Here is a 57,671-nt window from a genome sequence, read left to right as displayed (position 1 = left end):
CCGCTATGACCGGCATCTTCCGGTCAAATACACGGACCGGAATCTCAAACGAAGAATTACCCCCGGTACTTATCAGATCCAGCCTCTCCCCGTCAACCTTCATATAATCATAGTTGGAACTGCCCCATGTAATAACCGCAAATGCATTGCCATCCTCAACCCTAAGCGCCGCCGGCGTCTCCACAGACGCCCGGCCTGAACCGCCCTCCAGCCTGACTGCCACCGTATACGAACCATCTTCCAGCTTAAGGCTCTTTGCCGTAGCCGCCTCACCGTCGGCAAAGGCCTCTGCCGGAAGGGAGCCGGAACAAAATACCAGCACACGGTCATACCATGTTTCCTTTTTCCTGCTGAAGGCGCTGCAGTTAATTTCCTTGTCCAGCGCTTCCACCGGTACCTTGAAGGTGTGCTTTCCATCTGCATTCTCCACAAATGGAATAAAATCCGCCTCAGAAGCCTGCTCCGCCTCAGCCCCGGTTCCCATATACAGTTTCAGATAACCGGTCCCGCTCATGGTCATAACCGCGCTCATAGCGCCATCCTGCACCGTAAGTTCACACTCCGTAATCCGGAACATGCCGGAGCTGGAGTCCACCCTGACCTCATAGCCCCCATCCTTCAGCGCATCCGCCGAAACCGGCTCCATTCCGTCTTTCACCGCATCCCCGAGGCTGCCTGACTCCTGGTTTTGGGTGTTTTTTGCCGGGGCATCATCATATGCCCCTTCGGCCAGTTCCTCCTGGGCCAGTTCCGCTTCGGACAGTTCCACTACAGAAGATTTTGCGGCGGCACTGGTATCAGCAACAGCCGGCGTCTTTCCTCCGCAGCCCGAAAGGTTCCCTGCACACAGCCCTATGGCGGCCAGGAGGGCACAGAGCTTCATTTTCATGTATTTTACTTCCAATATTCCCACCTCTAAAAGGGCGATCAGCAAATTGCCCCGACCGCCCGTTTATTCTTATGATTTATTTTGTCAGACTGTCAACCGCTGCCTGAGCATGTTCTACAAAGAGCTGCTGGATTGCTTCCAGCTGGCCGAGTCCGTTGACAAGGCATGTCACTTCATAGCCCGCATCCTCAAACGCAGTCTTCCAGGAACCTTCTTCGTCTCCTGCCATATCATTGTTGGCATGGTCGCCTGCCACGATCATCAGCGGCTCCAAAACCACCTTCTTATAGCTTCCTTCCTCCACCGCTGCCAGGACATCATCCAGGCTTGGCGCTGCTTCAACGGTACCCACATAGTAATTCTTATAACCTGCCTCTGTAAGCATATCCTGCATTTTTGCATATACCTGGTTGGACTCTGCCTCTGTGCCGTGTCCCATAAAACAGATGGCTGTCTCACCGTCATCATACTGTGCAGTTGCCTCTGTGACAGCCTTCATGACTGCCCTGAAATCATCCTCTGTGGTGAGAAGCGGCTTTCCGATTGCCACTTTGTCAAATGCGTCAGAATACTCCGCCGCCTCATTGACCAAATCCGTATACTCAAGTCCGTTCATCAGATGGGTGGGCTGAATTACAAGATTCCTGACACCGTTCTTCTCCGCGCGGTCAAGGGCCTCTCCTACATTGTCAATGGCAACATTATCCCTGGATTTTACGTGATCAATAATAATCTGGCTGGTGAATCCTCTCCTGACTGCGAAATCAGGAAATGCCTTCTCAACAGCGTCCTCAATGGCACCAATGGTCAGACGTCTGCTGTCATTGTAGCTGGTGCCAAAGCTGACTACCAGAAGCTCATTTTCACCGATTCCATCCTGATTTCTGGCATTATCCTTTGAAGCATCGCCAGTATCGTAATTCTCCTCGTCAGCCTCCGCTGCCGCCTCTGCTGCCTCTGCTGTTGTCTCTGGTACTTCTGTTTTTGCCCCTGTGGTCTGCTCCGCAGTTGTCACTGCCTCAGAATCTTTGGCGGCATCTGCCGCCGTCTCCTTCTGCCCGCCGGAGCAGCCGGCTGCGGTCACTGTTGTCAGGGCTGCTGCCGCAAAAAATACTGCCAGTTTTTTCATCTTCATCTTCTCTTTCCTCCTTGTTTTATGACACCGTATCGGTTAAACCAAGGTAGAGGAATATGCAGCCTGTATCTGACAAATCCCAAACGGCAGTCCACACGCGCATAAGCGTATTCCGCAAGCGTCCTGGGGATATACGTTTTTCTGCAGATATGTAATACGCAGCGTACCCGTGCCCCGAGGGAATCACCCTCCGTCAGGACACAGTTTCCCTGCGTAAAAATCCGTTACCGTCTGAGTCAGAAATCCGCGGCCGAAACACCGTAAATCGGTACAACCAATTACTCGTGATTTGGAAAATTATTCCTGTACCAACAACTGGCAGGTTTCCTGACTCGTATATCAACACCCATGGCTGCCTTCCCAATTCTAACTGAATCAGTGACTGTCCTTGACATAAACCATGGGCTCCTTACTTACAGTGACGAGATCGTACAGGATTTCCACCTGTTTCCCTATTACCCGCTGTCTGACAAAGACAGACAGCGGCACCAGCTGTTCTTAACTCGATATGCTTTATCCTACCACTTAATGTAAAAAAAAGCAATAAAATCAATCATTATCCGGAAGCAGCTTTACTGTCACCATGATGTGTTTCAGGAACTCCCCTTCCTCCAGCCTGATATCCTCCATATGGGTCTGGGGAGGAAACTCAAAGGTTTTCTCCTCAATCTCCAGATAGAGCCAGTTGTAGGCTGCTTCCCTGGCATGCTCCACAGCATCCTCCAGGTCCGGTCCGTCTGCCTCGCAGCACTGCAGATCCGGAAATGTTACATGATAGCCTTTATCGTTTTTATGAGGCGTAAATACCGCCGGGTACGTAAATGTCATTTTCTTCTTCCTCCAGTATTCATAATAAAGCATACTTATTATATACTGAATTTTGATTCTGTACAATCTCAGACTGGTTTTGGACAGCTGTAATTTTTTGGAGTGGTTTTGGGGAATGGTTTTCACACTTTATATGTCTCGATCCTTCGATATAAAGCTATCCCGGGCACTTCCCATACCTTCTATGATATCGTGAACAGATACACCCGGATTCCGGTAGCGGACCCTCTTCTGTGTTGCATGTTTCCACTGGATGGCCTGTTGTGGGCAGCAGTTGATGCACGCTACACAGTGTTCGCAGCGGTGCTGAAATTCCGGTTTTTCATTTTTCAGTACAATATTCCGGCTGGGGCAGATCCTCTGGCAAATACCGCAGCGGACACAAGTATCATCCACATGAAATCCTGTGTCTCTGTTCAGTTTATAATCCGTATAAAGCTTATAAAATATTCTGTCCCAGACATGGAACCCAAATGGTCCGTTGCGCCTGGCTGCAATCACTTCTGCCGAAGCCCTTTCAGCCATCTCATCAGCTTCCCTGAGTTTTCTGTCCGCCGAACGTGTCTTGGGATTATACTCCTCTATAAAATTCGCTACAGACGGAATCGTTATTCCATAATCCAGATGAAGCCCCTTTTTCTTAAGAAGTGCGTCCAAATGCCCCAATACACCTCCGGCAAGCCCTCCGCAGGTTGCGGCTGCAAACACATATGGGTTATCTGCCTCAACTTTCATTTCATCCACAAACTCTGCCACGGTTCTGGGAACGCCCCAGAAATATGTGGGAAAAACCAGGCCGATTTGCCGGCTGCTGCATTTTGTCCCCTTATATCTTGACATAGGAAGCAGCAGCCCATCCATCCTTTCCGCCATGATGTTCGCAATACGCAGACTATTGCCGGTTGCTGAAAAATAATATATCACGGATTCCATATCTTTTTCCCCTCCTGTTGGTTATACGCTGATTATAGACATGATGCATCAAAAAGAAAAGTACCCAAAATTTTTGTGGTACATTGTTTAACGATACTGTTGGTGTTATAATCACTCTGCATACTCAACAATATTCCTGATACAGCAGCCGGAATATTGATAAAAGCCAATACTATAAGCACGCAGCAGGGGGAGTCACCGTGAAAACAGAAAAATCAGTTCCGGAACGATGTGAAATCATACAGAAGGTTCAGAGAGTCCTTGGGGGGAAGTGGAAAATTGAAATCCTGTACTATATTGGTTTCCAGGATATACACAGATTTGGAGCGCTGCGCCGCCATATAGGCGGCATATCAGAATCATCCCTGATTAATCAGCTCCGTTCCCTTGAAGAAGACGGCTTTATCAGCCGTCATGACTATAAAGAGCTTCCTCCCAGGGTGGAATATTCCCTGACAGACCTGGGACAGAGCTTCATGCCCATAATGGAACACGTAAAGGATTGGGGGGAGACTCACCTTTTCCCCTTATCCTCATCCAGATAGTCTCTCTATCCGCATTTTGAACAGATGCAGTCCCTACGCTCTCTTCCTGCTGGTCATGGTCCGGTCAGAAAAGTACAGGTAAAATAGTTGGTAAAATACAGAATAAAAGTCATTCCTGTTCATATCTTATTCATACCTTGATGATATATTTGATTTATAAAGCGTAATGCTTTTCATACAACTTTTCTCATACAAAATGAGCCGGCAGGAAGCTGCCGGCCCATTTGTGTTACCAAACCTGCTTTCTCACCCGCCACCACCCCGTCATCGTCCCCAGCCAAATCCCATAACAGGGCTTTTCAGTAACATTTCTTTACCTTCAAAGTGCCGTCCCCTTCTCAGGTATAAACAGGCCTTCCATGTCCACCCCTTCATGCTTCAGCAGCCATATCTTTTTATCAATGCCCCCGGCATATCCGGTCAGACTGCCGGCCGCGCCCACCACCCTGTGGCACGGTATGATGATGGAAATAGGATTGTGGCCCACTGCTCCGCCCACTGCCTGGGCTGACATGGTTTCCCGGTTCATCTTCTCCGCTATTTTCTTTGCAATATCGCCATACGTAGTGAGCTGTCCATAGGAGATCTGACAGAGGATTTCCCATACACCCTGCCGGAATTCTCCTCCCAGGGGAGCCAGCAAAAGCTCTGAGGACTCAGGCCTCTTTCCCGCAAAATAGCGGTCCAGCCAGTCCTTTGTATCTTTAAAAATCCCAAGTTCCGGGGCCTCCGTCATCTCTTCTTTAACAGTACCGGCAAAATATTTCTGTCCTTCCAGCCACAGCCCAACCAGTCTTTCGCCGTCAGCAGCCAGTTTAATCCTGCCCACCGGCGATATATAATCTGTTGTATAATACATACTATTTCCCTCCCCAATCTTTTGATTGCACAGCGAATCTGGATACGCTCCTCCCTGTTCTGCTCTGTGCAGGAACACGCCTTTACCCCAGCAGCTCCCTCACCATATCCCCGTCAAACACCACCGCAGCCACATTGTCCACTTCTATCTGGTAAAGGGCATTGGCGGCCATATGCTCCGCGGCCTGTTCCAGATCCCGGATGCCTGTGGTGTCCGCGTATTTTTCAATGACCGCGTCAAGCGCATCCTCTGTCACCACACACTCATTTTCATGCAGCCCCATGCGCTTTAAAACCTTTGGCATGGCGTACTTTGAAAATATAATTTTCTTCTCCTCCGGCGTATAATCCGGAATATCAATCACCGCAAAACGCGACATGAGAGGCGCGCTGATTTGGCTCTTATCGTTGGCAGTGGCAATGGGATACACGCCGCCGGTGGGTATCATACACTCTATGTAATTGTCCGTAAATCCCAGATTGTCCAGGAGGGTCAGCAGCACATCGGCGGGATTGCCGTTTCCTTTTCCCGATGACGCCTTGTCCAGTTCGTTGATGATAAAGACAAGATTGGATTCTCCTGCCATAGAGAACGCTTCCATGATAATTCCGGGTTTGGCATTGGAATAAATGCGGGAACTGCCGGTGAGCTGTTCCGAATCATTGATGGAGCTCATATCCAGGGTTGTCCACGGAAGCTTTAATATCCTGGCTACCGCATAGGCAATCTGTGACTTTCCGGTACCTGCCGGGCCAACCAGCAGCATGCCGTATGCAGGAAGCGTATGGGTGCGGTTAATCTGTATGATGGTCTCTATGATTCTCTGTTTGACCCGTTCCATGCCGTACAGTTCCTCATCCAGAATCCTGCGGGCCTCCACAGGATCAATGGATTCAAAATAGTGATTCTTCCACTGAATGTTCATCATGATGGAAAGGGCGCGCTGGGCATGGCGCCTCTCCTCCGGAGTCACTTCATGGGAGCGGGCCACCGCCAGGTTCCTGCGGGCCCAAATCCGTATATTGTCCGGCAGCGTCCTGCCGGCGCAGTTCATGAAATCAGTAAGGCTCTGAATACTGGTCAGCTTCATGTCGTCACCGTTTTCCTCCTGGTCCTCCTCTGCCAGTTCTTGCTCCGGCGCGCTGCCTGCCAGCAGCCGTTCAATCATAAACTGTAGAAAACCGTCCTCGGCAGACAGCTTGGTCCCTCCTCCAAAGGCCACCTCCCGAATCTTATAGACCGCGTATCCGTCTCCGCGGTTCTGACCGGACAATCGGACACTGATATGGTTTTCCCCCAGCCAGCGCAGCAGGCTGGTGAAGCGGGCGTCAACCTGCAGGATATCCGCGCTGACAGTCCCGTCCTCCTCCTTGAACTCGAAAGCGGTCCGCTTGGCCTGGTTGGTGAAAACGCCGCAGGAATGGTGTCTCCAGGCCCGGCTGCTGTTATCCAGAACAAGCATGGGCTTCTCCGGAGAAGCCGCCGGCTCATTGGAGTAATATACCGTGTAAGTGCACTGTGGCTCTTCTTCCTTTTTTGGTGTGTCGCTGAAATCAAATACTGGCATAAAAATCCTCCCTGATATTGAAAGAGAGAGTCATAACACCTCTGTGCCATATACTCTCTCTTTGTGGCTGAATTCGTGTATATCCACTGGAAAAGCACGTTTTTTCTAGCCTTATTATATGTAAATCCGTTTTTTATGTCAATAGATGATTGCGGCGTTTTCCCAGAGATTTTCTCCGCGAAGCTTTTTCGGATGTGTCTCCACCGCTGTCCGGCATTTCCTCCTGTACGGCAACCCTGCAAGCCAGACGCTGCGCCATGGCAACGGATGTCAGCGTCACATAAATCTCCAATGCGCTGCTGATGATTCCGGCCACCGCCAAAAGGATTACGGACACCCCCACAATGGCTCCCCATCCATACAGAAAAGGCCTGTATGCTCCTGGCTCTGTCTGATACCTGGTCCGGATTATCCAAAACAGGTACAAAAGCACCAGCACTGCGGATAAAAATGCAAATACGATATGCAGTACAGATTTGAGGGGCAATTCCTCCGGAAGGTAGGGCGTCGTAATGGCGCAGAACAACAGTACCAGTGCAGCCGGTATCAATCTGGCGCAGATTGGGTGCAGCGCTGCACGGGATTTTATATTCCGGTGTATCATATAAAAATAACTTCCCACCAGAACTCCCCACAGGAAAAACGACTTTTTCCTGTCAAAAAAATTGCCGATAACAGAAAAATTGGTGGTAAACCAATTATATCCTCTTGTAAATAAAACCGTGTATACGGGAATTAAAAAGTAAGCCCAGAATTTCATTCTTTGTCCAGTCCGTTTCTTTTGTTTTCTACAAGTATAGCAGACTGGGCAACATTTATATTTAAAAAACTCTGACTTCTTTCTAAACAAATGATAAATATTTTACGGCCACCCTGGAAACAACGTAAACAGAATTACTGCCACTGCTGTACAGATAGCCGGCGTCACCACCGAAAGGCAGAAAATCGGAATGTAAGCACTCTTATGGGATTCACCACACAACCCGATGGATGTATTAACCGAACCGCTGTGGGGAAGCGAATCCAGGGAGGAGGATGCTATGGCCATGACTCTTGCAATGGCGGCATAGGATACCCCCTGCATGGCCCCGAATATATCATAGAATATAGGTGTGATGATCCCAAGTCCGCCTGACGCGGAACCGCAGAATCCTGCAAGCAGCGCTGTCCCGACAGAAACGCCTACCAGGTAATTGCCAGGGATATGTATGACTGCATCTACAAGCAATTCAAAGGCCGGGGTGGACTTAATGACTGTTCCGAATCCGACAATGGTACATATATTGAATATCGCCACCGCTGCCTTGGGTACACTCTGGAATACAGCCTCTGTTAGTTCTGCCCTGTCAAACCTCCGGTACATCAGTATGATGGTTGTGGCTATACCCATGAGCAAGGCATATTCAATGGGGATTATATTTTCCCCCGCCTTATTTTTCAGGTTTATTGCTATTACAGTCACCAGCATAGGTATAAAGGATATAAGAGGACTGGGAAGGCTCCCGCTCTTCTCATCTTTGTCATCATCCCTGGACGTGAATACCTCCCCGGCCTTTTTTGCATTTTTTATCATCACTGAAAGCCAGAAGCTTCCTATCAGCAGCATTAAAATACTTGAAATAAAGCCAACAACTGTCCCGGCCATCAAATCCACCCCAAAACCCTGGGTTGGAATAATGTTCTGCACCTGCGGCGCCCCTGGCGCAATCATGGCAAATGTACAGGAGCCAAAATATAATGCTGCGGGCATTAACCGGCGCGGTATGTTATTTTCCCTGAAAATTGCCAGCGCAATGGGAAACGTGGCAAAAATCGAAATAATGGCCGTGACGCCTCCGTAGCAGATAATACCTGTGGCTAAGGGTATGGCCAGATATGCCATGCTCTTAAATTTTCCAGTTACCCATTTGGCAATGGAAGTGGCTGCTCCGGACAATTCCATTGTTGTTCCCAATAAGGTTCCGCAGAAAAACACCAGGTAATAGGAACGGTAATAATCGGCAAAGCCAGTCATATAATTTTCAGTGAGCGTCTTATATATGTTCATATTACCGGACACAATCGCTATCAGGGATGCAATCATTACTGTTATGAACAGGTTGACTCCCCGCATCATCAAGAATATAAGTGTACAAAATGCTATTACTATCCCCACAAGACTTATATATGTTTCCATTTTCCCCTCCGCCATTAATTCATATTAAAAAATGCCTTTACTTCGTCCGGACTTGCAATCTCCCTGTCAACTTCGCGGGCCATATCAGCCGCACGCTTAATTAATTCTGCGTTTTTCGGAGCGCCCAGTTCCTTATAGTGATAATCCCCAATACCAATTGCCAGGCCCCCGCCATTTTTCAGTACATGCGGAGCCACATTCAGAAGATTCCCTCCCAGACAGTTTGCACTCCAGTAACATGGTTCATCAGGAAGCACGCTTCGCATAGCATCCACGCCGCTGACCGTACAGGGATGTCCTGTTATGTACTTGCCCTCTGTCAGATGAAACAGGAAATATCCCGGCTTTGTGATAAGGCCCATATCAATCAGCTTTCTTCCTCTTCTCACAAATCCCACATCCCAGCAGGTCATTTTTACCTTTATTTTATAATTAAGCATCTCCCTGGCGCAAAACTCCAGCGTACTGGTTGAATTCGTATAGATGGAATCAGACTCCGTGAAGCAGCCCTTTTCTTCGTCATATTGGTCCAGGTTCACGCTTCCTGTATCCAGAGGAATGATATCCGGCTTCGTGGATTCCTTCTTTGCCAGTTCGGATATGATTTTGATACGCGAGCTGTCCTTATCATTGCTGTTAAAGCCAAGTGTTGGCAATAGTAAAATGTCTGTCTTCTCCCGCACCTTTTCTATGATTTCAGCATACACTTCCGCGTGATTATTAGGCTCCCCGGCAGCTGTCCTTGCGTGAAAATGCATGATGGATGCACCAGCCTCCCTTACACGCTGTGCTTCGTCCACAAGTTCCTGTACGGTCCACGGCACGTTAGGATTCATGTCCCTCATTGCATATTCGTTTACACGGGCTTCTATAATAACCTTTTTCATATGGATTTTACCTTCACCTTTCTTTTTTATCGAACCTGAAACCGGATGCCCTATACCCTCCCGTTTCCTTCCCGACATCCGGCCGACTCAGACAATAACCGACTCACAACAGCCATTCCTATCTCCCTGCCGCCGCAGAATCCACCTTTCACCACAACCGGCAATCCGGTATAGTTTCCCACGATACGGCCCACATCAACCTGGGGAACTATATGATCAATGGCTTCTATGTAGGAAACATGAAGCCTGCGGCACACGCTCTCCATGGTATCCCCTCCGGTCAGCAGAAGTCCTGCCACCTGCTCCCGGCCCGCCAGCTCCATCACTCTCCCCGTAATCTCTGCAAGTCCTTCATTAATGAGTCTTGAACAGGTACCGGAATCATATCCGCGCCTAAGGTCCTCATCATTCAGATCCACCACGCAGTCCTGCAGGGCTGTCCCTATGATAATGGACTGAGGCCTTGGTTTCTGCCGGAACAGATTTACTGCAATTCCAACAGCCCGGTTCACTTCTTCCTCGAATTGTACCTGTCCGCTTATCAGCATGTACGCAGATACGTGGACAGGTACATTGGCCTCACTGCTGCACAAATACTTCATCTGTGCTTTAGTCAGCGGATTTGCGCTGCCCACCACAAATAATGCCACCTTTTCCTCCGGCCCCGTACTGCCCTCTGCCCCCGTTGAAACCTCCTCCTTTATCATCCCCCTGCGGTAATTCAGTTTCATGGTAAACGCACCCGGGTCCACAGCCAGTACATTCCACCCCAATTCCACACAGGTCTGCGCGATCAGGTCTATATGCTCCAAAGTGACGGCATCCATTACCAGTATCTGCCCTCCTCGCTCCCGGGCATCTATCATGGCACATTTAAGAGTTCCCTTACCTCTGTCCACATTTTCTATGGAAATCAACTCGACTTTTCGTCTGCTCTGTCCCTGAATCAGTCTTGGAATAAATGCATCCTTTACCGGGGTTTTTACATCCTGGGCAATGGGAGTTTCCGTCAGCACGGTCCCGTCAATGATTGATATACCGTTTAAGCAGATTCTCCTGGATTGCGGCATTGCAGGCACCATCACCGCAACCATATCTCCGCCAAGAGTATCCAGCATGGCGTCTATTTCATTTCCAATTCTGCCGCGCAGCGTTGTATCTATTTTTTTAGAGAAACAGGTAACACCTGTGGACTTTAGGGCCTTCGTTGCCTTGCACACCTCTCTGTATGCATCCTCAGGCTTCAAATGCCTGCTGTTGCTGCTTACAAAAACCGCATCCAGACATCTTGCCTCCTCAGAATCCTCCAGCGCCTCAGCGTCTAAAAACAAACCGGTCCTTGCCTGTGACCTTGCAATCAGCGCGCCTGCACTTGCTGCGCCCGTAAAGTCGTCGGTAACAGCTCCTATCATCATATATTCCCCCTGCTTCAGCTATTTTGCATCATGATTTTCCATGTTTTCATCCTGCTTTGCATCATGAAGGGCTTTTGCATATTTGACAGTGGAGTCGATGGCTGCCGTCATGCTGACATTGGTGGCAATCCCCTTCCCTGCAATATCAAATGCAGTTCCATGGTCCACGGAGCAGCGTAAAAACGGAAGTCCCAGTGTAACTGAAACTGTCCTCTCCAAATCCAGCGTCTTACATGGCATATGGCCCTGGTCATGATACATTGCCAGTATAGCATCAAATTCCCCATTTTTTCCCCTGGAAAATAATGTATCCGGCGGAACCGGTCCGATTGCATTGATTCCCCGTTTCCTGGCTTCCTCAATGGCAGGAATGATTTCCTTCATCTCTTCATCACCGAACAGCCCACCTTCCCCGCTGTGGGGATTAATGCCCGCCACCGCAATGTACGGGGTTTCCATCCCAAGGCGCTTTAACTCTTTATCAATGCGGCATATATCGTTCAGCACATGTTCCTTGGTGGCATACCGGATGGCATTCATCAGTGATATATGTCTGCTGAGATGGAATACCCTCATCTTAAAGCAGTCAAACATGGTCAGAACATACGGAGCTTTTGTGCCGTCCATATAAATCTCGGTATGACCAGCCTGTTTTACCCCCACCATCTTAATAGCCACCTTGTTAATGGGAGCCGTGGTCACCGCATCAATCTCTCCCTCCAACCCTAATTCAATAGATGTGCGAATGGAATCCATTGCTATCTGTCCGGCGGCCGCCTGCTCCTTCCCCCACACCAGCTTCGAGATATCATAGTGTCCTGTTTCAAGGACATCTATGGAGCCAAACCGGAAGCAGGCGTCAGACACGGATTCAATCCTGTTAAATTCCAGACTGCATTGGGGAAGGACTGCCTTTGCTCTTTCGAGTACATTCACGCAGCCAATGACAAGGGGCCTGCATTCATCATAAATATGTTTCTCTCCCAAAGCCTTCAGGATAATCTCTGGCCCAATTCCCGCCGGGTCTCCGATTGTAATTCCTACAATCGGTTTGTATTTCTCTTTCATGAGTCTCTCCTTTTGATTGATATTTTTTATTTCTATATTCTTTCGATATTTACATATATAATTATCAATCGAAAATAATAAAATGTCAATTGTTATTTTTATAAGAATATGTACACAATTCTTTGTGCATTTCTTATAGTCCGTATTTATGCCGGATAATAAAAAAGCCAAATAAAAGAGCCTTCATGCACAAAGCACAAAAGCTCCCACTTAAAAAATTTTATATTTTCACAAACCTCTGATTTTAACACCCCATCAGATAAGATCCAGCTCAATGCCGAGATTCCTGGCAGTCTGAACATATTCTTTTTTTATTTCTGTATCAGTAATCACCCTGTCTACCTCAGACATAGGACACACCGTAAAGAGATTTCTGCTGCCAAACTTTGAACTGTCGGCAATAACATAAACCTCGTCCGCCACCCGTATCATTTCACGCTTCACATCCATCTGAGGGGTTCCCATGGAAGTCAGACCCGTTTTGAGATTGATTCCATTGACCCCCACAAAGGCCTTGTCAACATGAAACTGCCCCATGGCTCCTACTGTTATGTTATCCAGAGCAGCCGGAGGATTACCAATGACATGGCCTCCCACAATAAAAAGGTCCACATGCCTGGCTGAAGTCAGCTCAGCTCCGGACAGAACAGAATTCGTCACCACTGCCAGATGTTTCTCTGCATGTTCCTTTATATATTTGGCCAGATAATATCCCGTAGTGGAATCGTCAATGATGATTGAGTCCCCGCCTTCAATATACTCGTAGGCTCTTTTGGCAATTCTGTATTTTTTGTCACTGTTTAGGAAATATTCTCCGGGAATGAATTCCACCGAGAGTCCGTTTTCCTTGCGGACCGCTCCCCCGTATGTTTTCTTAAGAACCCCCTGCTGGTCCAGCTTTCTTATGTCATTCCTTATGGTCACCTCGGAACACCCCAGACGCCCGCTTATTTCCGCAACCCTGACAATTCCGTTGGTCTGCACTTCATCTATGATAATCTCTAAACGTTCGCTTGCTTTCATATGCAATATCCTCTTTCTATCGTTTAAATATATCTACTGATTTATTATATTACATACAAAATAAGATTACAATTGAAAGAACTGAATTAACGAAATTCCATCATGGACAATTCCGCCCCGGCAAAAAACAGAAGCCGAAAATCAAAGGGTCAAAGGGTGGTTTCCCTCCACTTGACTATATTCTTAAACACCACTTCCCCGTCTGTTTTCTTGCCGTCCAGGATGTCGGCCAGCTCTTCCATGGCCCTGACCCCTTCCTGATAAGCGGGCGTGATGATGGCGGAAATGGTTGGGGTCGTCATTCTGGTCCATCCCTCCGCGTCAAAGCCGATAAGGCCCAGTGTGTCAGGAAACAGCCTCATATAATCCGGGTATCTGCGGATCGCCTGGTACACCACCTGCAAAAGTCCCGGACTGGCAACATAAATCAGCGTCTTTTTTTCCAGGTCAATCTGGTCCTTCAGCATTTCATACACCTGATCGGACTTCACGCCCTCCTGAAGATACTGGGTGGCGCCCTCCTTCCAGGCGTCCTGAATGGCGTCCTTATATCCCTGGGTATTCTCAAAACCCGCGCTGATATTGGAGTCGCCGTCGGAAATCATGAGAAAGTTCTCATATCCCTTCTTGATGCATTCCGAAATCACCTGGTACACGCAGTCATAATTGTTGCTTTTTACATACCGCCCCTTGAAATCATAGGGCTTGGCATCCAGGTATACGACGGGCTTTTTCTTTTTTTCCAGGTCTGAGGCCAGCATGCCGAAGCGGTAGGTGGACTGGACTATAAAACCGTCAACCCCCAGCCGGAGCATGCGTTCCACATAATCCTTCTCATGCTGGAAAGCGAGACCGCTGTTTCCGACCACAATCTGGTACTCCAGGGCACTGGCCGCCTCCTCAATTCCTTTGAGAGCCCTGGCGCAGTATCCCTCCGACGTATCCGCCAGAATGACCCCCGCCACGCCGCTGCTCTTGGCCTTCATGGCCCTGGCTGCAGCACTTGGCTCATATCCGGTCTCATCAATGATATGCTGTATTCTCTGTTTGGTCTCCTCAGACATCTTATTAATCTTGCCGTTGAGATAGAAGGACACCGTTGTCTTTGAAACACCCGCCCGTTCAGCAATCTCATTAATTGTCAACTTCTTCATTCTGACCTCCACCCGCCTCATCCTGCATCGCTCTTATAAATATACCATTAAATCCTTAATCGGTAAAGTGTCGTGTTCCCATTTATGGTGTGAATGGCTGCTGCCTTTGCATAAACCGGCACCCCTTTGCAATAGTGGATTTTACCGCCCTGCCATGTCTCCTGATTCCAGACCAGGAAATCCCAGGATTCATCCGGCGAGATGCAAAAGCTCATGGCCGTCACCTGTTCCTCCGGCTCAGGCAGGCTGCTTCCATACTGGAAAACAGGGGTTTTCTTAGCCTCTGTTCCCTCACCCAACAGACAGGTCCAGTCTGTGATACGGTCTGTAAAGCCGGTTTTCCTGACCAGACAGGTGCTTTTTTCTTTCTGGTTATATTGTTTGGATATAATGCAGGGCTCTGACTCAAAGGGGCGTGATCCCAGCACCGTCATTGACACATCCCCGCCGCAGCATAGTCTCCAGTATTCCCCGGTCCCGTCCTTGCCCGGTCCTGTTCGGGCAGCCTGCACGGCACTGTCCAGGTGATAATACTCCTTTACCTCATGGCTGCCGTCGCAGCGTATATCATTGACAATCATCCAGATTCCCTGGTCCACCGCCATCACCTTGCGGATGACCAGATAATGTTCGCCGGACATAAGACATCCGTGATAAGCCATTTCCCCGTAATGGACCGGCCCCTGTTCCCGGTAATAATTTTTAAAGCTCTGTCCAAAGCTGTCATACCCCCATGAACCCCTGGGCCTTCCATGGGATTCTCCGTCTATAACGCATACATTGTGGGCCTGGGCGCTCTTTAAAAACGGGCGCAGCGGTTCTTCCTCCACATAGGAGTACCTGCCGCTGTCCGCCAGTACGGGACGGCCTCTGTAATAGAGCGATATATGGGTCAAATCCGCATGTCCGTGCCCGCTTCCAAGGGGACCGCATTTCAGGTAGGTAAAATGGCTGTCCTCCTCCCAGCTGCTTCTGAAAAAAATATGCCCGGCATCCGCTGCTTCCATGGACCGGCTCTCCGGCTTTCTGCCTTCCATGGCGCGGTATCCGGCGATTCCGGCACTGCCTAGCAGCCAGGCGCTGTCCAGGTCCGCGGTTTCATATCCCGCATACTTGTACCTGCCGTCACCGGTTAGAACAGCAGCCTTCACCATCACATCCCTCACATCGGTAACATCGCTGTCACATTGGGCTATCTGAACATGATCCGGTCCCGTGGCAAAAAGCACGTAACGGCTCATCCTGTCAACTGCCTTCTCCAGCCAGTCTGTACTGCGCCAAAATTCTTTCCGGCTATCTCCATCCCCGCCAGGTTCACCCCAGCCATATCCCGCGCCGGCCTTATCAGTCCTGCTTCCAATCCGGCCGATGGCCCGGCAGGAGGCCAGCAGCTTCATACAGGCCAGAAGCACCTCCACATGATACATCATGGACTGCTCCCAGTGGGCTCCGTCATCCAGCACCTGAAGCCCAATCTGACGTTCCAGTTCCTTCCAGGCCCAGTCCTCTGTTCCGTCTGAAGGTAAATATTCGCGAAACCACAGGTACCCGCTGCATATGGATGCCGTCTGAAGGACACCCCAGTTGCTGAGCGTATATTTTCCAATGTACCTCTTCCTCAAACTGGCAAACTGGTCTTTCATGCTCTCCAGGATTTCACCCGCTTCCCTTTCCTCTATAAGTCCCTCTCCCAGAAGATGAAGCAGCAGATACTGCCAGCTCATACACCGGATTCCCGTGTCAATGGTCCTGGTGGTCACGGTTCCCTCTGGCAGTATGGGGTTTGCCTGTATCCAATGAAGCAGGAACCATTTCAGCTTTTCAGCATATGACGTATCGCCGGTAAGCCAGCCGGCAATAAGCAGTTTGTTCATGTATTCGTGACGGTTCAGCATGAAAATCCATTCCGGATCCCCGTTGGGGCTTCTGTCCCATATCATTTCCTTAAGGGTAAACGGTTCACGGCAGGGTTCCATATCCCATCTGTCCTCAAACGAAAATGTATGCGTCATGAGCCTGTCTGCCTGCGCCAGAATTTGTTTTGCCTCCTCCCGGCAGTTTTCAGTGATATGGGCGGTCACCCGTTCCTTCTCATACCAGGCTGCGTAGGCCACTGCTCTTTCTCTTACTTGTACATACCGTTCATCACCCATAGATAACTCCTTTTTATTCCATTTGGTCTTTCTCTCATTCAGGCGGGCTGCTGCGCCCCCTGTGATCTTCCATATTTATTAACCAGAGAGGGAGGCACCCCTGCTGTATGCTTCAGGCATACATGTCAAAGGGTACCTCCCCGCTTTTTTCTAGGCAATCAGATGCAGGACAGAAAGCACCACACCCAGGATAATGGTAAGGATGACCAGCTTATAGGTGGTCCACTTTTTCACTTTTATCAGGTAGAAAATAAGTCCTGTGAATAATACAGGAAGGAGCTTGGGGGCGATGGCGTCTATCATCTCCTGGATGGCCACCACCTTCTGCTGGTCTCCCGGCATATTGGCAACGTATTGAATCGGTGTGGAAATCTTCACAAAATTTACCGCAAGTCCTGAGATAACGGTCACACCTATCATGCTGGCGATGTTGGAAATCTGTTCCATCTTCGTGCTGAGGGTGGCAATGATGTTGGTGCCCAGTTTGTATCCCCACATGCCGGTGAGAAGCTTCATGGCCAGAAGAATCACGTTCATGGCCACAAAGAACAGGATGGGCCCCATAATCAGGCCGTCCTGGGCCAGGGACGCGCCAATGGTGGCGAACAGCGGCGCCAGACAGAACTGGGCGAGAGAATCACCGATACCTGCCAACGGTCCCATGAGAGCCATTTTGATGTTTCGGATTTCATTGGAAGGAGTCTTATTCTCCAGCATGACCAGATGAAGGCTGGTGATAAACGGGAGAAAATGAATATTGGTGTTAAAAAACTCTATGTTCTCCTTCAATGCTTCCTGGAGTTTGTCATCGTCGTCCTTGTACATCTTGCGAAGGGCGGGATAAAGTACATTTGCATAGCCAAGGCCCTGGTAATTGCCATAGTTAAATCCATTCTGCAGGAAATAGGCCCGCAGGGATGTTTTCATATAATCTTTTTTCTCCAGCTGATTAAATGCCATCTTCAAATTCAACCTCCACTTCTTCTACAGATTCGCCGTTTCCTTTGTCGGCATGGAAAAATACAAGCAGCGCAATGGCCGTACCGATAACAGCCACTCCCATGACAGGAAGGTTCAGGTAGGCAATGGCGATATAGCCAAACAGTACAAATGGAATCAGTTCCTTCTTTGCCATTACATTGAGAATCATGGCAAAGCCAATGGCGGGAAGCATCTTGCCTGCCACGCCCAGACCCGCGCTGAGCCATGCGGGAATCAGTGAAATCACCTTCTGGAGTCCCTCGGAGCTGAAGGCGCCGCCGAATCCGATAATAAAGCCGACCACCGCAAATACACAGACTGTTGCATTGGCAGCTATCCTGAAGCCGCGGAAATTCTTCTTATCCAGGGCCTTATAAGCATAGCTTGTAAGGGTTGTGGCAAAGGTATAGGTGGCTGTAATCACAAACTGGAAAGCCACTGCAAATGGGAATGAAAGAGCCAGGGCAGAGCCCACATCAATACCGGAATCCTTCATGGTAATGGCTATGATGGTTCCCACAATTCCCGGGCCCATGGGGTTTGGCGGTACGGAACCGCCCTGGGATACGCCAAATCCCATAAATGCCAGCTCGCCTACAGCTCCCATGGCCAGGCCGGTGGGAAGGTCCCCTAAAATAAGTCCCACGCCGGCTGCCATGACCAGGCACCGGTTGGTGTAAATTCCGAACAGCATGCCTGCCAGACAGAAGGCTGTCCACAGACCGATTAACAAACATTGAAACATACTGATTGTCACGATAATTCCCTCCTCTTAAACGTGTATTTTACAATTAAAGATACTTATTTAAATCCACCCTGGCTGCCCCGTCGTCGCCGGAAGCAGTTGTCCTGGTATTAAAGACAACTCCATACGTGTCACGCAGCTGCCTTAAGGCTGCCTTATCCTCGCCGCCCAGTGCAATATACTTGCTCACTTCCTCCTTTCCCGGAGCGTGATGGATATTGCCCACATTGATTTCCTTCACAGGTACTCCGCCCGCCACCAGCTTAAGCGCATCCTCCGGCGTCTTGCAGACAATAAAGATGGTCTGCTTCGGAGATGCCTTCATGATTACGTCACAGGTGTGCTGGATAGAGAAAAAGCGCATGGCGATGGTCTTTGGAACCACTGCCTTCATCAACGTCTGCTGCATGGAATCCTCGCTGGCCGAATCATTTGCAACGATAACCGTATTCACGCCGAGAGCTTTAATCCAGAGCTGTCCCTGTCCGTGAATCAGCCTCTCGTCAATCCTGAATGCTACTATATTAGGTACTGCCATTTCATATCCTCCTTGTTATAAGCCCATTTTGTTTATTCTCCATGGGTTTTCATGTTTTCTTACCAATATAAATTCCAGTCTTTATAGAACCGCATAAGGGCTTCCATATAATAATAGTCTCCCCAGATATTCCCCTCATCCACACCCTTGCCTGAATGCCATGAATACACTCCATGGAGCAGCACCGGATTTCCGGGTTTTATCTCCGGCGCCGTATAGCGTTCCATCAGGGAGCGCAGGATACAGTGCATGGCATGGCGGTAGGTATTCTTATCGGATTCTACCTCCGGCAGATACTTAAGCATCTCATGAATACCGCACACCCCAATGGCTGCCGCCGATGAATCCCTGGACTGATTTGAACCGTCTGTGAATATCAGATCCCAGTAACATACCTCATCCTCCGGAAGCCGGTTCAGAAAATAATTGGTCATTCCCTTAAACAGATTGAAGGCGCTGTCATCCTTGACGTATCTGTAATTCAGCGGTATACCGTAGATTCCCCATGCCTGGCCCCTGGCCCAGGCCGAGTCATCGCTGTATCCCTGTCTGGTAACGCCCTTAAGAGGTTCCCCTGTCCCAGGGTCAAAATAAAAGGTGTGGTACGCTGAGGCGTCATCCCTTATCACATTGTTGCAGGCCGCCTCATAATGCCGCACCGCTGCGTTCCGGTATACAGGGTTTCCGGTTTCCAGAAAAGCCCAGTGCAGCAGCGGAATATTCAGCAGGCAGTCAATGATCAGGCGGTAGTTGTCCCTGGCTCCAAGCTCTCCCCAGGCCTGGATGAAACCGCCCTTTTCCTGAAACCGCTCCATCAGCTTATCGGCTGCCAGAAGCCCTGCCTTCCGGCCCTCTGCAGAACCAGTCAGCTTATATCCGGCCACGCATGACAGGCTGTAGAGAAAGCCCAGATCATGGTGGTCCAGCTCAATGCGCTTCTCTACCCGGTTCAGGAAGGAATCCACATTTTTAAGAGCCAGATTTTTAAATGCATCGTCTCCTGTGTACTCGTAGCACAGCCACAGAAGTCCTGTCCAGAATCCGTCCGTCCATTCGATGTTGTCTATGACTCCGTATGTCTGGTTCCTGGTGGCTGAAGAAGGGAATCTGGTGCCAAAGTACTCCATATTGCATCTTACCTGGTCCGCCATCCGGTCCATGGCTGCCGTAACCTCTTCCCTGGTCAGAAACCCCGCTGCCTCGTATTCAGCCTTCCTGTTGATTGGTTCCACATGAATCTTCTTAATCACGTTCTCAATCCCCATCCTTTCCTTACATCGAGCCGGATTGGAATGTTAACCAATCCTGCAATCCGCCCCTGTAATCCGATTTTGTAATCCAATCCTGCAATCCGATCTTATAATTCGATCTTATAATCCGTTCTTACAGTCCGTCCTCAAATTCCGGTGCTTCCTCTTCGCTGTCCAGGGCATCCAAATCCCGCAGGCCTTCCCTGCCTGCTGCCAGCAGCGCCACCGCCAGTTCGTCCAGCCCATACATAGGTCTGGAGAACACGGCTTCCACCATGGCTGCCATGTTCACACCGGCAATTACCTTGATTCGCTTGTCTGTCCGCGCTTTTCTCAGGGCTGCTGCCGTGTTAAACGGGGTGCCTCCCACCAAATCAGCCAGAATCAGGATTTCATCCCCTTCCAGTGATTCCATGGCCTTTGCCATGGAGTCCTTCAAATCCTCTGAACTTTGTCCCATCTCAAAGTTAACCGCTTCCGTGTTGTCCGGTTTCCCGGCCACCAGGGAGACGGCGCTCAAAATACCCTCCGGAAACGTTCCGTGTCCTGTTACAATGATTCCTGTCATGCTTTTTCCTTCCTCCTGTTTTGTTTTCTCCTGTTTGTTTTCTCCTGTCAGTTTTCCTCCAGGTTTACTTCCTATTAGTTTACTACATCTTCAAGCAATCTTTTCCGTCCCCTGTAAATGTCACGTTTTAGTAAATTGGTTTACCGATATTTGGAGTATAGTACTATTCACAATGATTGTCAATATCTTCTTTTGTTTTAAATATTTTTCTCGCATATTGCATAGTACTTTTCCCTATTTTTTATGCATTTATCACATATACCATCACCATAAACTGGTAATTTCTTTATTTCCCCTCTTACTTCCCGCTGTTTCGTTTTCTCAGTAAACCTTTCAAAGTTTACCTTTCATTTTTATAGTAAACTTTCCGTCATTTCTAACCTTTAGTCTTTTTTTACTTAACCGCCACTTTCTTATGAAAGGCGGCGCTCAGATAGGCATGACAGTCTTGGAGGACGCGCAAACATACAATTAGCGAGGCAATTTAATCATCGCCTCGCCAATACCACATCCAACTATCATATTTTATTTCATCACAGCATATCCCATTCTGTCATCCGCTGTCACAAATTAAGATTCCATCTGACAGCCGCCGGATAAAATGGAGCAATTATATTCCATCTTCCTCACAGTCCTGATGTAAAGGATAGCCACCAGTCCTGTAGAGAGTATATCCGCCACAGGCTGGGCCCAGGCAAGACCGTCCAGTCCAATGGCCATTTTCAATAGGAACAGTGAAGGAATATAGATAATCCCCTGGCGGCTCAGATTGATAATAAGGGCTTCTGTTGCAGCCCCCATGGCCTGCAGTGCGTTGGAAAGAACGTAAAACATACCGAAAAGGAAGCTGGTACACAGCAGGATTCGGGCAAACCGGGCCGCATAGTTAAAAGCAGACGCTTCTGTCAGGAATACGCTGACAATCTGATTGACAAAAAAATAGCAGATTATAGTCATCACCGCGCTAAGCCCAAAGGAACAAAGTATGGAACATTTCATCACCTGCTTAAACCGCCGCCACATTCCCGCGCCCACGCAGTAGCCTAAAAGAGGCTGAATCCCCTGGCCAAAACCAATGCATATCATACCGGTAATCATGGTTATCTTCATGGCCACTCCCATTCCAGCAAGTGCCATATCCCCAAATTCCGCAATCAGGCTGTTGACAATAATTTGCGAAACACTCATAAGCAGGGAGCCCAGAGACGCAGGAATACCGATAGCCAGAACACTGCTGCACACCCGATTCCTGGTTGTAAAATCTTTCACTTGAATGCTTAAGGAGGATTTTCCTCCCTTAAAATAAAGGATGTAGTATCCTGCACCAACAATATTGCCAATCACTGTGGCAATCGCCGCTCCTGCGATATTCCAGCCAAAACCAAGAATCAGAATTGGGTCCAGTATTACGTTCAGAAGATTCCCCAAAAGCTGTCCCATCATGGCCTTCCCCGACTGTCCCTCAGCGCGGATTATATTGGAATAGCAGTTGGAAATAAGGACAAATGGACCGCTCAGGCTTACAATAGTCAGGTAAATCTCAGCAAGCTCCCAGGTATCCGCGCTGGCGCCCATCCATCCCAGTATCTGATTCATAAATAAGAAACAGGGCTGCCATAACAATGCCTACGGCAACACAGCTCCACATACAGAACGCGCACACGCTTCTGGCATACTCATGCCTGCCTTCCCCTATAGCGCGGGATATAACTGACGTACCGCCAATACCAAAAATCGTTCCTGCCGCCATAAATATAAGAAATACCGGTGTCGCCAGAGATACGGCAGCCACCTGCAGGGCATCATGTGTCTGGCCTATAAAAAAAGTATCTGCCAGATTATATATCAATACCATAAGCATAGCCGCCATAGCAGGGAGAGCATTTTTAAAAACCGCCTGAAACACAGGCGCTTTACCAAATATGTCTGCTGCATTGCTTTTTTTCATTTAGTTTTCCTCCTATCCTGGAAAATGGCGCACTCCGCCGCAAGTTAATAATTGAATAGCTGCGCCAGATAAATTCCATCATATCAATATCATGCTATTATTTTTGCTGCAAAATACCCGCTGTGCGCAGCGGGTATTTATATCAAACTGTCCCGAACCTTGCGAAGGAGGCTGCCCAGAATCCCCTGTTCTGTCTCTGTCAGACCGGACAGAAGCATCCTCTCCGCCCTTTTCATGTTATCTTCCGCTTCGCAGCAGCATTCTATCCCTGCCGGAGTAAGCCTCACCATCTTAACGCGCCGGTCAGACGGGTCCCCGAAGCCCTCTAAAAAGCCCTTTTGTTCCAAACGCGCCACAATACCTGCTGCCGTAGACTGGGCCACATGAAGTGCATGCTCCAGCTCCTTTAGTGTCAGCTGATAATCCGGCGCACCGCTCAGAGCAAGCAAAACTCCTACCTGGGCCATGGTCAAATCCTGATGGCGCAGCGCATTATTTGCATTTTTTTCCAGCGCATCATGTATCTGTTTAATACAGGCGCCGCATGAATTCTGAGCAATCATCTCTTCACCTCCTTATTACTGCAAAAAATCATAGCACAATCACTCGTATTTTTCAATAGCTTACTATTGTTTTAAAGAAAAATTTTTGGAGAACCTTCCCCATGCCCCAAATAGATAATATATATCCATTATCCATTCCATTTTTTCCTATATCTGCCCCTGCCTCTCCCTCAAACAAATACCATGTTTTGACTTCAGGGCCGCAGGCTGCTATCACAATCTGGCCGTATTCTGTATCATATAAAAGGGCTGATAACGGCCTCCTCTGCCCCAGCCTGCCTGAAATCATTCCCTTGAAGCACCAAAAGGGACCTATGCGCTTTCCCACCATATAGGTTTTGGACAGACAGCGGCACAATTCGCTCTTTTCCTTCAGAGAGGGACTTGGCTCTATTCCTCCCTTTACACAGTCCTGTGGGGCATCACCTGTTCTTCTTTTCAGCAATCCGTACAGGGCAGCATCACACAGGGCAGATTCTTCCTTCCTGTATCTCAATGTCTTTCTTTCCATATATCTGCCCTGGTTGCAATAGATGTCCAGCCTGACATTTTCTCCTTTTTCGGTAACACAGATTCCCACCATATGGTTAATATACTCCATACTCCTCCTTGGTTACACTCGATATTGCGGTCTTTGTTTTCTTATTTATTTCAAACGTATTAACAGAGTGGAATACACCCGGCTTTTCTTCCCAACCTGCCAAAACCTCTATGGTGTCTTTTGTCTCGTACTGCACCCTGTATTCCATCTCTTTTTCTTCATCCTGGTAAAGCCCTGCCTCTGCCATCATATTTTCCATGAGATACGGGGCGTTTGCCCGGTTGATGGCAGGCTCTTTTTGCCACACGCCGGTTTCCGTGTCCATATAATACCAAATGCCGTTAATCTGGTTCCAGCCTCGTACCGTCTCCCCGTCATCCTTCTCATAGAACCAGCCCATGGGTTCCTCAATCCAGCTTCCGGCCCAGGCTGTTTGGGCGGACAGCGCAAGTACCGCTGCCGCTGCCCCCATACCTGTCATCCATCCTGCCACCCTGATTTTTTTCATCCATATCCGTCCTTTCGCCTGACCCTTATTCTATATCAGCTATGCCCAGCACCGCCCAATCGTATGTGTCCATGGCCTGCTGCAACGCCAAATCCGCTGCTTTATAATCTGCTTCCTTCTGCACGTAATCCAGTTCTTCCATCAAATACTCGTCCTTGCTCAGCATACCAATTGCATATTTGGTATCTGCCTGCTGCTTATTTATCCGGGCCTTCTCATATCCTGTCCTGGCCTGCTCCAGGGCATCCCGCTTTATGGCTGCATCTTCGTACAGACGTTTCATTTTCGATGTCAGCTTCTGTTCCCCGTCTTCCATGGTCCTAAGCTTATAATTGGAGCTGGATGTGGAATCCACCTTCAGTGAATGACGGTCGCTGATCAGCGTATAATTGTTCCCTATTGCCTTTGCGGTATCTTCCTCCAGGTTCATGGTTCCTATCCTGGAGGGGTCCGCGGCCGGAATGGACGCAACCTGAAGGCTTCCGTCCGCCTCACGTCCAACCATCAGACACAGACTGTTATATATACTTTCCATATTGGCTTCCACCTCAGCCAGAGATGCCTGAGCTGCCAGCACCTGATTCTTAAATGAGAGCACCTCCGCGGCGGCAGCAGTCCCCGCCTGCTCCTTTACAGTTCCAAGCTCGTACTGTGTCTTATACAGTTCCTCCATCTTCTCAAGGGTATATTTTTGCTGCCTCAGCGTCTCATAGCTCACCATCAGAGACTGGGCTGCCACGGTCATCTGCCGTTCCGTCTGTCTCTGGGTACTGGTGGAGGATGCAGTTTTTTTCATATTGTCCAGCATCTTATAATAGGAGCTGGCTGCCGCCTTGTAGGTTTGTTCCTGGGCAGTATAATAAGTATACTGTTCCGCATTGCCTGCATCCTTAGCGTCATCCTTGTCAGAATCAGCCCGTCCCTGATAAAGTTTTAATTCAGCCCAGGCATTCTCATAGTCCATGATGGTTTTGTTATAGGAATCCGCCACCTCCAGGACCGTGGGATTATAGGTCCGTATCATGTCCTGAAGTTCCGAATACTCCAGCACATCATCCTTCAGTTTTTCATTCCTCTCCTGTCCCAGATACTCCTCCTGGCGGTCCGTATCTCCAGGTCCGTTCTGGGCAGCCGCGGCTGCCGTCAATGCCGTTACTTCTGATAATCCGGCTGCCAGGGACAAGGAAAGCATAGTGATGAGAAAACGCTTCCTTCCTGTTCTTCTCCTTTTTTCTGCTCTGCCTGTTATCCTGTCCATTCTATTTCCGCACCTCCTGCTCTGCCTGCTCCCCGCCGTCTGTCCTGCACGTCCGCCCATTGTCTCCTACTCTGCCGACGCCAGCCCCTTCACAGACCAGTCATAGGTTTCCATGGCCTGGAACAGGCTGACGGCCGCCATTTCGGCATTTAAACGGCTGCTTTCCATTTTATACTCCTGCTCCTTATATTCCAGGCTGGTCATCATGCCGGCCTGAAGCTTTCCGGCTGCAATATTTGTATTGGTTTCCTCCAACTGCGCCTCTGCCACCGCCTGTTCATAGGAAAGCCTGGCGGAAAGCACGTTTTTATACGCGCTGGAAAGGGATGCCCCTATCTGTTTTTCATTATTCCTGATTTTAGTTTCCAGAGATTCCCTTGTTGTCTTTGATCTGGCATTTTCCAGCTTGCGCTTATTTATTTTCAATGTATAGTTGTTTTCCAGGGCTGTCTCCAGATCCCGGTCCGGATCCATGCCGTCAATGCGGCTTACATCCATCTGCGGCAGCTCCTTTATATCCGGCGAATCATTATGCTTCCATCCCAGGGAAATGTACAATTCCTCCTTCAGATTCTCTATCCCTGATTCCAGTTCTTTTATATTGTTCTCGCTGCTTTGCAGACTTTCCTTTGCAGTAAGCACATCCACTGCCGTAACCGTGCCGGCTGCCTGCTTTACCTGTTCTAAACTATATTTTTCCCTTGCCAGCTCCAAGTCCGTCTGCTTTTGCTCCAGCTCCAGCTGTTTTTTATGATAGGATATCATGTTGGACTGCGCCGTGGCCGCCAGATTATCCTCGGCCATCTCATAGGTCAGGAGATATATTTTGCTGTCCTCCAGTGTATTGTCTGCCTGTTTCAGCATATTCCTCGCCTGAATATCCAGCTGAAGGTCTGACATCATGGAACCGGCGTCTGTCTCTCCAGACATGTCATCGTAAAAATCCTGAGCCAGATCATTGTACGCGTCAGCCACATCGGAATTGGTATCCCCATAGTCCTCGCGGAATTTCTGGTAATCATACTGGTTATTTTGAACCGTTGCGTTGTATTCATGAATCAAATCCGGAATTTCATCGTATTCTATTACATTGTCCTGCAGCCGGGCCCACTCCTGCTCTGTCCTGGCAAATTCCGGACTGGCTCCCAGGGCTGCCATGGGGGGCAATCCCCCCATGACAGCTGTCAGCGCCAGAACCAGGATGCAGCGGCCATTTGCCATAAAGGTCATCTGTGGTTTCATTCTTCACTCCTCCCCTTATCCTTTCTGTTTCTCTTAAGGTTCTTCTTAAAGCTGCCTGCAATTACCGGCCAGGGTTTTCTCCTGCCGCCTCTTTTTTCCTTTATGATTTTCCTGTTTCCGCTCATGAGCTTATAGTATCCGGGCAGCATCAGCAGACACATAACCGTGGAAGCGGTCAAACCGCCAATGTTTACAATTGCCAGTCCCTGGGTCATATTTCCTGAGTTTCCGATAGCCATGGCCATGGGAATCATGGAAATGATTGTTGTCAGGGTTGTCATAAGAATGGGCCTGATTCGGGTTGCTCCTGCTTCAATCAGCGCGGTGTCCATGTCCATGGTCTCCCTGTACTGGTTAGCCGTATCTACAAACAGAATACCATTATTCACCACCGTACCAATTAACATCAAAAATCCAATAAGGGATACCATACTAATCTTACAGTTTGTTAAAAACAGCAGTCCAAAGGCTCCTATTAAACTGAATGGTATGGTAGTCATAACCATGAAGGAATACCTGGGCGACTCAAACTGGGCCGCCATAACCACGAATATCAGGAATACGGCCGTTCCGATGGCCTTATAAAGGGCTGAAAACTCCTCGTTCATAGAGCTGTCAATGGAATTGAGGCCTATACTCACAGACGGAGTAAGATTTGGCGTTACCACTTCCTGGTTAATCCGCATCTTGGTTTCCCTTGTGGCCAGCTCTGTATACTCACCGCTGATTGTCACCTTATATTCCTTATCTTCCCTGGAAATACTGGCCGGGCTGTCCACGAACTGCACATCAGCCACATCCGTCAGCGCCACTGAGCCTCCGCTTCCCGTGGTCAGAACAAGGCCCTTTACCTGGTCAATGGTCTTATAATCCTCATCCGAGTATTCCACTTTTACATCTATATCGTTTCCGTCTATTTCAATTTCAGTGGATTCCACGCCGCTGATCGCATTGTGAACCGCGCTTCCTATTTTGGACGCGCTTAATCCCGCTGCCTGAGCCTTCAGGGCATCCACTCTTATCTCCACTACCGGAGAAGAATTTTCCAGATCCGAATGTATCTTTGTCACGTCATCCCGCTCCATAAGCTGGGTCACAATCTTATTGGAGATGCTCTTTACTTCGTCATAATCAGCGCCCTTCAGAATCACTTCATAGCTTTCCAGGGCCGAGGACATCATGCTCATGGATGAGCTCATTTCCACGGATATATCGCAGTTTCTCACATCCGCCAGCTGCTTTTTCCACATCTTAACCACATCCACCGTATCCATGTCCCTGTCGTCCTTCAGATACGCGTTTATGGTAGCTGAATCATCAGCACGTATTCCGCCTCCGCCGTAGCTGGTCATGTAAGATTCCAGATTGGAATCCTGAACAATAATCCCTTCGATTTCCCTGAGAATCTCATCCGCTTTTTCAGTCATAAGTCCCGGTCTTGTATCAACAGATATCGTAATCTCACCGTTATCATCTGAGCCCATCAGCTCCATATCCAGTTTTGTTGCCAGGAACAGAGAAAACATCAGCAATCCTATGGAAATGAACATGACAGTCTTTTTTTTAGGCAGTATCACGCGCATCGCGCTGCGGTATGTGTCCTGAAGCCTGTAAACCGGTTTGGACAAAGGCGCCTTCTGTCTTTCCCTCGGCCTGTAAATCATATAGCACAGCGGAACTACCGTGACAGCGGATATCAGGGAAGCGGTCAGACAGAATACAATGGTAAATCCGAGAGGTTTAAACAGCTGCCCTGTCATGCCCTCAAGAAATGCCAGAGGAATAAATACCACGCAGGTGGTGGCAGTACCGCCAAGTACGGAAGCGCCCACGACCCGGGTTCCCTCCAGAGCGTTGTCCATAAATTCCACCAGACCCGCCTTTTTTTCAGAGGAAGCCGTGGCTCTGAAACAGCTCTCCAGCACTACAATCGAGTTATCCACCATCATTCCAACCCCCAGGGTCAGGGCGCTCATGGTAATTACATTGAGTGAAAATCCCATCAGATCCATAAGTATAAATGCTGCCAGAATAGACACTGGTATGGAACTGCCCACTATCAGGGAGGCTTTAATATCTCCGAAAAAAAGCCATATGATAATCATTGAGATCACAACCGCCATGATTAAGGTTTCAACAACAGACATCAGGGACTCCATAATGGAATCAGATGAGTCGTCCACCAGAATGATATTCAAATCCGGGTCCTCTGCCATCAGACGGCTGATGGTCTTTTTTACCTGGTTTGACAGTTCCATTGCAGTAGCGCTCTGCTGTTTGCTGATGGAAACAGAAATCGTGTCGTTTCCGTCATAACGGGCTATACTGCTGCTGGAGTCCGTGGTTGTATATACATTTGCCACATCTTCCAGATATACCGTATCCCCGCTGGGCACAGTAAGAGGAATTTTCTTCAGATTTTCCACTGTGTTATAGGTCATACGGGTGGATACTGACAGCTCCTGGCTTCCCACCTGCGTATCCCCCGCCGGGTAGGAAAGGTCTGCAGCCTGGATATCCGACGCGATAGAAGAGATAGAGACCTTATACTGGCTTACCTTTTCCGGTATCACCTCGATTTTCACGTATTCATCCGAACCGCCCCGAATGCTTACATCAGCGGCAACCGCTATCTTTTCAAACTCCGGCACCAGCTCGTTGTTCACGTAGCTGTACAGATTGTTCTGAGACGCATTGTCAATGGCCAGAGTAATATCCGCGGCTGAATCCATGTTCAGTTCCATAATTACCGGCGTATCCGCGTCATTCGGCAGCTGAGTGGTCACCAGATCGATTTTTTTCTTCAAGTCATCATACGCCTCATCCGTATCCGTACCATACTCATACTCCAGCATTACCATAGACATACCCTCGCTGGAGGCGGATGTAATGGACTTAAGGCCGCTGAGAGACCCCACCTGGTCCTCTATCTCTTTGGTTATCAGATCATTTACGTCCTCCGGGTTGGCTCCGGAGTAGTTAGTTAAGACCAGAAGCATAGGCATATCCATTTCAGGCGTCAGCTCCATTGTGGCTCCGGTTACCGACGTATAACCAAAAAATATAAGGCAGAGTATGCACATTATGGTAGTCACCGGCCGCTTTAGGACATATTTTGTTAAATTAATCATACCTTTATGTCCCCCTTACTGTTCCGTTGTCTGTTCTGTTGTCTGTTCTGTTGTCTGGGTTTGTACCTCTGTCTGTATCTGCCCCGGAACCTGCTGCGGCTCCTGCTCTTCTCCCAGCACCCTTACCTGTGCTCCTTCGTACAGCTCCGAGCTCCATGTTGTAATAACCTGGTCCTCCATGGTAAGTCCCGACAATACTTCAATTGTCTCTGAATCGTAGATACCAGTCTCGATAAATACCTTGTGGACTGTTCCGTTCTCACAGGTATATACATAGGGATTGCCGTTATCATAATAAACCGAATCCACAGGTATGGTCATTGCATCCTCGGTTTTTTCGGAAACCACGTAAAGCTTTACTTCTGAACCAGTAGGGAATGTATCGCCATCCTCCAGCCTCGCCTTAACCTTGTAAAGGCCCGTGGTGCTGTCCGCCATTGTGCTGACCTCATAAATGGCGCCGCTGCCTTTTATTCCCTCTTTTTCAACCTCTATTTCATCGCCTTCATGAAGGTAACCCCGTATTCTTTCCGTTGCCGAAAAAGATACTACCCGTGCCCCCTGACCGGAAATAACACAGATCAAATTATTCTGGGATACGGTATCAAAAACCTCCATGTCGCAGATTTCCACCAAACCGCTTATGGGAGCTGTAATCTGACTGTATTCCAGCTGGGTTTTGTATGTAAACTCCGCCTGCTCATACTGGATCCGGGCGCTGTCCACCTTGTTCCTGTACTGCTCATAGGCCTGTTCTGAAATGCCGCCGCTGTTATAGAGAATCTGCTGCCTTCCCAGTTCGGCCTGGGCCTCCTTAAGGGTCAGGGCCGCTGCTTCCATGGAGCTTTTGGCTGTCTCCACCTGTTTTGTGTCTATGGTACATATGACCTGTCCCTCTGTCACAACATCCCCGGCCTTTACATTTACCGACGTCACATCCCCGGCTGCCTTAGGATAAATGTAAACCACATCCGAAGGCTCCACCTTTCCTATTAAACTTGTGGTAAGCCGGATATCGCCTGTCTGGGGATATGCTGTTTCCATCACCGGAAGCGCCACTGCTTCCGCAAACTGTTTATTATTCATGAATCTGGGAATAACTGCCGCGCAGATAACCACCGCTGCAGCCACGCCCACAATAACACCTTTTTTCATCATACTTCTCCTCTCTCTGGGCTACACTGTCTGTTGTTTTACTTCCGGCCTGATATAAATTATTTTGTTATGGAAGCAGGCCATAATATCTTCCTTTTTGCCGGCGCCTGATATGTATTCCTGGATGGAAACCGTCAAAATGTCATTGCAGGTATCCTGATACACTCCGAATTCATCTTCGGAAAACCGCTCCCTGTATGCAGGCATTAAATGTCTATAAATCCAGGCTTTATATTCCATGTACTCTTTCCCATGGAGAAGCGAACGGGACAAAAGGCTGAAACTCTCATTTCCCTCTATCGGCAGATAAAGCAGGCGGTACAGGCGGTTGGTCCTGCATATGCTGAAATGATATCTCAGACTGGTCTCCAGCATTTTCCAGTAATCTCCCCCGTATTCCAGAAGAATCTTCTTGTTATTTTCCCAGATAAACCGCTGCGTCTGGCACAGCGAAAAAAACAGCATATCTTCTTTGCTGAGAAAATATGCATACAGACTCCCCCTGGAAACCCGGGCGCTTCTGGCTATCTGGGTAATATGGATATCTCCTGTTCCTCTGTGCATAAACGCCTCACTGATGGCATCGCTTATCCTGTTTTTTTTCAGTTCCGGAAGTTTATCAAAACGTTCTGTGGGCATATTGTTTTCCTCCTCATTCTTTCACGGCCCCAGTAAAACGGCACGTTTTATATACAGACCTTATGTTACTAAACTTAAATGAACCATCATTAAACCCAAGATGAAGTCAACATGAAGTCACAAAATGTTCACATTTTGTTTATCTGTCCGATTCATGTTCGGTTCATATTCATTGTGTATAATGTCCATATAATTTTAATCTGATATTGAATGATTGGGGAAAGGATGAAAAACATATGCTGATGCTGAAGATATTGATTGTAGAAGACGATGAAAAATTAAGCCAGCTTTATAAAATCGTATTAAACAAAGCCGGATATGAGACAGTTCTGGCTTCCAACGGACAGGAGGCATGGGACATCTTTGATCAGGAACATATCGACCTGGTCATAACCGATGTTATGATGCCCGTACTCAATGGTTATGACCTGGTGAAAATACTGCGCAATGAAAATCCGCTGATTCCAGTGCTCATGATAACAGCCAAAGATGACTACCCCTCCAAAAGCAAAGGTTTTACTTTAGGTATTGACGACTATATGACCAAACCCATTGATGTGAACGAAATGGTTCTCAGGGTAAAAGCACTGATGCGCAGAGCCAATATCAACCAGGAACGCAGGCTGATGGTAGGTGCTACCTGTCTGGATTATGACTCCCTGACAGTCTCCTGCGGGGAGGATTCCATCATGCTTCCTCAGAAGGAATTCCTGCTTTTGTATAAACTGGTTTCCTATCCCAACAAGATTTTCACACGCATCCAGCTTATGGATGAGATATGGGGACCCGGCACTGCCTCTGACGTACAAACCATTGATGTACACATCAACAGGCTGCGCAGGCATTTTGAACATAACCATGATTTTAAAATAATGACGGTTCGGGGACTTGGGTATAAGGCGGTGGTGCAATGAAGAACGGTATCAGACTGTGGCTTAGTCTTTCAATCCATGTCATCATAATCATGTTTGTTATGGTTTTTATAACAGGTACGCTTTCCTTCCGATTTTTTTCATCGGATATACACAGCGTCACCGCCCGCCTGTTTCCGCTTATATCCCTGCTGATAGCAGCTATACTGGTATCTGTTTCCCTGATTCTCATCGTGTCAAAGCGTCTTCTGGTTCCCATCCAAAACCTGATCGAAGCTCTTCAAAGGGTTGCTGAAGGGGATTTCACCGTCCGGCTTCCTGAAAACCATGAGGATGCCTATGCGTATAATATGAACGCCAACTTCAACAAGATGGTAAAGGAACTTAATTCCATGGAAATGCTCCAGTCCGACTTCATACAAAATGTGTCGCATGAATTCAAGACGCCCCTTACCTCTATTGAGGGCTATGCCACCTTGTTAAACGGAGTCTCCCTCCCGGACGAGCTCCATGTCTACTCCGGGCATATCCTTGAAAGCGCCCGGCAGCTCTCTGTACTGACCGGTAATATCCTGAAAATATCCAAACTGGAGAATCAAGGTATCGTCTCCCAAAAGGAATCCTTTTTCCTGGACGAACAAATACGCCAGGCTCTTCTCAGCCTGGCGCCTATGTGGGAACCTAAAAACCTGGACATTGATATGGATCTGCCTGAAACGCTTTACTATGGCAATGAGAACCTGATGTTCCAGGTATGGACAAACCTTTTTTCAAATGCAGTCAAATTCACTCCACCCGGAGGTTCCATCAGCGTCCGCTGCTGTCAGACACCGGAAGTCATTCAGGTGTGTATCAAAGACACTGGCGTCGGCATGACACCGGAGGTACAGTCCCACATATTTGACAAATTCTATCAGGGTGAGCAGAACCGCAACATTGAGGGCAATGGCCTTGGGCTGGCCCTGGTCAAAAAAATTGTCACACTGTGCAATGGAACAGTTGCTGTGGAGAGCCGGCCAGATGAGGGATCCGTGTTCACAGTCCGGCTTCCAATGGACAAGTAATGAAAAACAGAGACTTCGCCGCATCAATTTCTGGATAATATCTCCCACATGGTGCGGTAAATCTCCATGCTGTCCGTTAAATTTCTGATTCTGTCAACATCATTTTGGTCTTTACCTAATTTTATAATTTCCTTGAACAGGTCCAGATAGTCCGTTTCACCTTTCTGCGAAAAGAAGAACAAGAGGTGAACCGTCTCGCCCTCATCAAACAGGATACCGTCCTTTGATACCAGGAGGCTGAGCCCGTCCTCGTATACCCCGCTCTCCTTCCTGGCGTGGGCCAGCGCGATTCCTTTATTTACAATGATGTAACTGCCGTACTCCTCCACATTTCCAATGGCTTCCCGCACATAACGTTCATCAAAGTATCCGTCTCTGATCAGGTCCTCGGAGGCAGCCTTCATAGCCTCCCGCCAGGCCATTTTCCCGTCCCTTGCCTTGATATACTTTATTTTAAGCATGTTGAGCAGCGCAAACTCTTTTCCAATCTTGGACTCTACATAGAAGGCATCCTCCAGAATCTGCTTGAGTTCACGGTCCAGATATTCGATTTTCCGCCGGTCCCCTGAATCATAGATCGCATAGATTTTTGAGAGCACCGGAAAACGCTCCCTGGCATCCGGCAGAACAGTCTTTTTCTGTTTAAATGCAAGGTTTTGTATCTTGTTGATATCCTCCACCGTGATCAAAGGGCTGACCACAGCCACAGGCAGCACGCAGTCCTGAATCGGTACCGTGGATATGACAAAGTCCACCTGGTCGAAACAGCCCTTTGACGCCTCCACCTGTCTGGTGGTCATGGTGTCCACCACATAAAAATTGAAGTAATTCTTAATCTGGGCTTCCAGATACTTGCTGGTAGCCATGCTTCCTGGGCAGGATATAATAACTCCCAGGGGGCTGCTGTTCTTCCTCCCTCTCAGCAGGGCCGCGCATATATGGATAATAATGCTGTCTTTCATCTTGGGTGTAAGGCTGTATTGGAGGTACTTCTCCAATATGCAGAACTTATCCTCCGCAAGCTCCCTGATACGCGGGAACTCCCCGGAGGTCTCATACCCTATGTCCCAGTCATAATCCGCGTCATTCCAGTTATTCATGCCCTTTACATGGGAAATCAGCGATTCCACCAGCAGATTGTCTGACTGGATATCCACATCTATTTCCCGGCTGATTTCCAGCAGGAAATGGCAGATCACACCATAGAGCTCAAAATCATTGATGCTCTGTACCTGGGGATGCAGATTTCTCAGAAGAATCTGCCTCTCCATAACCAGAATCCCGTTATGCCCTATGGCTGAGTATCCCAGCTCCTCCGCCACATAATGTATCATATTGCCAATGGTGTCCAGCTGCAGCTGGGGCAGGCCGGGTTCTGTGGAATTCTCTGCAAATCCGGTCTGCTCTAACCGGTTGAGCAGGACAAAGATGCAGATGGCAATTTCAAAAAATACATCCTTTGCAAATATGATATTGTTGTCCTTGGTGAAACAGTTCATATAATAGATGACATCTGTAAGAGGGCAGATAAACCCCGCCCGCCTTATAATAAAACGTACAAAAAAATCCTTCTCGCATTTTATGGATGGAATCAGACCCTTAAATATGTCAATCAGCAGCCCGCGGGTCTTATCCTCCTCTGTCTGGAGCAGGATTCCCTTCTTACTTTTGGCCACAAAGATAATCCCATATTTTTTTACATATTCATCCACCAGCCTGCAGTCATTTATGATGGTATTCCTGGTGACATACAGTTCGTCTGCCAGCTGCTGCATGGAATAATAACCATCATGGCAGAGTAATTCAATGATAATATAAACCTTCCGCTCCTCCAGCGACATTTTATACTGGTATGGATCCATGGAATACACTGCGTCCATGAACTCACTGATATGCTTTCGGTCATCCAGACGCAGTATGTGGTTGTCCCAGTATACAGAGTGTCCGAAACCGGATTCCCTGGCAAATTCCACAAGCTCCTGCACATCGCCTTTTAAGGTCTTTTCAGTTATGTTATAGTCATCTGTCAGTTTTTTCAGGCTCAGCTCCTCGTTTGGATTCTTCAGAAGCCGCTGTAATATCTCGGTACTTCTCTTTTTCATTTACACCCACCACTTTCAAATTAGTCCAACCGGCCAGATGGACTGCTGCGTCTCTACACGACATCTGCAGCGTCCCCTGATCCGGAGGCGCCGCAAAGTCTTTTCCCTTAAATCCGGCTATTCCCTTCAAGCACCTGGAAACCGGACCATTTTATATTTTATATACTCTCCCTTTTGCACTTCATCAACCTTATGTCTGAACGGCTGCGCTTTACTCCGCCGCAACCTTCTTCATCAGCTCCTCCAGCTTCTTTTCCGTATTGGCCTTATTGACCCCGGAAATGAGTCCGAACACGCTCATGTACGGCTTCTCCAGAGGCTGGCGGTAATTGGCTGTGGTCAGCACAATATCCACATGGTGCTGCCTCTCCGGCACTTCCGCAATGGTGGCCTTAAATACCCTTGCATTGACCCCTGCCCTCTGCGCTATTTCCTTTACTGCCTCCTGTGCGATGGTTGAAGTCGCAACTCCGCTGCCGCATGCTACTAAAATTTTGATTTCTTTTGTCATGATACCTTCTCCTTTTCTACAGTGTTATTGTTTAATGTTATATGACTCATATCCCGCCCCATACATGGATTCTTTAAGGTTTACTATTCGATGCTTGCATGGCGCTTTGCCATCTTCTTGTTCGTATCCGCATTTTTTGAACTCATCTTAAGGATGACCGCGTCAAAAATCAGCAGCAGCATCTGCTCAAACAAACTGCCCAGAGGCTGGATGCTTGCCTTTGACTCAGAAAACTTGGTGGCGGCCTCAATCCGGATAAGCGGCTCATGGTTCCTGCTCAGTGTGGATTCCTTGCTGCCGGTGATCACCAGCACGTCGGTTCCCTGCTTAGCCCCGTCGTCTGCCGCGCTGCACACGCTCTGTGTCTCTCCGGAAGCCGAAGCCACAATCAACAGGTCCCCTTTTCCCACGGAAGGAGTTGTGGTCTCCCCCACCACATAGGACTGATATCCCATCTGCATCAGTCTCATGGCCAGCGCTTTTAACATCAGGCCGGACCTTCCGGTCCCGTATACAAAGATTCGCTCATGAGTGTCAACCGCCTCTATGAACTGGTCGATTTTTTCTTCCGGCATCTGCACGGAAGCATTCTTTAATTCAGCGACAATATCCATTAATTCCATAACCAATCTCCTTTTTCATCTCTTACGTGAAAGGGATTTCCCTGACTATCCTATCTTTTCCTGTAAGTATTCAATCAGTTCCTCGTCTGAAAGGCTCTTGCATTTTAACAGAGCTTCCGAATCATTTAAAAAACCCATCATGTTCTGCAGCGCCTGAAGATGTTCATTGGGATCCTTGATTGCCAGGTTGAAAATCATATCTGTACTGACATCCTGGGTATCGTCATCCATCCGCTTAAAAGAAACAGGCCGGTCCAGTTTGAGGAAACAAACACTGTTTTGTGTGATGCTCTCATCTTTGGCATGCGGGATGGCTGTAGGAATCTCCGTGGGCAGTCCTGTAGGGTAATTCTTCTCCCGTTCCACGCACAGAGTCCCAAACTGTTCGCTGACAAGTCCTTCCTTATACAGAGCCTCACCGCACATGGTGATTGCCTCATATCTGTCCCTGGCAAAACCGTGAATCACTAAATATCTATTTTTCATACTAATCTCCTATTCTTAACCAAGCATTCCAAACAGTCTGTGCAGCAGGGATACCAACAGGTTGCCCGGGTTCCAGCCAAAGTGGGATGCGGTTACCAGTCCTTCAAATTTAACGCCGGTGACAGACAGCATCTGCGTTGCTTCGGGTATAAACATGTTCGCAAAGAACAAGGTAATGAACATCATGACTGTCATGCAGATCAGAGTCCTGAATATATTTCCCTTACTGGTCAGCACACACATAGGAGCCAGATAGCAAACCTCTGCCAGGATTCCCAGAGGGAAAAACCTCATATCGGGAATCAGGAATGCCAGGAGGATGGTGACCGGTATCATAATGGCCGAGCATGTGATACAGGCCGGGTCTCCCAATCCAAGGGCGATGTCCATACCGATGTAAATATCCGCGTCATCGCCAATCTTCCTGTGCATGTAATCATTGGCAGCATTGCCCATGGGAGTCAGACCTTCCATCATAACGCTTACCATTCTGGGAATCAGCACCATGGATGCCGCGACACCCATGCCGATGGTCAGTAACGCCCCCAGGTCCTGTCTGGTCAGCAAGGCCAGGAATACGCCCACCAGCAGTCCGATGACCGCTGGGTCTCCAAAGATTCCCAGTTTCTTTCCCAGCTTATCCACATTGACATCCACGTCCCTCAGGCCGGGAATCAGGTCAATGATTTTATTGAGTCCATATGTAACAGGATATACCCAGGCGCAGAACGCCAGCGTGGTACAGGTGGTTCCTTCCAGTCCGAAGAATTCCCCCCACTTCGGGGCCAGCCACTGGGAAAAGAACAATGCAACGATGCCGCACCCCACGGCTACCAGGAAACCGATAACTGCGTTTCCTGACAGGGCATATGCCAATGCGCCGGGTACAAGAAAATGCATGAAATTCCAGATATCCACATTCAGTACCTTTGTAATCTTCAGGCGCACCAGAATCAGATTCACAATTATGATGGCCGGGATGACAAACACGGCAAAGGGAACGGTCCAGGATGCAGCCCCCAGCGCTGCAAACCCAACCTCCAGAGCGTCATATCCCGACCCCAGCGCCTTATAGTAGTCCATGACCGGCTGTATTGTTGTAATCAGCAGGTTGACCGCCAGAACCAGTCCCTGGAAACCGATTCCCACCAGTAATCCGGACTTGATGGCATGGCCCAGCTTCATCCCAAAGAATTTTCCTAATATGGCTATGACAACCGGCAGAAGTATGGCTGCGCCTAAATTGATAAATTCCTGAAAAAATCCTAATATTGCCTCCATTTTATACCCCCTCTTTTTATCTGTAAACCTTCTTTATTAAAATCAGGCTATGGTACGGCCGCCGTCAAGAAGGATCGTCTGCCCCTGGATGTATGAATTGTCCTTGTCAGCCAGGAACACCGCCAGGTTTGCAACATCCCGGACCGTACCGTAGCGGCGCACAGGAATCTTTTCCAGAACAGCGTCCAGCTCTGCCTGGGTGGGATAATTTACACGCATCATATCCCCTGTGTCAATCAGGCGCGGCGCGATGATATTGACATTTACGCCTTTTGGTCCAAGCTCCTTTGCCAGTCCGCGCATCAGCCCTTCGCCGCCTGCCTTGGAGGCCGGATAGGCCACGGCTCCGCCTGTACCGCTTAAGGCTGAACCGGAACTGATGTATACGATGGAACCGTGGTTTGTGAGGAAATCATTGTAAAACGCCTTTACGGTATTGAACAGACCGTTTAAGTTTATGCTGATGGTCCTGTTCCACTCCTCAAATGTAAATTCATTTACCTTCTTTTTGAAGGCCACCCCGGCGTTGAGGACAAGGGTGTCAATCCGTCCGAACTCCTCAAATACTTTCTCCCGCACATGGTCCATATCTTCCGGCTTTGACACATCCGCCTGGACAAACAGAGACTTCACATAATCACGTGTGATTTCTTCTGCTGTCTCTGTACCGAATTCCACATTATAATCAACAATTACGGTATTAGCTCCCTGCTCTGCAAACTGTACTGCGATCTGCTTTCCGATTCCATGTCCTGCTCCTGTCACCAATACCACTTTTCCCTCAAATTTTTTCATCTTTATACCATCCTCTCTATTCTTGTGGTGTCATGCTTATCGTTCCATAGCCCTGCCGCAGCTTCTATTTCACTGCTTCCCGCAGTATGCTGTAGCGCTCGTCGGGATTGCCTCCAAAGAGATATCCGCCGACTACAATCAGCTCGGCTCCTGCACCGGCCACCTGCTTTGCTATAACATCATTGACGCCTCCGTCCACCTCAATCTGGATGGGACGGCTGCCAATCATTTTTTTCAGATTGGCAATCTTTTCAAGGCTCTTTTCTATGAATGTCTGGCCAGGTGTCCCCGGATTGATGGTCATGATAAGAACATAGTCAATATCATCCAGCAAGTATTCAAGCACTGACTCCGGTGTGCCCGGGTTGAGTACGACTCCGGCCTTTCTTCCTGCTTTTTTGATGCGCTGGATCATGTTATGGATGTGAGGCGTGGACTCATAGTGGACCGATATCATCTCGGCTCCCGTGGCAATCACATCATCCAGATGGTCCTTTGGATGGTCAATCATCATGTGCACATCAAACATCATTTTAGATGCCTTTTTCATAGCCCCTATCTGGTTTGGCCCGAAGGCAATGTTAGAGACGAAGTTGCCGTCCATCATATCCACATGCAGGATAGCCGTGTTTTCACGTTCCAGAAATTCAATCTCATCCTTTAACCGCAGAATATCTGCTCCAAAAATTGACGGTAGTATTTGAGCCATTGATAAACCTCCTAATTACCATTCATAAGAAGTGATCAGATTCATATGATGGCGCCTTGTTTTTTTGTTTTATAATTCATGAATTATCCGCTGTCCATTGTGTGTTTCTTACTAAGCCTTACCGCGAATCAACTTTATGGTTTTACTATATCATCAACTTTCTTTTGCTTAAAGACCAATTTACCGCCAATGTGCCGGAAGGGAATTTACTATTTGATTTCCGCTCAAATATACCTTCCCGCCTTTTTAATAAAAAAAGAGGCTGGTTCATAATGAATCAGCTGCTTTTCATATGTGAATATAAAATGTTAGTATTTTTCAGGAATCCGAATATTAGACGCGTTAGAAAACTTATATTTTTCTGTCATATGCTTCTTCATACAAACCAAGATATAACAGTAGCAATCCGCTATACCATCTGCAAAGGAATCCGCGTTACCCTGGTTTAATTGCCGGAACGCAGCGATAACTTGTTTATTGAGATGCGAAAGTGTACGCCTCTTGGACGGATAATAAGCAAAATGATGCCCCCATTCAAGAAGATGATTGGTTTCAGATAATATAACATATAAAGGTTCCAGTGTGGTATGTTTTAGTATGGCTTCCAACATATCTGCCAGATAAGCGGAACCGGGAGATGTAAATCTGTCCGCCAACTCGTCCAGCTCATCTCTGGTGAACCGCAAAGCTGCCTCCAAAGCCGCCGGGCGAATCAGCAGGGCCATGAGCTGCAGGGCATGAAGGTAGCGCAATGCCTTTTCTACATATCCGGAATTAAGAGCCAGCCGGTGAATTTTAGTATCATCCGGTTCTATAACAATAGTGCCTTTGCCATTTAATGTTTTTACGAACCCTCTCTGTTCCAGTTCTGACAATGCCTTTCTGACAGTGGATAAAGAGACATTATACTGTCCGGCCAGCTGCTTTTCATATGGAAGATACATGCCAATCGAATATTCTCCAAGGCCGATTTTCAGATTCAGGTCGTCAACAATCTTCGAGTAATAATAATCCTGGCCGCGCATGGGATTCCACGCAAAGGGCACCCCCGTTTGCACAGGACATTCAGGCGTCGTGTCCCTTAAATTTTTTAGTGTGCTTTCAATGGAGTCTGTAAGAGCCTGATACATATTTAATAACTGGCGGTGCTTTGCAGACGGATCTTTGCCCTTTAATATGTCTATAATAACGCTGTTCGCAGGTGCAGGCTTCTGTAAAAAGTGTTTCCTGAAACAGGGGCATTCCTCTATGAAAAATGAGAACTTATTGTAAAGGCCAAATGCAGAATAAAGTTCGCCGAATAAGGGATTTCCTCCTATCCTTAATATATCATATCCCAAATTAGAAGGAATACGCCATCCGCCGGTAAGGCGCCCCAAACGCAGTACCTTCATAGCCTGTTTATAGTGCGGCATAATCTCCACATCGCAGCCCTGCAGGGCAAAAACAAAAAGGGATGGCAGTATTAGCGTAAAGGTCTGATATACCTGCAATATAGTCTGCTTTTGCTTCAAAATTTCAAAAACAGTATTCAATGAATCAGGCGTATCTTTTCCTGAAACAACGATTGGAGCAAGGCGGGGCTGAATCTCAATCAGCCCTTCTTCCCGCAATGCTTCAAAAACATGGTTAATCGTGTATCTGCTTACATGAAACTGCTCGCAATACATCCTTGAAGATAATAAAGAATTTCCAGGAAGTATCTGGCCCTCCAAAATGCGCTGTTTAATTTCGTTATATACAAATGTAAATTTTGTTTCCTGTGGTTTCATATCGTATCTCCTCTGTCTGGATTATATCATGAAGTTCCACACTTGTCAGCATGAAAAGCTGTAACCTATTTGCACTCCTTACCAATATGGGTATTGCACGTTGATAAAGATAACCTTTATAATAAAACCGTAAAATTGGCATGAAAGAGATTACACATTAGGGAGGAATAACGTCAATGGCAGGCAGACAAAAAAATGATACTACGATACAATTTCTGATATACAGCTTCATTGGGCTCCTTATCTTTAGTATTGTTATTTTCAGCATTCTGGGAATTTATATGAGTCAAAAGAGCAGAAAGGCCGTTTACAAAGTTGGAGAGATCTATATGTCCGGAATGAATGAACAAATGTCCCGACACTTTGAAACAGTAATTAAATTGCGTTTTGATCAGGTCAGCGGCATTGTTTCTGTGGTTTCAACAGATAACAACGACAAAGAGGCACTATATGAGGAACTCATTTACAGGGCACAGGTCAGGGATTTTGACTATTTAGCGCTTTGTTCTGCTGAGGGAAATTTCGAAACTCTTTACGGACACCCAATACAGCCGCTCAACCCAGAACCTTTTGTAGAAGCATTATTACAGAGTGAACAGCGAGTTGCCGTAGGTGTTGATTCAGATGAAAATGAAGTGGTATTATTTGGTGTTGATGCTGCTTATCCTATGCAGAATGGCGATAAGAGCACTGGCCTGATAGCAGCGGTGCCGCTGGAATACATCACTGATTTTCTTTCCCTGGAGGATAAAGGGCAGCTGATGTATTACCATATTATCAGGCCGGACGGCAGTTTTGTAATACAAAATCCCAACACCGAACTGTGGCCTTTTTTTGAAGAGCTGCAAAAGCATCTTGCTCTTGAAGAAAACGATTCATCTGAAGAAAATTCTATTGATGAATTTGGTATTGCTCTGAAAGATCATAAAAAGTATGCTGCCACATTTGAAGTGAATGGGGAAGAACGGCAAATTTATGGCATACCATTGCCTTATTCTGAATGGTATTTGGTAGCGGTAATGCCTTATGGTATATTGGACGATACCATAAACAGTCTGAGCAGTCAGCGTATGGTCATGACGTTGCTGTCCTGCGCTTCTGTTCTATTTATTTTGACATTGATTTTTCTTCGGTATTACTCCATGACCCGTTCTCAGCTGCATGAACTGGAAAAGGCCCGTCAGACAGCACTTGAGTCCAGCAAGGCCAAAAGTGAATTTTTAGCCAATATGAGCCATGATATCCGTACCCCCATGAATGCAATAGTAGGCATGACCGCCATTGCAACAGCCCACATGGATGACCGGGAACAGGTACAGAGTTGTCTGAGAAAAATCACATTGTCCAGCAAACATCTATTAGGGCTGATTAATGATGTTTTAGATATGTCTAAAATTGAAAGTGGTAAATTGACGTTAACAACCGAGCAGATTTCTTTGCAAGAAGTTACTGAAGGCATTGTTAACATTATGCAGCCACAAGTGAAGGCAAAAAAACAAACCTTTGATATTCATGTTGATAATATATTAACAGAAAATGTATGGTGCGACGGTGTACGCCTGAATCAGGTATTATTGAACCTCTTGTCGAATGCAACCAAGTATACACCGGAGGGAGGAGCCATACGATTATCCCTTTCTGAAGAAAAATCTCCAAAAGGAGAAAACTATGTCCGAATTCATATCAATGTCAAGGATAATGGAATCGGCATGTCACAGGATTTTCTGAAAAAAATATATGAATCCTATAGCCGGGCAGATAGTGCCAGGGTACATAAAACAGAGGGTGCAGGTTTGGGAATGGCGATTACAAAGTACATTGTAGACGCGATGGAAGGAGGCATTGAGGTTCAAAGTGAAATTGGCAAAGGTACTGAATTCCGTATTACATTTGATTTTGAAAAAGCTGCCGCAATGGAGGTGGATATGGTGCTCCCTTCCTGGAATATGCTGGTGGTTGACGATGACGAGCTATTGTGCAGAACAGCTATAAATGCGCTGAAATCCATTGGTATAAAAGCTGAATGGACATTAAGCGGGGAAAAGGCCATAGATTTGGTAATCCAACACCACAGCAGAAGGGACGATTATCAAATAATCCTGTTAGATTGGAAACTACCTGGCATGAATGGGATTCAGGTTGCCAGAGAACTACGGCGCAATTTAGGAGATGAAGTACCTATACTGCTTATTTCTGCATACGACTGGAGCGAATTTGAAGCGGAAGCACGGGAGGCGGGTATCAGCGGCTTCATTTCCAAGCCTCTGTTTAAATCCACATTGTTCTATGCACTGCGCCAATATATGGGAGTTGATACACCAAATAGCCGGACATTGAACCAGGGTATGGAGCTGTCCGGGCGCCGCATCCTTCTCGCCGAGGATAATGAACTTAACTGGGAGATTGCAAATGAGCTGTTATCTGATTTGGGAGTGGTATTGGATTGGGCCGAGGATGGCCAGATTTGTCTGGATAAATTCCAAAAGTCACCCGAGGGATATTACGATGCTATTCTCATGGATATAAGGATGCCGCATATGACAGGATATGAGGCCACGAAAGCAATCAGGGGACTGGATCATCCGGATGCCTTATCTGTTCCAATTATTGCTATGAGTGCGGATGCTTTTTCGGATGATATACAGCATTGCCTGGAATGCGGTATGAACGCTCATATTGCAAAGCCTATTGACGTTATGGAATTGACCCGCATGTTAAAAAGATATTTAATATAGCCCCGTTTACTGCATTTATGTTCCGTCCACAAAAACATTGCAGGCCCTCAGGCTGCAGGAAGAAATAAAGTTTCAATCCCTGCTTTATTAACGCATTGCTGCAGCCTGAATTCATCCGCTGGAATATCCTCCTGGTGCATCAGGGCCCCTGCATATACTTTTCTTCATACTCTGAAATTGATATAGGCCTGCTAAACAAATAGCCCTGCACAGTTTTGACACCATATTCTCTTAGAACCTCTAATTGCTGCCCGTCCTCTATCCCTTCAGCAACTAACTGAATTCCCATTTCACTGCACATTCTTGTCATCATCCCAATTATTATCTGTGCTCTTTTATTTGAAATAATATCTTTTACAAACCCTTTATCTATTTTTAATATATCGAATTTCACTAATGACAGCAGCGCTAAATTTGAACTTTCCACCCCAAAGTCATCCATTGCAACTCTGAATCCAGAATCTCTTATTTGATTGATTCTTGTTACCAATGTGTCCAAATTTGTAAAATTGGCGCTCTCAGTAATCTCTATTTCCAAATAATTTCTTTGAACATGATATTTGTCGCTGATCTCTTCCAATCTTTTTATAAAACGATCGTCCCTAAAAGTGAGCTTTGAAAAATTACTGGAGATTGTAACGGCAGACTTCCCCTGCCTGGCCCAGATACTCAGGGTTTTGCATACCTCCTCAAATACATAGTAGTCAATCTTACTGATCAGGTATGTGTCTTCTAAAACTGGAATGAATTTATCTGGTGCTATGATAGCTCCATTTTCATCCCGGTAACGTATCAATGCTTCTGCACCCACCATCCTGCAATCTTCCACATTTATTTTAGGCTGCAAATACACTTTGAAATTATGATTCTCTATTTTTTCGTTTAGCACATCAGGCTCAGCCAAGGAGCGCAGTATGTCATTATTATGCCTGTAGCGGCCCGTTGCATGGTGTCCCTGATAGAACCGCTTTTTATCATCATACATTAATTCATCCGCTTCTTTGATAATATCCTGAATATGAGTGCATTCTTCATTCCATCTGCATCCTATGGCTGCCTGACATTTGCTCTTCTCAAAAGCATTTTTTAACAGCTGAACATTATCGCAAAAGGATTCCTCGGTAATATCCACATAAATTATTACAAACTCATCGCCGCCAATACGGTAAAGGTACTTTGAATCAACGCTGTTTTTCACAATATCAGCGCATTCCTTAATCATCTTATCCCCCGTGTCATGGCCAAAGGAATCATTAATCTCTTTAAGCCCATTAATATCTAAATAGACCACTCCTACAGATTCTTTGCACTCTTTTAATTCAGATACATCCTGTATAAAACGGTTTCTATTGTAAAAAGAAGTTAACCGGTCTATTTGGCTCATCTCAAATAACATTGTTTCATTTTCATTTCGCTGCATGGTCAGAGAAAGAAAATACTGGATAGTCTGCAAAAATGGAACCGCTACTTCAGCCAGGCCCAAATCCTGATTATCCAGGCCTATTGACCCATTTACTTTTCCATTCTTCATCATGGGTACCCATATAATATTTCGTATTCCCTGTTGGACAAGCAGTTCATAGCCCTTCGGGAATGTATCCTTTATTTCTTCAATATCATTAATAACCAGCTTTTTGTGCTTGTCCAACTCATCCAGCCATACTTGATAATCACCGATTGGGATATTCTGTAAATTGTCTATTTGTGGCAAAACACCTTCTTTACACCATTCTGCGATGTTAGAATAATACTGGTCATGAAACCGGAAAACATAGGAACGTTCTGCCGAAAACAGTGTTCCTATATATTGCAGAACCTTTGTGATTGCGCTTTGTATGTTGCGATTATTATAAAGTTCCCTTACACATGCAAGGCGTATATCATCTCTTTTCAGTCTTCTTTTTAATTCATTTTTTTCATTATTAGCTTCTGTAATATCAAAAGCAATTTCCATCCGGACTGTGCGTCCATCCCATTCAATCAGGCGGTCTTTCAAAAGATAATGTTTTTTTATTATAGGGTTTGTATACTCCCAGGAATATGTTTCATCCGCTTTAAGCAGCTTATTGGTACAAAAAGGACAGGGTTCTTCAAATCCCTGTAAAACTTTATAGCATTTTATATTCGGCTGGCTGTCGTCAATCTGAAACATTCTCTTTCCCGCTTCATTGACAAACAGCAGTTCATACGTATTTATGTCTGAGACATACATTAATTCTGATATCTCATTCATAGGCGCCATTAACTCCTGGGCTCTTCTTGACAACTGCTCGCTCTTTTTTATATTTTCCTTTTCAGCCTCAATTAATTTTTTCCGGCGCTTTTCCTGGCAAATGGTAAAAACAGAACAGCCAAAAGCCATTAATCCAAATATAATATTGGTGATCACCAGTGACTTTCTTGCATTCTGTACCGTATGTTCCGTATATTCTTCAGCCGTAAACACTGTATCATTGGCTAATCTAAAATAATCTTCACTCAATTCATAAAGCATCTGATTGGAAGGATCTTTCCGATAATTGTATATCTGCGCTTTAATATCTTCCCAGTCATTTTGCATTTCTATTAACATGGTTTGGAATTCTTCGCTATCCAGTTTTATCAGATTTAATTCATCACTCCCGCTTGAAAGTCCTGACAATATGTTATCCAGAAAATAAATCAACTCGTCATCCGGTACATGATTCAATTCCTTTTTAATCAGTCTCTGTGTTGCTCCCCGAACGATACCAATATAATTTATGACCCTGGCATTCCCCTGTAAATCATCCGTTAAATCAAGTGACATATGCGCTGTAAATATAAGAGCTGTGCAAAAAATGATTGGAACAAAAACCCCGCCTAATTTCCTGATTATTCTCCCCATTTAATCCCCCTCCTTTGTACTTTAAAATTTATCGTGTTCCGTATATGCCACATTCCAAAGCGGATATCAGAAAGCAGCGGGATTAAAATAAGCCTTATGGTGTAAAAGTCATTCAGAGATAACATCCGTTTAATGTCTGCTTAGATAAACACTAACTATGATTTTAACCCCTTCGTATAAAACTGTCAAACATTAACAATAATTAACTATACCAACACATCAATTAGTTTTTCTGATTAACCAGTATTTTTCAGGGCGTTTAATAATCATAGAAAAAGCCTCCGGTTAATAACCGAAGGCATACATAAGACAATTCTTTCTTTACTTCTATTCTCCCAAAGCGTTCCGGAAAGCCAGTGCCCTTTCAGTCAGATTTTCAAAATCATGGCTGACTGTCAGTGATTGGTTTACAAGATTGCTCCCTATCCCAAAGCAGGCAACACCGGCGGCAGTAAACTGGCATATATTTTCCGGGGTCACGCCTCCCACTGCTGCCATCGGAATGTGGGATAGTGGACCACGGACCGCCTTTATGTAGGATACTCCTAAAAGTCCTGCTGGAAACAATTTGATGATATCGCCCCCATAATTATACGCATCCACAATCTCAGAAGGCGTAAATGCACCAGGCATGGATATAAGTCCCAGTTCCTTTGTCTTCTCAATCACACTTCTGTCAACATTAGGAGATATGATATACTCTGCACCTCTTCTATAAGCCTCTTCTGCTTCCTCTGCTGTGAGAACCGTACCAGCGCCAATATGCATACGTTCGGACAGGTGTTCCTTCAGCAATGCGATTGAATGGAGCGTCTCCCTTATTCCCTCAGGTCCGCTGTGATCAAAGGTGACTTCCATCATGCAAATTCCGCCGTCTGCCAGAGCCCGTCCCGTATCCAGGATCAGCCCGGATGGGATACCTCTTACAATTGCAACTATTTTTTCCTTCCTAATCATCTGCAGAATCATCTGCTGCCTATTTCTCTCATCCATTATCCTATCCTCCCTAAAAATCTCCATTATAAACAGCTATAAGCAGCGCCCCGTATCCGGAGAGCAGCAATTCTCCCGAATCATACCCTGACACATCAGAGAATGAACCATCTTCCTCAAACAGCCTGGTCAAGGCGCTCCTAAGAGGTTCCTTCCCGGCCACTACCACCTGCATGTCCGGGCTCAGCATGAGCGCGCTGCTCTTTTTAACAGCACTTATATCAGAAGAAAGCACTGCTCCCAGCAGGTAACCGGCGCAATCTTTTGGAGATGCGGACAGACATTGGTTCAGAATACGGGTTGTAAATACCGCCCTGGTCAGACTGGTATCCCGGGCTGTCTTAAAGCCCTTCAGCACCATTTCCCAGTTATAATGAGCAGAAGCAAAGGAATGGTTAACCGCATCCGCTATAATGGTATGATTGGTGATGGCTGACAGCAGCTCGCCGGACAAGGTGGTCAGACACCCCGTCAGTCTCCCAGACCGATCCGTAGTCACGAACTTATTGTGCGAACCGGGCAGCGCGAGAAGGACAGCCCCTTTTACCGTGATAAGAGATAGCAAAGCCAGTGCCTCTGTCTCCTCCCCTCTCATAATATCCATGGATTCCAGGGTATCCATATCCACAGCATTGGAATTTTTCAGGCCCGGGATGAAATGAATGGGGAGTTCAAACACCTCCGGAATGAGCACAGCTCTCACCGCTGCCGCAAAATCCTCTAATCCTGCAGGAGCCTCTATATGCGGAACCTCTGTAAGTCCTACATTGGAAGTAATCATACCGGATGCATAAACAGATGCAATCTGATGGATTGTCAGATTATTTCTATTTAATAATGTCTGGATGCCTTCACGTATGGCTCCGGCCAGCCTTTTATTGTTACCCTCTACAGCTGTGACTCTGACTCCAATTTCGCTCTTATAAATATCCACGCATGCCTTCTTTTGGTTCCACAGAGCAACTCGGGTGTTCGTTGTTCCGCTGTCAATGGTAATCAGATAGTGTTCCATATATACTGCTGCCTCCTTGTGCATAAATTAAAATACTGAATGGGTCGATAAAATATTAGTGATATATTTGTGATATATTAATTCTATAATACCATTCCGCGCACAATTCTTCTATATTTAAAATCTCACAAAAAAAACATTAAAAAATGTGCATACTTTACAATTTTCAAAGAAACCGCAAAGAAATATTGTGTTTTTTAAATATTTGTGATATATTTCCCATATACCAGTAGAAAGGAGAGGACGTTGGAAAACAAATCAGACTATGCATATCAGGAACTAAAAAATAGAATTATATCCGGACAGATGCCTCCTCTAAGTGATGTTTCGGAAGAACAGCTCCAAAAGGAACTGGGAGTCAGCAGAACCCCTATCCGCGAGGCCATACAAAAGCTGGAGAAAGAACACTTTGTGATGATTTATCCAAGGCGTGGCACGCTTGTCAGTGACATTACACTGGATTTGATCTACTCCATTTATGAAGTCAGACTGCTGAACGAACCGTTTATTGCCCGTTCAGCCTGCCGCTACATTGTCAATGAATGGATTGATCATATGTACACCTCCTTCTCCACAACATTTCATGAAAAGGAAGGCGAACAGCAGCGGGATTATTACATTGAGTTGGACCGGGAACTTCACAATACCCTGACTAGCCATACCAATAACTTTATGCTGAAGGACACGTTCCGGGTGGTAAATGACCATAACCACAGAATCCGTATCCTTACATCCCAACGCAACATGAATTACCAGAGGTCCATCAATGAGCATCTTGCCATCCTGGAGGCTCTCCGACTCAGAGACGAGAGCCAGCTGGAGAACGCAGTAAGAGAACATATTCTCACTGCCAAGCAGGAAGCCTTTGAATACTACTATTAACAGCGGCCTGCCAGAATTCAGAATTTTGAATAGGAGAATTCCACAGAGATGGTTTCTCCTATACTTTTGCAGAGTCTGATATATTACAAATATATTTGTAATATATATTATTGAAAGGAGAATTCCCAAATGGAGAGAAAACTCATAAAAATCGAGGAACATGACAATGTTGCTGTGGCTGTAGAGTCCATAAAAAGGGGACAGACCGTTATAGCCGGCCAGACTGAGGTTACCGCCCAGGAGGACATCCCCTTCGGACACAAAATCGCTCTCAGAGATATAGAAGCAGAGGAAGCGGTTATTAAATACGGATATGCCATCGGACATGCCTCCTGTCCCATCAAAAAGGGCTCATGGGTACACAGTCATAACCTTGCAACTAACCTGAAAGGCATGCTCACCTACACATATGAGCCTGATATCCCCCGCCCGGCCAATGTTTCCGGTATTTCACGTACATTTCGCGGATACGTCCGCAAGGATGGAAACGTGGGTATACGAAACGAGATTTGGATCATCCCCACTGTATCATGCGTCAATACAACGGTACGGATGCTGGCCGACATGGCGGCCAGGGAATACGGGGAACTCTGTGACGGCATTTATGCCTATCCCCACAATGCAGGGTGTTCCCAGCTCGGTGATGATTTTGAAACAACACAAAAAATCCTGGCCAGCATTGTCCATCATCCCAATGCAGGAGGCGTACTGTTGGTAAGCTTGGGATGCGAAAATAATGATTTAGAACATTTTCTTCCTGTTTTAGGAGAAATTGATGAGAGCCGTGTTAAAATGATGGTGACTCAGGATGTGGAAGGGGACGAACTTGAGTATGGTATGGAGCTGATTCGTGAGCTTGCCCAGGAACTAAGCCAGGACCAACGCGAGGATGTACCTGTGAGCAAACTAAAAATCGCTTTTAAATGCGGCGGTTCCGACGCGTTCTCAGGAGTAACAGCCAATCCCCTCTGCGGACGCATTGCCGACTGCATTACCGCATTGGACGGAAGCGCTGTCCTGACCGAGGTTCCTGAGATGTTTGGCGCTGAGACCATTCTGATGAACCGCTCCGACTCAGACAAAACATTTCATCAGGTAGTGGAACTAATCAATGGATTCAAACAATATTATCTGGATTACGGCCAGCCTGTTTATGAGAATCCTTCTCCCGGGAATAAAAGGGGCGGTATTACCACGCTGGAAGAAAAATCCCTGGGCTGTATACAAAAAGGCGGCAAGGCCATGGTGACAGGCACTCTGCAATATGGGGAGCGTTGTATAAAACCAGGTCTGAACCTTATGACCGGTCCCGGAAATGACAGTGTATCCATAACGGACCTGCTCTCCTGCGGAGCCCAAATCCTGTTCTTCACCACCGGCAGGGGCAATCCCTTGGGCGCAGCTATTCCTACCATAAAAATAGCCTCCAACAATGTTCTTTATGAGCGCAAGGAGAGGTGGATAGATTACAACGCCGGAGCCATACTGGACGGAAAAACGTTTGACGATGCAGCCCATGAGCTTTGGGACCTGATGATACAAACGGCATCCGGTGAACATACAAAAAATGAAATCTACGGATACAGAGAAATCATGATTTTCAAAAACGGTGTACTGCTTTAACACCAGGAGGAGGCACTTATGGCATTAGAGACTAAAAAAGAAGGAAATATAATAACAGAACTGGCTTCCAGTGTAAGACTTCCAAAAATGGTAAAAGTCAAACAGCTTCTGGACCATAGCCATATTGATGTTAATGAGATTCCGGGAATTGTACGCAGTGAACTTGATCGTGAGGAACTGAGGGCCCGAATCAAACCCGGCGCAAGTGTTGCCATAACCTGCGGAAGCCGCGGAGTTGCCAATATAGCAGTAATCATCCGGGCCATTGTGGATTTTGTCAAGGAATGCGGCGGAAGTCCCTTCATATTCCCGGCTATGGGAAGTCATGGAGGAGCCACTGCCCAGGGGCAGCGTGAAATACTGGCCAGTTACCATGTTACAGAGGACACTATGGGATGCCCTATCAAGGCTACCATGGAAGTGGTTCAGGTTGGCGAGACACCTGACGGTATGCCGGTCTATGTAGACCGATACGCATATGAGGCTGACGCTATCATACTATGCGGACGTGTAAAAGCCCATACGGCCTTCAGGGGTCCCTACGAGAGCGGCATCATGAAGATGGCTGTTATTGGTCTTGGGAAACAAAAAGGAGCTGAGACAGTCCATCGCAACGGCTTCTGCGAACTTGGGACCATGCTTCCTGTCATTGGAAGGGTCGTTTTGGAACATGCGCCTGTAATTGGAGCTCTGGCTTTGGTGGAGAATGCCTTTGACCAGACCTGTATCATCAAAGGTATGCTGAAGGAAGAGATATATGAAGAGGAGCCCAAACTGCTAATTGCCTCCAAACAGAGGCTGGGAAAGATTTATTTTGACAACATCGACGTTCTGGTGGTGGACCGGATTGGCAAAGATATCAGCGGAGATGGCATGGACCCCAACATAACAGGACGGTTTGCTGTTCCTTATATTAACGAGGGCATTAAAGTCCAGCACATTGCGGTTCTGGATCTGACAGATGAGACACATGGAAACTGCAACGGACTGGGGCTTGCAGACGTAACAACCAAACGGCTGGTGGATAAAATTGATGTGGACTGTACATATCCAAATGTGGTGACATCCACAGTGCTCTGCACACCTAAAATACCGCTGTTTACCCATTCTGACAAAACATGTATACAGATTGCCCTGCGCACCTGCAATTATATTGACCGCGAACATCCGAGAGTGGTGAGAATAAAAGATACGATGAACTTAGAGGAGATTTACATATCTGAGTCCATGTTAAAGGAAGCGGAAGAATCAAACCATGTAATCGTATCCGGCCCGCCGAAAGACTGGGTTTTTAACGAAGAGGGAAATCTTTGGTAATTGTTTTTATTCAGATAATGAACCGTACCGTGGATAGGTACGGTCCACATATAAAATCAACATCTATTGGAGGAGGATATTATGTCAGGTACATTACTTGTCGTTAACTTAATCGTTGCAATCGCTCTGATGATTGCTCTTATACTTATACCCAAACTGAATCCCGCTATCAGCTTAGTCATTGCCAGTATCTATATGGGCGTATCCTGCGGATTGGGTTTTGTCACATCCATTGACACGATTGCCTCTGGTTTTGGCAATATGATGGCCAGCATAGGACTGCCTATCGGCTTTGGAGTGATTCTGGGACAGCTCATGAGCGATACCGGAGCTGCTAAGGTAATTGCAAAAACCATTGTACATTCTGTTCCCAATAAATTTGTACTGTATGCCGTGGCAATAGCCGGATTCATACTGGCTATTCCCGTATTCTTCGATGTAACCTTTATCATACTGATCCCCATTGGCATTGCAGTTGCCAAAGAGGTAAACAAACCTCTGGCCTATGTAGTAGGAGCTCTGACCATCGGAGACGGCATTGCGCAGACTCTGGTGCCTCCTACCCCCAACCCTCTGGCTGCAGCGGATCTGCTGCATTTCAATCTGGGAACCATGGTAATCATGGGCCTGATTATCGGAGCTATCGCAACGGTTGTTTCCGTATTTATCTATACAAAAATACATGATACCGGCTTTTTTAAACCTGAAAAGGATATGAACCCCAACGCGGAACTGTTCAGCGAAGAAAAAGAATTGGAATCAGATAAGCAGCCCTCTTTCCTGGTATCCTTTCTTCCCATACTGATTCCTGTTGTATGTATCCTGACAGGCACAGGGGCTGACGCCATCTATGACGAGACACCTATGGTAGCCCAATTCCTCGGCAATAAGATCATTGCTATCCTGTTGGGAACACTCTGTTCCTATCTGATTGGTTACAAGTATCTGGGACGGGACAAGGTTGAGGCCTCCGCAGGAGAGGCATTAAAGCAAGCCGGTATTGTTCTGCTCATAACTGGAGCCGGAGGTTCATTTGGTTCCATCATCTCAGCCACTGACATCGGAAATGCCCTGGTCACAACATTGAGCATCAATAGCGGTTCCGTAATAAAGGTATTGTTCCTGGCTTATTTTATCGGCTGCATATTCCGTATTGCCCAAGGTTCCGGTACAGTAGCCGGTATTACCGCCATGACAATCATGGCGACCATTGCTCCCAGCGTGTCCATCCACCCTATCTATATCGCACTGGCCGCACTGGCGGGAGGAATCAGTGTGGGACATGTCAATGACAGCGGTTTCTGGGTCGTAAGTAATTTATCGGGATTTACCGTAACCGGCGGTTTGAAAACTTACACTGTAGCACAAATCATCATGTCTATCTCCATTATGATATTAACCCTTTTATTTGCACTGGTACTTCCAGGTGCAATTGGGTAATATTATGTAAGTAAATCCATAAGCCCTCCATTCTTGGAGGGCTTCAGACTGTAGACAAACTGGTTTTGGGCTTTGTATCCCAAAGCCAGTTTTCTTTTATTAACCAAATTGCGTTCAAAATAAAGTTTGTGAAATGGGCTGCTCCCCATTTCGCTTTCATCCTGGCCAGCTTTTTCAGATTCATGCAGGCAAATGTAAGCCCGACTTTCATTTCCATTCGGGCTTTTCCAAACATCTGTGTATATCGAAAACCATGATTCTCCTTTGCACTTCCAAAGATTCGTTCTATGGTTTCTTTCCTTTGTGAATATAATTCTTTCATACCCAGGGTTTGGCGGATCTCCTCACACATCTCCATGTAAGGTTCCCATATGTGGCGCATAACCGTCTTTACATGATCTTTGCTTTGGGTACATTTTGCAAGATAGGCACAGCTTGCACAGGCACTTCCACAGCTTTTGTACTCGCGATATCCCTCACGGTTGGTTGTTCGATAGGTCAGCACCTGATTGTTGGGACAGATATAGCAGTCGTAATACTCATCATAAACGTACTCGTATTTCTTGAAGAAACCCTCTTTTGTCAGGGGGCGTTTGTATGGTAGGAGCGGTTTGACTCCTTGATCGATCAAAAGTTTTGCTATACCGGGAGTTTTATATCCTGCATCGGCTATCAGGGTCTCTATTCCGATCCCTTTTATCTTGTCATATAAAGACTTGAAGGTTCTGCTGTCATGATTGTTCCCGGGATGAACGCTATAGCTGAGAATCCATCCATTCTTATCACATGCGGTCTGTACTGCATAAGCAAATACATGTTTATGTTCTCCTTTGCGAAACCATCCGCTTTCCGGATCAGAAGTGCTTGCTTTCACTGTCTTTTCTTCTTTGCCGCCGGCTCCACCGGATGGTGTATTGTTGTCATCCTCTTTTTCTTTCAGCGGACGTTTCCCGTGTGCTTCACGGTCTTCATTGATTTCCTGTTTCAGCAGATCTTCAAAAAATAATGCCTCATCATGAGCAATACGCTTCTGCATCTTTTTATTGTTTGCTCTGGCTTTTACATGGGTGGCATCCACAAAAACTTCATTAGGGTCTACCAGCTTAAATTTGTAGCATTCAGAAAGGATATGCGCGAATATCTGTTCAAACAGGTCGGTGTCTTTAAAGCGTCTCGTATAGTTCTTTCCAAAGGTTGAAAAATGTGGCACTTTATCCAGCATATCCAACCCGAGGAACCAGCGATAGGCGACATTTACCTCAATCTCTTTTACCGTCTGGCGCATGCTTTTAATGCCATAAAGATATTGGATGAAAGGAATCTTGATCAGCATGACGGGGTCCATACTGGGGCGTCCGTTGTCCTGACTGTATTTATCTTCTACCAGTTCATAAATGAAGGACCAGTCGATTGCTTTGTCGATGATCCGCAGCAGATGGTCCTGTGGAACCATGTCATCCATGCAAAACAACTGAATCTGTTCTCTTTTTTTATCCGCATTCTGTGTCATCATAAGCATCTCACCGCCTGTATTTGATACATCTATTATACCAAAAAAGAGCCTCAAAGTCTTGTAAGTGCTGACTTTTCTGGCTCAATCGCGAAGAAATTCCGAGGCACTTGTCCTCGGAATTTGTCTACAGTCTGAAGCCCTCCATTCTTGGAGGGCTTATTTAATGTCTACCATAATAAATATAGAACAGTGCTAAGCAGGGACATTTACTTTTGTCTTACCACTTCCTCAATCTCCCCCGGCTCCGGCATGGACTTAAGCGCCCCTTTCCTGGTGGTAACAATGGAGGCTGCGGCTGAAGCCATTGTCAGCATATCCCTTACACCTTCCCGGTTTAGGGTTTCCAACGGATGGTCCAGGAGATAATTCAGGCAGCATCCGCAAAAGGTATCCCCTGCCCCGGTGGTATCAATGGTCCTGTCCGTAAGGAACGCCTCTGCCTTCAGGGCTTCCTTTGCCCAGTATGCCGTACTCCCAAAAGCCCCGGCTGTCACAAGGATCAGGGGAATGCCGTGAACAGCCTGCAGATGACCCACCGCTTGTTTCTCATCCTCTATCCCGGTCATGAAACGCAGTTCCTCATCAGTGATTTTCAGGATATGGCACAGGGACACGCCGTAAAGCATCTGTTTTCTGGCCTCCTCCATATCCGCCCATAAGGGCGGCCTCAGATTGGGGTCAAAGGAAATCAGGCATCCGTTTTCCCTTGCACACGCAGCTGCCCTTATGGTAGCCTTTCTTACTCCTTCATGGGTCATGGACAGGGTGCCGAAATGGAATATCCTGGAACAACGGATCATGTCTAGGTTCACCTCGTCCTCCGTCAGCGCCATATCAGCGCCCGGATTGCGGTAAAAAGAAAAACTCCTGTCACCCGACTCATCCATGCTGACAAATGCAAGGGTGGTGTGCACCTCATCCGACATCACAAGTCCGCCGCAGCCGATTCCCGATTCCCGGACAGCCCTGCAAAGAAACCTTCCATGGATGTCGTTTCCAATCTTGCCGATGAATCCGGTGCTCCTGCCGTATCTTGCCAGCATGGCCAGGACATTGCACGGAGCGCCTCCCGGATTCTGTTCCAGGACAGGGTTGCCCTGGGCGCTGGTTCCCGCAGGTGTAAAATCTATCAAAAGCTCGCCGAGGGCAATAACGTCATATTTCTTCTGATTTTCCATAGCAATCAGACTCCTCCTGTATACATTTCTTTCATAATTTCATTGTAACGCCTGCGGTTCAGACGGTAGAAGAAAAGCACAATGCCAGTAATAATCCAGAACATACCCGGTATGGTGGTAAATGAATGCTTAATCACTGCCAGCACGGCAGGATTCTGCTGTCCGCCGGCCACATATCCGCACATACCCAGAACCATA

49 protein-coding genes, 1 pseudogene and 1 riboswitch (2 of these 51 only partly in view) are annotated in these 57,671 nt (G+C 47.0%); of the genes and pseudogenes, 8 read left to right on the top strand and 42 right to left on the bottom strand.

Features of this window, described 5'->3' with window-relative positions:
* The 4 genes from CGC65_RS10025 to CGC65_RS10010 form a co-directional block, all read right to left on the bottom strand.
* On the bottom strand, positions 1-934 hold the 5' portion of the coding sequence (locus CGC65_RS10025) for a hypothetical protein (RefSeq protein WP_002569525.1). Its footprint begins 80 nt before the window's first position; the window shows 934 of its 1,014 coding nt (coding positions 1-934); it begins with the start codon at positions 932-934; its stop codon lies off the left edge, out of view.
* Between the two features lie 31 nt (positions 935-965).
* Complete coding sequence (locus CGC65_RS10020; RefSeq protein WP_007037681.1) at positions 966-2,024, bottom strand: sirohydrochlorin cobaltochelatase; 1,059 nt, start codon at positions 2,022-2,024, stop codon at positions 966-968.
* A 300-nt stretch (positions 2,025-2,324) separates the two neighbouring features.
* Positions 2,325-2,532: riboswitch (cobalamin riboswitch) on the bottom strand.
* Between the two features lie 41 nt (positions 2,533-2,573).
* The gene (locus CGC65_RS10015; RefSeq protein ID WP_002569527.1) at positions 2,574-2,852 is read right to left on the bottom strand and encodes a type II toxin-antitoxin system HicB family antitoxin; all 279 of its coding nucleotides are present in this window, start codon (positions 2,850-2,852) and stop codon (positions 2,574-2,576) included.
* Positions 2,853-2,981: 129 nt separating this feature from the next.
* Positions 2,982-3,785, bottom strand: coding sequence for an EFR1 family ferrodoxin (locus tag CGC65_RS10010; protein WP_002569528.1), 804 nt, complete (start codon positions 3,783-3,785; stop codon positions 2,982-2,984).
* A gap of 200 nt (positions 3,786-3,985) precedes the next feature.
* On the opposite strand from CGC65_RS10010, the gene CGC65_RS10005 reads away from it, so the two are divergent.
* Positions 3,986-4,330 carry a winged helix-turn-helix transcriptional regulator gene (locus CGC65_RS10005; protein WP_002569529.1) on the top strand — a complete coding sequence of 115 codons (345 nt, stop codon included), beginning with the start codon at positions 3,986-3,988 and terminating at the stop codon, positions 4,328-4,330.
* Positions 4,331-4,649: 319 nt separating this feature from the next.
* On the opposite strand, the gene CGC65_RS10000 is transcribed toward CGC65_RS10005, so the two are convergent.
* The 24 genes and pseudogenes from CGC65_RS10000 to CGC65_RS09880 form a co-directional block, all read right to left on the bottom strand.
* Positions 4,650-5,189, bottom strand: a complete 540-nt coding sequence (locus CGC65_RS10000; RefSeq protein ID WP_002569530.1) for a methylated-DNA--[protein]-cysteine S-methyltransferase — start codon at positions 5,187-5,189, stop codon at positions 4,650-4,652.
* A gap of 82 nt (positions 5,190-5,271) precedes the next feature.
* Positions 5,272-6,756 (bottom strand): AAA family ATPase, encoded by a 1,485-nt coding sequence (locus CGC65_RS09995; RefSeq protein ID WP_002569531.1) that lies wholly within the window; start codon positions 6,754-6,756, stop codon positions 5,272-5,274.
* 133 nt (positions 6,757-6,889) lie between these two features.
* Complete coding sequence (locus CGC65_RS09990; protein ID WP_002569532.1) at positions 6,890-7,516, bottom strand: hypothetical protein; 627 nt, start codon at positions 7,514-7,516, stop codon at positions 6,890-6,892.
* Between the two features lie 102 nt (positions 7,517-7,618).
* Entirely contained in the window at positions 7,619-8,932 is a 1,314-nt protein-coding gene (locus CGC65_RS09985; RefSeq protein WP_002569533.1) for a GntP family permease, read from the bottom strand.
* Positions 8,933-8,946: 14 nt separating this feature from the next.
* Complete coding sequence (locus tag CGC65_RS09980; RefSeq protein ID WP_002569534.1) at positions 8,947-9,819, bottom strand: beta-keto acid cleavage family enzyme; 873 nt, start codon at positions 9,817-9,819, stop codon at positions 8,947-8,949.
* 50 nt (positions 9,820-9,869) lie between these two features.
* Positions 9,870-11,234 carry a four-carbon acid sugar kinase family protein gene (locus CGC65_RS09975; RefSeq protein WP_002569535.1) on the bottom strand — a complete coding sequence of 455 codons (1,365 nt, stop codon included), beginning with the start codon at positions 11,232-11,234 and terminating at the stop codon, positions 9,870-9,872.
* 18 nt (positions 11,235-11,252) lie between these two features.
* Entirely contained in the window at positions 11,253-12,302 is a 1,050-nt protein-coding gene (gene pdxA / locus CGC65_RS09970) for a 4-hydroxythreonine-4-phosphate dehydrogenase PdxA (RefSeq protein WP_002569536.1), read from the bottom strand.
* 255 nt (positions 12,303-12,557) lie between these two features.
* Positions 12,558-13,325: a DeoR/GlpR family DNA-binding transcription regulator gene (locus CGC65_RS09965; protein ID WP_002569537.1), complete on the bottom strand. Its 768-nt coding sequence runs from the start codon at positions 13,323-13,325 to the stop codon at positions 12,558-12,560.
* Positions 13,326-13,474: 149 nt separating this feature from the next.
* On the bottom strand, positions 13,475-14,479 hold the full coding sequence (locus tag CGC65_RS09960) for a LacI family DNA-binding transcriptional regulator (RefSeq protein WP_002569538.1): 1,005 nt from the start codon (positions 14,477-14,479) through the stop codon (positions 13,475-13,477).
* Between the two features lie 47 nt (positions 14,480-14,526).
* A complete protein-coding gene (locus CGC65_RS09955) occupies positions 14,527-16,632 on the bottom strand; it encodes a heparinase II/III domain-containing protein (RefSeq protein ID WP_002569539.1) in 2,106 nt (701 codons plus the stop codon).
* 150 nt (positions 16,633-16,782) lie between these two features.
* Positions 16,783-17,592 carry a PTS system mannose/fructose/sorbose family transporter subunit IID gene (locus tag CGC65_RS09950; RefSeq protein ID WP_002569540.1) on the bottom strand — a complete coding sequence of 270 codons (810 nt, stop codon included), beginning with the start codon at positions 17,590-17,592 and terminating at the stop codon, positions 16,783-16,785.
* Positions 17,582-18,370 (bottom strand): PTS mannose/fructose/sorbose/N-acetylgalactosamine transporter subunit IIC, encoded by a 789-nt coding sequence (locus tag CGC65_RS09945; RefSeq protein WP_002569541.1) that lies wholly within the window; start codon positions 18,368-18,370, stop codon positions 17,582-17,584. The genes CGC65_RS09950 and CGC65_RS09945 overlap by 11 nt, the downstream gene beginning before the upstream one ends.
* 34 nt (positions 18,371-18,404) lie before the next feature.
* Positions 18,405-18,896: a PTS sugar transporter subunit IIB gene (locus CGC65_RS09940; RefSeq protein ID WP_002569542.1), complete on the bottom strand. Its 492-nt coding sequence runs from the start codon at positions 18,894-18,896 to the stop codon at positions 18,405-18,407.
* Positions 18,897-18,955: 59 nt separating this feature from the next.
* On the bottom strand, positions 18,956-20,161 hold the full coding sequence (locus CGC65_RS09935; protein WP_002569543.1) for a glycoside hydrolase family 88 protein: 1,206 nt from the start codon (positions 20,159-20,161) through the stop codon (positions 18,956-18,958).
* A 118-nt stretch (positions 20,162-20,279) separates the two neighbouring features.
* Entirely contained in the window at positions 20,280-20,714 is a 435-nt protein-coding gene (locus CGC65_RS09930; RefSeq protein WP_002569544.1) for a PTS sugar transporter subunit IIA, read from the bottom strand.
* Positions 20,715-21,284: 570 nt separating this feature from the next.
* Positions 21,285-22,569: pseudogene (locus tag CGC65_RS09925) on the bottom strand (MATE family efflux transporter).
* A gap of 230 nt (positions 22,570-22,799) precedes the next feature.
* Positions 22,800-23,225 (bottom strand): MarR family winged helix-turn-helix transcriptional regulator, encoded by a 426-nt coding sequence (locus tag CGC65_RS09915; RefSeq protein WP_002569547.1) that lies wholly within the window; start codon positions 23,223-23,225, stop codon positions 22,800-22,802.
* A 52-nt stretch (positions 23,226-23,277) separates the two neighbouring features.
* Positions 23,278-23,826 (bottom strand): hypothetical protein, encoded by a 549-nt coding sequence (locus tag CGC65_RS09910; RefSeq protein WP_002569548.1) that lies wholly within the window; start codon positions 23,824-23,826, stop codon positions 23,278-23,280.
* Positions 23,813-24,274, bottom strand: a complete 462-nt coding sequence (locus CGC65_RS09905) for a hypothetical protein (RefSeq protein ID WP_002569549.1) — start codon at positions 24,272-24,274, stop codon at positions 23,813-23,815. Before CGC65_RS09905 ends, CGC65_RS09910 begins: the two co-directional genes overlap by 14 nt.
* Before the next feature lie 25 nt (positions 24,275-24,299).
* Positions 24,300-25,532: a TolC family protein gene (locus tag CGC65_RS09900; protein ID WP_002569550.1), complete on the bottom strand. Its 1,233-nt coding sequence runs from the start codon at positions 25,530-25,532 to the stop codon at positions 24,300-24,302.
* A gap of 66 nt (positions 25,533-25,598) precedes the next feature.
* The gene (locus CGC65_RS09895; protein ID WP_002569551.1) at positions 25,599-26,774 is read right to left on the bottom strand and encodes a TolC family protein; all 1,176 of its coding nucleotides are present in this window, start codon (positions 26,772-26,774) and stop codon (positions 25,599-25,601) included.
* Positions 26,771-29,905 (bottom strand): efflux RND transporter permease subunit, encoded by a 3,135-nt coding sequence (locus CGC65_RS09890; protein WP_002569552.1) that lies wholly within the window; start codon positions 29,903-29,905, stop codon positions 26,771-26,773. Before CGC65_RS09890 ends, CGC65_RS09895 begins: the two co-directional genes overlap by 4 nt.
* Before the next feature lie 15 nt (positions 29,906-29,920).
* Positions 29,921-31,060 (bottom strand): efflux RND transporter periplasmic adaptor subunit, encoded by a 1,140-nt coding sequence (locus tag CGC65_RS09885; protein ID WP_002569553.1) that lies wholly within the window; start codon positions 31,058-31,060, stop codon positions 29,921-29,923.
* Between the two features lie 21 nt (positions 31,061-31,081).
* The gene (locus CGC65_RS09880; protein WP_002569554.1) at positions 31,082-31,699 is read right to left on the bottom strand and encodes a TetR/AcrR family transcriptional regulator; all 618 of its coding nucleotides are present in this window, start codon (positions 31,697-31,699) and stop codon (positions 31,082-31,084) included.
* A 242-nt stretch (positions 31,700-31,941) separates the two neighbouring features.
* Here CGC65_RS09880 and CGC65_RS09875 point away from each other — a divergent pair, with 242 nt between their 5' ends.
* Together CGC65_RS09875 and CGC65_RS09870 are read left to right on the top strand one after the other, a co-directional pair.
* Positions 31,942-32,613, top strand: a complete 672-nt coding sequence (locus CGC65_RS09875; protein WP_038282708.1) for a response regulator transcription factor — start codon at positions 31,942-31,944, stop codon at positions 32,611-32,613.
* Positions 32,610-33,635 carry a HAMP domain-containing sensor histidine kinase gene (locus tag CGC65_RS09870; protein ID WP_002569556.1) on the top strand — a complete coding sequence of 342 codons (1,026 nt, stop codon included), beginning with the start codon at positions 32,610-32,612 and terminating at the stop codon, positions 33,633-33,635. The genes CGC65_RS09875 and CGC65_RS09870 overlap by 4 nt, the downstream gene beginning before the upstream one ends.
* A gap of 23 nt (positions 33,636-33,658) precedes the next feature.
* Here CGC65_RS09870 and CGC65_RS09865 read toward each other — a convergent pair whose 3' ends face one another.
* The 8 genes from CGC65_RS09865 to CGC65_RS09830 form a co-directional block, all read right to left on the bottom strand.
* Complete coding sequence (locus CGC65_RS09865; RefSeq protein WP_002569557.1) at positions 33,659-35,737, bottom strand: BglG family transcription antiterminator; 2,079 nt, start codon at positions 35,735-35,737, stop codon at positions 33,659-33,661.
* A gap of 211 nt (positions 35,738-35,948) precedes the next feature.
* Complete coding sequence (locus CGC65_RS09860; protein ID WP_002569558.1) at positions 35,949-36,248, bottom strand: PTS sugar transporter subunit IIB; 300 nt, start codon at positions 36,246-36,248, stop codon at positions 35,949-35,951.
* A gap of 83 nt (positions 36,249-36,331) precedes the next feature.
* A complete protein-coding gene (gene hxlB, locus CGC65_RS09855) occupies positions 36,332-36,871 on the bottom strand; it encodes a 6-phospho-3-hexuloisomerase (protein ID WP_002569559.1) in 540 nt (179 codons plus the stop codon).
* 45 nt (positions 36,872-36,916) lie between these two features.
* A complete protein-coding gene (locus CGC65_RS09850) occupies positions 36,917-37,357 on the bottom strand; it encodes a PTS sugar transporter subunit IIA (protein ID WP_002569560.1) in 441 nt (146 codons plus the stop codon).
* A gap of 15 nt (positions 37,358-37,372) precedes the next feature.
* Positions 37,373-38,638 carry a PTS transporter subunit IIC gene (locus CGC65_RS09845; RefSeq protein ID WP_002569561.1) on the bottom strand — a complete coding sequence of 422 codons (1,266 nt, stop codon included), beginning with the start codon at positions 38,636-38,638 and terminating at the stop codon, positions 37,373-37,375.
* Positions 38,639-38,680: 42 nt separating this feature from the next.
* On the bottom strand, positions 38,681-39,433 hold the full coding sequence (locus CGC65_RS09840; protein ID WP_002569562.1) for an SDR family NAD(P)-dependent oxidoreductase: 753 nt from the start codon (positions 39,431-39,433) through the stop codon (positions 38,681-38,683).
* Between the two features lie 64 nt (positions 39,434-39,497).
* A complete protein-coding gene (gene rpe, locus CGC65_RS09835) occupies positions 39,498-40,142 on the bottom strand; it encodes a ribulose-phosphate 3-epimerase (protein ID WP_002569563.1) in 645 nt (214 codons plus the stop codon).
* A gap of 308 nt (positions 40,143-40,450) precedes the next feature.
* On the bottom strand, positions 40,451-41,914 hold the full coding sequence (locus tag CGC65_RS09830) for a GntR family transcriptional regulator (protein WP_002569564.1): 1,464 nt from the start codon (positions 41,912-41,914) through the stop codon (positions 40,451-40,453).
* A 176-nt stretch (positions 41,915-42,090) separates the two neighbouring features.
* Here CGC65_RS09830 and CGC65_RS09825 point away from each other — a divergent pair, with 176 nt between their 5' ends.
* The gene (locus CGC65_RS09825) at positions 42,091-44,649 is read left to right on the top strand and encodes a hybrid sensor histidine kinase/response regulator (RefSeq protein WP_002569565.1); all 2,559 of its coding nucleotides are present in this window, start codon (positions 42,091-42,093) and stop codon (positions 44,647-44,649) included.
* Between the two features lie 139 nt (positions 44,650-44,788).
* On the opposite strand, the gene CGC65_RS09820 is transcribed toward CGC65_RS09825, so the two are convergent.
* From CGC65_RS09820 to CGC65_RS09810, 3 genes are all read right to left on the bottom strand, one after another.
* The gene (locus tag CGC65_RS09820; protein ID WP_002569566.1) at positions 44,789-47,515 is read right to left on the bottom strand and encodes a sensor domain-containing phosphodiesterase; all 2,727 of its coding nucleotides are present in this window, start codon (positions 47,513-47,515) and stop codon (positions 44,789-44,791) included.
* 327 nt (positions 47,516-47,842) lie between these two features.
* The gene (locus CGC65_RS09815) at positions 47,843-48,508 is read right to left on the bottom strand and encodes a bifunctional 4-hydroxy-2-oxoglutarate aldolase/2-dehydro-3-deoxy-phosphogluconate aldolase (RefSeq protein WP_002569567.1); all 666 of its coding nucleotides are present in this window, start codon (positions 48,506-48,508) and stop codon (positions 47,843-47,845) included.
* A gap of 13 nt (positions 48,509-48,521) precedes the next feature.
* Positions 48,522-49,520, bottom strand: coding sequence for a 2-dehydro-3-deoxygalactonokinase (locus tag CGC65_RS09810; protein WP_002569568.1), 999 nt, complete (start codon positions 49,518-49,520; stop codon positions 48,522-48,524).
* A gap of 246 nt (positions 49,521-49,766) precedes the next feature.
* On the opposite strand from CGC65_RS09810, the gene CGC65_RS09805 reads away from it, so the two are divergent.
* The 4 genes from CGC65_RS09805 (at position 49,767) to CGC65_RS09790 (ending at position 54,782) form a co-directional block, all read left to right on the top strand.
* The gene (locus CGC65_RS09805) at positions 49,767-50,402 is read left to right on the top strand and encodes a GntR family transcriptional regulator (RefSeq protein ID WP_002569569.1); all 636 of its coding nucleotides are present in this window, start codon (positions 49,767-49,769) and stop codon (positions 50,400-50,402) included.
* A gap of 129 nt (positions 50,403-50,531) precedes the next feature.
* Entirely contained in the window at positions 50,532-52,025 is a 1,494-nt protein-coding gene (locus CGC65_RS09800; protein WP_002569570.1) for a UxaA family hydrolase, read from the top strand.
* A gap of 18 nt (positions 52,026-52,043) precedes the next feature.
* The gene (locus tag CGC65_RS09795) at positions 52,044-53,342 is read left to right on the top strand and encodes a nickel pincer cofactor-dependent isomerase, group 22 (RefSeq protein ID WP_002569571.1); all 1,299 of its coding nucleotides are present in this window, start codon (positions 52,044-52,046) and stop codon (positions 53,340-53,342) included.
* Positions 53,343-53,423: 81 nt separating this feature from the next.
* Positions 53,424-54,782 (top strand): GntP family permease, encoded by a 1,359-nt coding sequence (locus tag CGC65_RS09790; RefSeq protein ID WP_002569572.1) that lies wholly within the window; start codon positions 53,424-53,426, stop codon positions 54,780-54,782.
* 43 nt (positions 54,783-54,825) lie between these two features.
* Here the strand turns inward: CGC65_RS09790 and CGC65_RS09785 are convergent, their stop codons facing one another.
* From CGC65_RS09785 to CGC65_RS09775, 3 genes are all read right to left on the bottom strand, one after another.
* Positions 54,826-56,301 (bottom strand): IS1182-like element ISClbo1 family transposase, encoded by a 1,476-nt coding sequence (locus tag CGC65_RS09785; protein ID WP_007037661.1) that lies wholly within the window; start codon positions 56,299-56,301, stop codon positions 54,826-54,828.
* Between the two features lie 200 nt (positions 56,302-56,501).
* Positions 56,502-57,473, bottom strand: a complete 972-nt coding sequence (locus CGC65_RS09780; RefSeq protein WP_002565972.1) for a carbohydrate kinase family protein — start codon at positions 57,471-57,473, stop codon at positions 56,502-56,504.
* 5 nt (positions 57,474-57,478) lie between these two features.
* Positions 57,479-57,671, bottom strand: partial view of an MFS transporter gene (locus CGC65_RS09775; protein ID WP_002565973.1) — the end only. The gene runs 1,232 nt beyond the window's last position; only the last 193 of its 1,425 coding nucleotides appear in the window; the start codon falls outside the window, past its right edge; the stop codon is at positions 57,479-57,481.

This window comes from Enterocloster bolteae, assembly GCF_002234575.2.
Lineage (GTDB): Bacteria > Bacillota > Clostridia > Lachnospirales > Lachnospiraceae > Enterocloster > Enterocloster bolteae.
This window is presented reverse-complemented; position numbering and strand designations above follow the sequence as displayed.

Coding starts and splice junctions, on each gene's coding strand:
- CGC65_RS10020 (WP_007037681.1), bottom strand. CDS start 2,024: ATGAAGATGAAAAAACTGGCAGTATTTTTTGCGGCAGCAGCCCTGACA.
- CGC65_RS10015 (WP_002569527.1), bottom strand. CDS start 2,852: ATGACATTTACGTACCCGGCGGTATTTACGCCTCATAAAAACGATAAA.
- CGC65_RS10010 (WP_002569528.1), bottom strand. CDS start 3,785: ATGGAATCCGTGATATATTATTTTTCAGCAACCGGCAATAGTCTGCGT.
- CGC65_RS10000 (WP_002569530.1), bottom strand. CDS start 5,189: ATGTATTATACAACAGATTATATATCGCCGGTGGGCAGGATTAAACTG.
- CGC65_RS09995 (WP_002569531.1), bottom strand. CDS start 6,756: ATGCCAGTATTTGATTTCAGCGACACACCAAAAAAGGAAGAAGAGCCA.
- CGC65_RS09990 (WP_002569532.1), bottom strand. CDS start 7,516: ATGAAATTCTGGGCTTACTTTTTAATTCCCGTATACACGGTTTTATTT.
- CGC65_RS09985 (WP_002569533.1), bottom strand. CDS start 8,932: ATGGAAACATATATAAGTCTTGTGGGGATAGTAATAGCATTTTGTACA.
- CGC65_RS09980 (WP_002569534.1), bottom strand. CDS start 9,819: ATGAAAAAGGTTATTATAGAAGCCCGTGTAAACGAATATGCAATGAGG.
- CGC65_RS09975 (WP_002569535.1), bottom strand. CDS start 11,234: ATGATGATAGGAGCTGTTACCGACGACTTTACGGGCGCAGCAAGTGCA.
- pdxA (WP_002569536.1), bottom strand. CDS start 12,302: ATGAAAGAGAAATACAAACCGATTGTAGGAATTACAATCGGAGACCCG.
- CGC65_RS09965 (WP_002569537.1), bottom strand. CDS start 13,325: ATGAAAGCAAGCGAACGTTTAGAGATTATCATAGATGAAGTGCAGACC.
- CGC65_RS09960 (WP_002569538.1), bottom strand. CDS start 14,479: ATGAAGAAGTTGACAATTAATGAGATTGCTGAACGGGCGGGTGTTTCA.
- CGC65_RS09955 (WP_002569539.1), bottom strand. CDS start 16,632: ATGGGTGATGAACGGTATGTACAAGTAAGAGAAAGAGCAGTGGCCTAC.
- CGC65_RS09950 (WP_002569540.1), bottom strand. CDS start 17,592: ATGGCATTTAATCAGCTGGAGAAAAAAGATTATATGAAAACATCCCTG.
- CGC65_RS09940 (WP_002569542.1), bottom strand. CDS start 18,896: ATGGCAGTACCTAATATAGTAGCATTCAGGATTGACGAGAGGCTGATT.
- CGC65_RS09935 (WP_002569543.1), bottom strand. CDS start 20,161: ATGGGGATTGAGAACGTGATTAAGAAGATTCATGTGGAACCAATCAAC.
- CGC65_RS09930 (WP_002569544.1), bottom strand. CDS start 20,714: ATGACAGGAATCATTGTAACAGGACACGGAACGTTTCCGGAGGGTATT.
- CGC65_RS09915 (WP_002569547.1), bottom strand. CDS start 23,225: ATGATTGCTCAGAATTCATGCGGCGCCTGTATTAAACAGATACATGAT.
- CGC65_RS09910 (WP_002569548.1), bottom strand. CDS start 23,826: ATGGAGTATATTAACCATATGGTGGGAATCTGTGTTACCGAAAAAGGA.
- CGC65_RS09905 (WP_002569549.1), bottom strand. CDS start 24,274: ATGAAAAAAATCAGGGTGGCAGGATGGATGACAGGTATGGGGGCAGCG.
- CGC65_RS09900 (WP_002569550.1), bottom strand. CDS start 25,532: ATGGACAGGATAACAGGCAGAGCAGAAAAAAGGAGAAGAACAGGAAGG.
- CGC65_RS09895 (WP_002569551.1), bottom strand. CDS start 26,774: ATGAAACCACAGATGACCTTTATGGCAAATGGCCGCTGCATCCTGGTT.
- CGC65_RS09890 (WP_002569552.1), bottom strand. CDS start 29,905: ATGATTAATTTAACAAAATATGTCCTAAAGCGGCCGGTGACTACCATA.
- CGC65_RS09885 (WP_002569553.1), bottom strand. CDS start 31,060: ATGAAAAAAGGTGTTATTGTGGGCGTGGCTGCAGCGGTGGTTATCTGC.
- CGC65_RS09880 (WP_002569554.1), bottom strand. CDS start 31,699: ATGCCCACAGAACGTTTTGATAAACTTCCGGAACTGAAAAAAAACAGG.
- CGC65_RS09875 (WP_038282708.1), top strand. CDS start 31,942: ATGCTGAAGATATTGATTGTAGAAGACGATGAAAAATTAAGCCAGCTT.
- CGC65_RS09870 (WP_002569556.1), top strand. CDS start 32,610: ATGAAGAACGGTATCAGACTGTGGCTTAGTCTTTCAATCCATGTCATC.
- CGC65_RS09865 (WP_002569557.1), bottom strand. CDS start 35,737: ATGAAAAAGAGAAGTACCGAGATATTACAGCGGCTTCTGAAGAATCCA.
- CGC65_RS09860 (WP_002569558.1), bottom strand. CDS start 36,248: ATGACAAAAGAAATCAAAATTTTAGTAGCATGCGGCAGCGGAGTTGCG.
- hxlB (WP_002569559.1), bottom strand. CDS start 36,871: ATGGAATTAATGGATATTGTCGCTGAATTAAAGAATGCTTCCGTGCAG.
- CGC65_RS09850 (WP_002569560.1), bottom strand. CDS start 37,357: ATGAAAAATAGATATTTAGTGATTCACGGTTTTGCCAGGGACAGATAT.
- CGC65_RS09845 (WP_002569561.1), bottom strand. CDS start 38,638: ATGGAGGCAATATTAGGATTTTTTCAGGAATTTATCAATTTAGGCGCA.
- CGC65_RS09840 (WP_002569562.1), bottom strand. CDS start 39,433: ATGAAAAAATTTGAGGGAAAAGTGGTATTGGTGACAGGAGCAGGACAT.
- rpe (WP_002569563.1), bottom strand. CDS start 40,142: ATGGCTCAAATACTACCGTCAATTTTTGGAGCAGATATTCTGCGGTTA.
- CGC65_RS09830 (WP_002569564.1), bottom strand. CDS start 41,914: ATGAAACCACAGGAAACAAAATTTACATTTGTATATAACGAAATTAAA.
- CGC65_RS09825 (WP_002569565.1), top strand. CDS start 42,091: ATGGCAGGCAGACAAAAAAATGATACTACGATACAATTTCTGATATAC.
- CGC65_RS09820 (WP_002569566.1), bottom strand. CDS start 47,515: ATGGGGAGAATAATCAGGAAATTAGGCGGGGTTTTTGTTCCAATCATT.
- CGC65_RS09815 (WP_002569567.1), bottom strand. CDS start 48,508: ATGGATGAGAGAAATAGGCAGCAGATGATTCTGCAGATGATTAGGAAG.
- CGC65_RS09810 (WP_002569568.1), bottom strand. CDS start 49,520: ATGGAACACTATCTGATTACCATTGACAGCGGAACAACGAACACCCGA.
- CGC65_RS09800 (WP_002569570.1), top strand. CDS start 50,532: ATGGAGAGAAAACTCATAAAAATCGAGGAACATGACAATGTTGCTGTG.
- CGC65_RS09795 (WP_002569571.1), top strand. CDS start 52,044: ATGGCATTAGAGACTAAAAAAGAAGGAAATATAATAACAGAACTGGCT.
- CGC65_RS09790 (WP_002569572.1), top strand. CDS start 53,424: ATGTCAGGTACATTACTTGTCGTTAACTTAATCGTTGCAATCGCTCTG.
- CGC65_RS09785 (WP_007037661.1), bottom strand. CDS start 56,301: ATGCTTATGATGACACAGAATGCGGATAAAAAAAGAGAACAGATTCAG.
- CGC65_RS09780 (WP_002565972.1), bottom strand. CDS start 57,473: ATGGAAAATCAGAAGAAATATGACGTTATTGCCCTCGGCGAGCTTTTG.